This window comes from Arthrobacter hankyongi (genome assembly GCF_022012395.1).
Lineage (GTDB): Bacteria > Actinomycetota > Actinomycetes > Actinomycetales > Micrococcaceae > Crystallibacter > Crystallibacter hankyongi.
Window position 1 is genome coordinate 55,994 of the sequence record NZ_JAKLTQ010000014.1, and the last position, 55,483, is coordinate 111,476.

At 69.7% G+C, this 55,483-nt stretch carries 55 protein-coding genes and 1 tRNA gene (2 of these 56 cut by a window edge); 23 read left to right on the plus strand and 33 right to left on the minus strand.

Translation table 11 applies throughout. The features are described from left to right. Positions 1-329 carry the start of a redox-sensing transcriptional repressor Rex gene (locus LVY72_RS16530; protein WP_237822849.1) on the minus strand. 379 nt of this gene lie to the left of the window's left edge, so only the first 329 of its 708 coding nucleotides appear in the window; its start codon is at positions 327-329; the stop codon falls past the left edge of the window. Positions 330-425: 96 nt separating this feature from the next. After that, positions 426-686, minus strand: coding sequence for a glutaredoxin family protein (locus LVY72_RS16535; RefSeq protein ID WP_237822851.1), 261 nt, complete (start codon positions 684-686; stop codon positions 426-428). 68 nt (positions 687-754) lie between these two features. Here LVY72_RS16535 and LVY72_RS16540 point away from each other — a divergent pair, with 68 nt between their 5' ends. Continuing rightward, on the plus strand, positions 755-1,591 hold the full coding sequence (locus tag LVY72_RS16540) for an HAD family hydrolase (protein WP_237822853.1): 837 nt from the start codon (positions 755-757) through the stop codon (positions 1,589-1,591). A gap of 63 nt (positions 1,592-1,654) precedes the next feature. On the opposite strand, the gene LVY72_RS16545 is transcribed toward LVY72_RS16540, so the two are convergent. The 7 genes from LVY72_RS16545 to LVY72_RS16575 form a co-directional block, all read right to left on the minus strand. After that, positions 1,655-1,753: a 30S ribosomal protein bS22 gene (locus tag LVY72_RS16545; protein ID WP_003792170.1), complete on the minus strand. Its 99-nt coding sequence runs from the start codon at positions 1,751-1,753 to the stop codon at positions 1,655-1,657. A 198-nt stretch (positions 1,754-1,951) separates the two neighbouring features. Next, the gene (locus LVY72_RS16550; RefSeq protein ID WP_237822855.1) at positions 1,952-2,164 is read right to left on the minus strand and encodes a helix-turn-helix domain-containing protein; all 213 of its coding nucleotides are present in this window, start codon (positions 2,162-2,164) and stop codon (positions 1,952-1,954) included. A 116-nt stretch (positions 2,165-2,280) separates the two neighbouring features. After that, positions 2,281-3,429: a 3-deoxy-7-phosphoheptulonate synthase gene (locus LVY72_RS16555; protein WP_237822857.1), complete on the minus strand. Its 1,149-nt coding sequence runs from the start codon at positions 3,427-3,429 to the stop codon at positions 2,281-2,283. Between the two features lie 242 nt (positions 3,430-3,671). Beyond that, the gene (locus LVY72_RS16560; RefSeq protein ID WP_237822859.1) at positions 3,672-4,616 is read right to left on the minus strand and encodes an N-acetylglucosamine kinase; all 945 of its coding nucleotides are present in this window, start codon (positions 4,614-4,616) and stop codon (positions 3,672-3,674) included. Positions 4,617-4,633: 17 nt separating this feature from the next. Then, positions 4,634-5,974 (minus strand): NADP-specific glutamate dehydrogenase, encoded by a 1,341-nt coding sequence (gene gdhA / locus LVY72_RS16565; RefSeq protein ID WP_237822861.1) that lies wholly within the window; start codon positions 5,972-5,974, stop codon positions 4,634-4,636. Positions 5,975-6,150: 176 nt separating this feature from the next. Further along, complete coding sequence (locus LVY72_RS16570; protein ID WP_237822863.1) at positions 6,151-6,672, minus strand: ArsR/SmtB family transcription factor; 522 nt, start codon at positions 6,670-6,672, stop codon at positions 6,151-6,153. Between the two features lie 89 nt (positions 6,673-6,761). Continuing rightward, positions 6,762-7,964, minus strand: coding sequence for an acetoin utilization protein AcuC (locus LVY72_RS16575; protein WP_237822865.1), 1,203 nt, complete (start codon positions 7,962-7,964; stop codon positions 6,762-6,764). 79 nt (positions 7,965-8,043) lie between these two features. On the opposite strand from LVY72_RS16575, the gene LVY72_RS16580 reads away from it, so the two are divergent. Both LVY72_RS16580 and LVY72_RS16585 read left to right on the plus strand, forming a co-directional pair. Then, on the plus strand, positions 8,044-9,453 hold the full coding sequence (locus LVY72_RS16580; protein ID WP_237822867.1) for a TrkH family potassium uptake protein: 1,410 nt from the start codon (positions 8,044-8,046) through the stop codon (positions 9,451-9,453). Positions 9,454-9,493: 40 nt separating this feature from the next. Continuing rightward, positions 9,494-10,132: a potassium channel family protein gene (locus tag LVY72_RS16585; protein WP_237823027.1), complete on the plus strand. Its 639-nt coding sequence runs from the start codon at positions 9,494-9,496 to the stop codon at positions 10,130-10,132. A gap of 27 nt (positions 10,133-10,159) precedes the next feature. Here the strand turns inward: LVY72_RS16585 and proC are convergent, their stop codons facing one another. The 6 genes from proC to LVY72_RS16615 form a co-directional block, all read right to left on the minus strand. Next, a complete protein-coding gene (gene proC / locus LVY72_RS16590) occupies positions 10,160-11,029 on the minus strand; it encodes a pyrroline-5-carboxylate reductase (RefSeq protein ID WP_237822869.1) in 870 nt (289 codons plus the stop codon). 232 nt (positions 11,030-11,261) lie between these two features. Continuing rightward, positions 11,262-12,104 (minus strand): sugar phosphate isomerase/epimerase family protein, encoded by an 843-nt coding sequence (locus LVY72_RS16595; RefSeq protein ID WP_237822871.1) that lies wholly within the window; start codon positions 12,102-12,104, stop codon positions 11,262-11,264. Next, positions 12,101-13,126: a Ppx/GppA phosphatase family protein gene (locus LVY72_RS16600; RefSeq protein WP_237822873.1), complete on the minus strand. Its 1,026-nt coding sequence runs from the start codon at positions 13,124-13,126 to the stop codon at positions 12,101-12,103. The genes LVY72_RS16595 and LVY72_RS16600 overlap by 4 nt, the downstream gene beginning before the upstream one ends. A gap of 56 nt (positions 13,127-13,182) precedes the next feature. Further along, complete coding sequence (gene topA, locus LVY72_RS16605; protein WP_237822875.1) at positions 13,183-15,891, minus strand: type I DNA topoisomerase; 2,709 nt, start codon at positions 15,889-15,891, stop codon at positions 13,183-13,185. 141 nt (positions 15,892-16,032) lie between these two features. Next, on the minus strand, positions 16,033-16,665 hold the full coding sequence (locus LVY72_RS16610) for an ArsR/SmtB family transcription factor (protein WP_237822877.1): 633 nt from the start codon (positions 16,663-16,665) through the stop codon (positions 16,033-16,035). 36 nt (positions 16,666-16,701) lie between these two features. Next, positions 16,702-18,363 carry a DUF7059 domain-containing protein gene (locus LVY72_RS16615; protein ID WP_237822880.1) on the minus strand — a complete coding sequence of 554 codons (1,662 nt, stop codon included), beginning with the start codon at positions 18,361-18,363 and terminating at the stop codon, positions 16,702-16,704. A 73-nt stretch (positions 18,364-18,436) separates the two neighbouring features. Between LVY72_RS16615 and LVY72_RS16620 the strand changes: the two genes are divergently transcribed. Next, the gene (locus tag LVY72_RS16620) at positions 18,437-19,006 is read left to right on the plus strand and encodes a GNAT family N-acetyltransferase (protein WP_237822881.1); all 570 of its coding nucleotides are present in this window, start codon (positions 18,437-18,439) and stop codon (positions 19,004-19,006) included. 17 nt (positions 19,007-19,023) lie between these two features. Here the strand turns inward: LVY72_RS16620 and trhO are convergent, their stop codons facing one another. Then, positions 19,024-19,917, minus strand: coding sequence for an oxygen-dependent tRNA uridine(34) hydroxylase TrhO (gene trhO / locus LVY72_RS16625; RefSeq protein WP_237822883.1), 894 nt, complete (start codon positions 19,915-19,917; stop codon positions 19,024-19,026). A 95-nt stretch (positions 19,918-20,012) separates the two neighbouring features. Here trhO and LVY72_RS16630 point away from each other — a divergent pair, with 95 nt between their 5' ends. Both LVY72_RS16630 and sftH read left to right on the plus strand, forming a co-directional pair. Next, a complete protein-coding gene (locus LVY72_RS16630; RefSeq protein ID WP_237822885.1) occupies positions 20,013-20,690 on the plus strand; it encodes a GNAT family N-acetyltransferase in 678 nt (225 codons plus the stop codon). 54 nt (positions 20,691-20,744) lie between these two features. Then, the gene (gene sftH, locus LVY72_RS16635) at positions 20,745-23,084 is read left to right on the plus strand and encodes a DEAD/DEAH box helicase (RefSeq protein WP_237822887.1); all 2,340 of its coding nucleotides are present in this window, start codon (positions 20,745-20,747) and stop codon (positions 23,082-23,084) included. Between the two features lie 49 nt (positions 23,085-23,133). Here the strand turns inward: sftH and LVY72_RS16640 are convergent, their stop codons facing one another. The 7 genes from LVY72_RS16640 to ssd all read right to left on the minus strand — a co-directional run bounded on the left by LVY72_RS16640 (position 23,134) and on the right by ssd (position 28,229). Then, entirely contained in the window at positions 23,134-23,583 is a 450-nt protein-coding gene (locus tag LVY72_RS16640) for an Rv3654c family TadE-like protein (RefSeq protein ID WP_237822890.1), read from the minus strand. Between the two features lie 4 nt (positions 23,584-23,587). Continuing rightward, positions 23,588-24,001, minus strand: a complete 414-nt coding sequence (locus tag LVY72_RS16645) for a TadE family type IV pilus minor pilin (RefSeq protein ID WP_237822892.1) — start codon at positions 23,999-24,001, stop codon at positions 23,588-23,590. 32 nt (positions 24,002-24,033) lie between these two features. Beyond that, a complete protein-coding gene (locus LVY72_RS16650; protein WP_237822894.1) occupies positions 24,034-24,393 on the minus strand; it encodes a DUF4244 domain-containing protein in 360 nt (119 codons plus the stop codon). 242 nt (positions 24,394-24,635) lie between these two features. Then, positions 24,636-25,202: a type II secretion system F family protein gene (locus tag LVY72_RS16655; RefSeq protein WP_237822896.1), complete on the minus strand. Its 567-nt coding sequence runs from the start codon at positions 25,200-25,202 to the stop codon at positions 24,636-24,638. Then, positions 25,199-25,774 (minus strand): type II secretion system F family protein, encoded by a 576-nt coding sequence (locus tag LVY72_RS16660; RefSeq protein ID WP_237823030.1) that lies wholly within the window; start codon positions 25,772-25,774, stop codon positions 25,199-25,201. The genes LVY72_RS16655 and LVY72_RS16660 overlap by 4 nt, the downstream gene beginning before the upstream one ends. 152 nt (positions 25,775-25,926) lie before the next feature. Beyond that, the gene (locus LVY72_RS16665; RefSeq protein ID WP_372463725.1) at positions 25,927-27,123 is read right to left on the minus strand and encodes a TadA family conjugal transfer-associated ATPase; all 1,197 of its coding nucleotides are present in this window, start codon (positions 27,121-27,123) and stop codon (positions 25,927-25,929) included. Further along, complete coding sequence (ssd, locus tag LVY72_RS16670) at positions 27,120-28,229, minus strand: septum site-determining protein Ssd (protein WP_237822898.1); 1,110 nt, start codon at positions 28,227-28,229, stop codon at positions 27,120-27,122. The genes LVY72_RS16665 and ssd overlap by 4 nt, the downstream gene beginning before the upstream one ends. A gap of 133 nt (positions 28,230-28,362) precedes the next feature. Here ssd and LVY72_RS16675 point away from each other — a divergent pair, with 133 nt between their 5' ends. Then, on the plus strand, positions 28,363-30,042 hold the full coding sequence (locus tag LVY72_RS16675; protein WP_237822900.1) for a bifunctional 3'-5' exonuclease/DNA polymerase: 1,680 nt from the start codon (positions 28,363-28,365) through the stop codon (positions 30,040-30,042). Positions 30,043-30,070: 28 nt separating this feature from the next. On the opposite strand, the gene LVY72_RS16680 is transcribed toward LVY72_RS16675, so the two are convergent. Genes LVY72_RS16680 through LVY72_RS16690 form a run of 3 tightly spaced genes read right to left on the minus strand, consistent with a single transcriptional unit; the run spans position 30,071 to position 33,169 of the window. Beyond that, complete coding sequence (locus LVY72_RS16680) at positions 30,071-30,775, minus strand: NUDIX hydrolase (protein WP_237822902.1); 705 nt, start codon at positions 30,773-30,775, stop codon at positions 30,071-30,073. Continuing rightward, a complete protein-coding gene (gene nth / locus LVY72_RS16685) occupies positions 30,772-31,596 on the minus strand; it encodes an endonuclease III (protein ID WP_237822904.1) in 825 nt (274 codons plus the stop codon). The genes LVY72_RS16680 and nth overlap by 4 nt, the downstream gene beginning before the upstream one ends. Continuing rightward, positions 31,583-33,169 carry a hypothetical protein gene (locus tag LVY72_RS16690; protein ID WP_237822906.1) on the minus strand — a complete coding sequence of 529 codons (1,587 nt, stop codon included), beginning with the start codon at positions 33,167-33,169 and terminating at the stop codon, positions 31,583-31,585. The genes nth and LVY72_RS16690 overlap by 14 nt, the downstream gene beginning before the upstream one ends. A 267-nt stretch (positions 33,170-33,436) precedes the next feature. Between LVY72_RS16690 and acs the strand changes: the two genes are divergently transcribed. Beyond that, the gene (gene acs / locus LVY72_RS16695; protein WP_237822908.1) at positions 33,437-35,419 is read left to right on the plus strand and encodes an acetate--CoA ligase; all 1,983 of its coding nucleotides are present in this window, start codon (positions 33,437-33,439) and stop codon (positions 35,417-35,419) included. Between the two features lie 70 nt (positions 35,420-35,489). Then, positions 35,490-35,957: a type II 3-dehydroquinate dehydratase gene (gene aroQ / locus LVY72_RS16700; RefSeq protein WP_237822910.1), complete on the plus strand. Its 468-nt coding sequence runs from the start codon at positions 35,490-35,492 to the stop codon at positions 35,955-35,957. Between the two features lie 3 nt (positions 35,958-35,960). Here aroQ and LVY72_RS16705 read toward each other — a convergent pair whose 3' ends face one another. Beyond that, entirely contained in the window at positions 35,961-37,130 is a 1,170-nt protein-coding gene (locus LVY72_RS16705; RefSeq protein WP_237822912.1) for a MarP family serine protease, read from the minus strand. A 288-nt stretch (positions 37,131-37,418) separates the two neighbouring features. Between LVY72_RS16705 and LVY72_RS16710 the strand changes: the two genes are divergently transcribed. Next, on the plus strand, positions 37,419-38,096 hold the full coding sequence (locus LVY72_RS16710; RefSeq protein ID WP_237822914.1) for a Crp/Fnr family transcriptional regulator: 678 nt from the start codon (positions 37,419-37,421) through the stop codon (positions 38,094-38,096). A gap of 93 nt (positions 38,097-38,189) precedes the next feature. Here LVY72_RS16710 and LVY72_RS16715 read toward each other — a convergent pair whose 3' ends face one another. The 3 genes from LVY72_RS16715 to sp36 form a co-directional block, all read right to left on the minus strand. Further along, positions 38,190-39,011 carry an NUDIX hydrolase gene (locus LVY72_RS16715; protein WP_237822915.1) on the minus strand — a complete coding sequence of 274 codons (822 nt, stop codon included), beginning with the start codon at positions 39,009-39,011 and terminating at the stop codon, positions 38,190-38,192. 196 nt (positions 39,012-39,207) lie between these two features. Further along, positions 39,208-39,693, minus strand: coding sequence for a RidA family protein (locus tag LVY72_RS16720; protein WP_237822917.1), 486 nt, complete (start codon positions 39,691-39,693; stop codon positions 39,208-39,210). Position 39,694: 1 nt separating this feature from the next. Next, positions 39,695-39,850: a Sp36 family protein gene (sp36, locus tag LVY72_RS16725; RefSeq protein ID WP_237822919.1), complete on the minus strand. Its 156-nt coding sequence runs from the start codon at positions 39,848-39,850 to the stop codon at positions 39,695-39,697. A gap of 37 nt (positions 39,851-39,887) precedes the next feature. On the opposite strand from sp36, the gene LVY72_RS16730 reads away from it, so the two are divergent. The 5 genes from LVY72_RS16730 to LVY72_RS16750 all read left to right on the plus strand — a co-directional run bounded on the left by LVY72_RS16730 (position 39,888) and on the right by LVY72_RS16750 (position 45,258). Beyond that, positions 39,888-42,104, plus strand: coding sequence for a transglycosylase domain-containing protein (locus LVY72_RS16730; protein ID WP_237822921.1), 2,217 nt, complete (start codon positions 39,888-39,890; stop codon positions 42,102-42,104). Between the two features lie 2 nt (positions 42,105-42,106). Further along, positions 42,107-43,051: a metallophosphoesterase gene (locus LVY72_RS16735; RefSeq protein ID WP_237822923.1), complete on the plus strand. Its 945-nt coding sequence runs from the start codon at positions 42,107-42,109 to the stop codon at positions 43,049-43,051. 132 nt (positions 43,052-43,183) lie between these two features. After that, positions 43,184-43,260, plus strand: a tRNA-Pro gene (locus LVY72_RS16740). Between the two features lie 108 nt (positions 43,261-43,368). Next, positions 43,369-44,532 carry an FAD-dependent monooxygenase gene (locus tag LVY72_RS16745; RefSeq protein ID WP_237822925.1) on the plus strand — a complete coding sequence of 388 codons (1,164 nt, stop codon included), beginning with the start codon at positions 43,369-43,371 and terminating at the stop codon, positions 44,530-44,532. Between the two features lie 111 nt (positions 44,533-44,643). After that, on the plus strand, positions 44,644-45,258 hold the full coding sequence (locus LVY72_RS16750) for a hypothetical protein (RefSeq protein ID WP_237822926.1): 615 nt from the start codon (positions 44,644-44,646) through the stop codon (positions 45,256-45,258). A 40-nt stretch (positions 45,259-45,298) separates the two neighbouring features. On the opposite strand, the gene LVY72_RS16755 is transcribed toward LVY72_RS16750, so the two are convergent. Both LVY72_RS16755 and purD read right to left on the minus strand, forming a co-directional pair. Continuing rightward, positions 45,299-46,255: a phosphoribosylaminoimidazolesuccinocarboxamide synthase gene (locus tag LVY72_RS16755; RefSeq protein WP_237822928.1), complete on the minus strand. Its 957-nt coding sequence runs from the start codon at positions 46,253-46,255 to the stop codon at positions 45,299-45,301. A gap of 4 nt (positions 46,256-46,259) precedes the next feature. Further along, positions 46,260-47,570 carry a phosphoribosylamine--glycine ligase gene (gene purD, locus LVY72_RS16760; RefSeq protein WP_237822930.1) on the minus strand — a complete coding sequence of 437 codons (1,311 nt, stop codon included), beginning with the start codon at positions 47,568-47,570 and terminating at the stop codon, positions 46,260-46,262. A gap of 66 nt (positions 47,571-47,636) precedes the next feature. Here purD and LVY72_RS16765 point away from each other — a divergent pair, with 66 nt between their 5' ends. From LVY72_RS16765 to LVY72_RS16800, 8 genes are all read left to right on the plus strand, one after another. Continuing rightward, positions 47,637-48,641, plus strand: coding sequence for an asparaginase (locus tag LVY72_RS16765; protein ID WP_237822932.1), 1,005 nt, complete (start codon positions 47,637-47,639; stop codon positions 48,639-48,641). Between the two features lie 2 nt (positions 48,642-48,643). Then, positions 48,644-49,027 (plus strand): sterol carrier family protein, encoded by a 384-nt coding sequence (locus tag LVY72_RS16770; RefSeq protein ID WP_237822933.1) that lies wholly within the window; start codon positions 48,644-48,646, stop codon positions 49,025-49,027. A gap of 10 nt (positions 49,028-49,037) precedes the next feature. Next, positions 49,038-49,472 (plus strand): hypothetical protein, encoded by a 435-nt coding sequence (locus tag LVY72_RS16775; protein ID WP_237822935.1) that lies wholly within the window; start codon positions 49,038-49,040, stop codon positions 49,470-49,472. After that, positions 49,465-50,088, plus strand: a complete 624-nt coding sequence (locus LVY72_RS16780) for a class I SAM-dependent methyltransferase (protein ID WP_237822937.1) — start codon at positions 49,465-49,467, stop codon at positions 50,086-50,088. Before LVY72_RS16775 ends, LVY72_RS16780 begins: the two co-directional genes overlap by 8 nt. Positions 50,089-50,395: 307 nt before the next feature. Next, positions 50,396-51,736 (plus strand): MFS transporter, encoded by a 1,341-nt coding sequence (locus LVY72_RS16785; RefSeq protein WP_237822939.1) that lies wholly within the window; start codon positions 50,396-50,398, stop codon positions 51,734-51,736. 161 nt (positions 51,737-51,897) lie between these two features. Continuing rightward, entirely contained in the window at positions 51,898-53,451 is a 1,554-nt protein-coding gene (gene purF, locus LVY72_RS16790; protein ID WP_237822941.1) for an amidophosphoribosyltransferase, read from the plus strand. Then, positions 53,448-54,581, plus strand: coding sequence for a phosphoribosylformylglycinamidine cyclo-ligase (purM, locus tag LVY72_RS16795; protein WP_237822943.1), 1,134 nt, complete (start codon positions 53,448-53,450; stop codon positions 54,579-54,581). Before purF ends, purM begins: the two co-directional genes overlap by 4 nt. A gap of 104 nt (positions 54,582-54,685) precedes the next feature. Then, entirely contained in the window at positions 54,686-55,159 is a 474-nt protein-coding gene (locus tag LVY72_RS16800) for a 2'-5' RNA ligase family protein (protein ID WP_237822944.1), read from the plus strand. 24 nt (positions 55,160-55,183) lie between these two features. On the opposite strand, the gene LVY72_RS16805 is transcribed toward LVY72_RS16800, so the two are convergent. After that, a protein-coding gene (locus LVY72_RS16805) for a TIGR03086 family metal-binding protein (RefSeq protein ID WP_237822947.1) crosses the window boundary here: on the minus strand, positions 55,184-55,483 show its 3' portion. The gene runs 660 nt beyond the window's last position; the window shows 300 of its 960 coding nt (coding positions 661-960); the start codon falls outside the window, past its right edge — the gene reads right to left on this strand; the stop codon is at positions 55,184-55,186.

The window sequence follows — 55,483 nt, forward strand, 5'->3', positions numbered from 1 at the left end:
CGGCCCAGGTTCCCGGCGCCGACAATCGCCACACGCCATTCCTGCGACAGGCCCAGCAGCGCGGAGATCTTCTGGCTCACGAACTGGACATCGTACCCAACACCCCGGGTACCGAAGGAGCCGAGGTAGGACAGATCCTTGCGCAGCATGGCGGACTTCACGCCGGCCGCCTCGGCAAGTTCCTCGGATGAGACCCGTTCTACCGAATCCGCCAGCATGGCGTTGAGTGCGCGCAGGTAGATAGGCAGCCTGGCCAGGGACGCCGGAGGAATCTTCCGGCCGGACTCCTCCGTGCCGGAAGCGGTCTCTGGATGGTCCGGCACGCTCACCCCCTTACCTTATGCGCTGCCCTGCGGGCCACCAACCTGATGACCATGGGACGCCGGTTCCCGCAGGCCGGCCCCTACCCGGGAACAGTCCGGTGCTCAGGCCGACAGCAGCCGGCGCAGGCGCTCCGGGTCGATATGCCAGAAGTCACGCTGCACGCCGTCGATCATCACCACCGGAATCTCCTCGGCGAAGCGGGCCTCCAGCGCCGGATCGTCCAGGATGGACTTTTCCTCCCACGGCACCCCCGTCTCGGCGGCGACGGCGGCAACAGTCCGGCGGGCCGCTTCGCAGAGGTGGCAATCGGGTTTCGTCAGCAGCACAAGGTGATGCTGCGGTCGCGTCTCTGGTTGCGTCATAGCTTAAAAAGTAGCCGCCCGACAGCCCGGCCGGACAATCCCGGCCGCCCTGTGGCTAGACTCGTTACATGGCCAAAGCCTCCAGCCGCCGCGCCGGCCGGGCCGCGGCGCCTGCGGATCCGGGTCCCGCCGGTGCGGCGGCCTTCTTCGACATCGACAACACCATGATGCGCGGCGCCAGCCTGTTCCATGTGGCCTACCAGATGTACCGCCGCGGCATCTTCGGCCTCCGGGACCTGGCTGGCATCGCGCTGAAGCAGGTCCGGTTCAGTCTCCGGGGCGAGAACCTGAAGGATATCCAGGCCGCGCGCGACCGGGCCCTGGCCCTGGCCACCGGCCTGCTGGCCGCCGACGTCAAGGCGCTCGGCGAGGAAGTTTATGACGAGATCATCGCCTCGCGGATCTGGCCGGGCACGCGCGCCCTGGCGGACCAGCACCTGCGCGCCGGCCGCCGTGTCTGGCTGGTCTCGGCTACACCGGTGGAAGTGGCGTCCGTGATCGCGGACCGGCTGGGCCTGGCCGGAGCCCTTGGAACCGTCGGCGAAATCGCGGACGGCGCGTATACCGGGCGCCTGGTCGGCGAGATCCTGCATGGTCCGGCCAAGGCCGTGGCGGTGCGGGAGCTGGCAGTCCGGGAAGGCCTGGAGCTGGCCCGCTGCTGGGCCTACAGCGACTCGTACAACGACGTTCCGCTGCTGTCCCTGGTGGGCTACCCGGTGGCCATCAATCCGGACGCACGGCTGCGCCGCTACGCCCGGGAGCGCAACTGGCCGGTCTACGATTTCCGCAGCGGCCGGCGCGCCGCCACGCTGGGCCTGAAGCTGGCCACCGGAGCCGGGGCCGCCTATGGCCTCTGGCGGGGGTTCAGCAGGTTCCGCGGACCGACCAGCGGCCCGGCGGCTTAAACAGCAAACGGTCCGCCAGGCGAACCTGGCGGACCGTGAAGCCTTAAGCAGAGCCGGCTGGCCCTACTTCTTGTTGCGGCGCTGGTGGCGCGTCTTGCGAAGCAGCTTGCGGTGCTTCTTCTTGGCCATACGCTTGCGGCGCTTCTTGATAACCGAACCCATGGAGTTCCTCACAAATCCATTAGCACCCGCGGACAGGCTCCGCCCGCTAGGGGCGCACCTGGACCGGCGGATTCCTACAATGATACAAAATCCTGCACCGGCGCAGCTGGCCGCGGCGAGGCAGGAAGTTCCTTAACAGGGTACCGCCTTAACTCCCCTGTCAATGACCGTCCGTCCGGGGACGGGCGGTGATTGCCCTCAGGCAGTCTCCGAGCGGCCGTCGACGACGGCGCTGCGCAGGTACTGCTCGACGGCGGCCTCGGGCACCCGGAACGAGCGGCCGAAACGCACGGCGGGCAGTTGGCCCGAATGCACCAGCCGGTAGACGGTCATCTTGGACACGCGCATCACCTCGGCCACTTCCGACACGGTTAGGAAGCGCACCTGGGAAAAATTGCCCTCGTCAGCCATTGTTCCAAATCCTTCACTTGCGGCATTTCCGACGGCGTGCCGGCTTGCCAAGCGCGAATCCGCCCTGAGTGGATACTTTAGTGCCAGGAGTGACCAAAGTGAAAGTCCGTGTCTGCCTACCCCAAGGCCGTCCTGCGCACCAGCGGGTGCCCGCCGGAGCGGGTGCGGGCCCCGCGCGCCAGCTGCTCCAGCACGCCGGCGGTCATCTCCCAGTCCATGCACGCATCTGTCACGCTCTGGCCGTAGACCAGGCCCGGCGCCGGCTGGTCCGCGCGCACCCCGGCGGCCGGGAGCTCAAGCTTCTGCGCTCCCGGCATCAGGAAGCTTTCCAGCATGACGCCGGAAATCGCCTCGGCGCCGGGGCCGCCGGCTTCCAGCCGGGCGGCCAGTTCCACTGCCACTTCGGCCTGGCGGTGGTGGCTCTTGCCGCTGTTGCCGTGGCTGGCATCGACGATCAGCCGTGGATTGAGCCCCGCCGCGGCCAGCCGTGCGGAGGCTGCGGCGATGTGCTCGGGATCGTAGTTGGGTCCGGCGCTGCCGCCACGCAGGATCAGGTGGGTATCCGGGTTGCCCGCGGTAGCCAGCAGGCTGGCCCGGCCCTGCTGATCCATGCCCAGGAAGGTCTGCGCCGCGGCGGCCGCCGTGCAGGCGTCCAACGCCACCTGCAGGCCGCCGTCGGTCCCATTCTTGAAACCGGCCGGCATCGGCAATCCGGAGACCAGCTGGCGGTGGATCTGGCTCTCGGTGGTGCGGGCACCGATGGCGCCCCAGCCGACGAGGTCGCTGAGGTAGAGGGTGCTGACCGGCTCGAGGAATTCGGTGGCGACCGGCAGGCCCAGGTCCGCGACGTCGAGCAGGAACCGGCGGGCGGTGCGCAGGCCCGCGGCAATGTCATGGGAACCGTCCAGGTGCGGGTCGTTGATCAGGCCTTTCCAGCCGACCGTGGTCCGGGGTTTCTCGAAGTAGGTCCGCATGACCACCAGCAGGTCGCTGCTGTGCTGGCGCGCCGCGGCCGCCAGCCGGCGGGCGTAGTCCAGCCCGGCCTCGGGATCATGGATGGAGCAGGGCCCGGCAATGACCAGCAGCCGGTCGTCGACGCCGTTGAGCACCGCCCGGATCTCGTCGCGGCCGCGTTCGACGGCGGCGGCCAGCCGGGCGGGCAACGGCAGTTCCGCGCGCAGTTCGGCCGGCGAGGGCAGCGGGACGCAGTGGTCCGCGCCGGCCGCGTGCGGATTGCCGGCGGCCAATTCGGTGGTGGTGGTCATGGGGTCGTCCCGTCTGTCAGGGCGGGAGCCTCATCAGAACCCGCCGGAGAAATGGCGAAGGGCAGAGAATGATCTCTGCCCTGTTGGCTCTGAAGGTTTGTTGGATGCGCACGCCGTCAGGCAGTCACGTCAGGCCCCTCCAGAGCCAACGCAAAATACGCATACCAACGGTTTGTCATGGTGCGAGCCTACGCCCGGCACGTCGGCTTGTGCAAAGCCGGCGCAGAAATATGACGGACGGCTCAGGCCAGCCCGGCCAGCACGTCGACCCCGAAGACCGGTTCCCGGTCCAGGCAGGCCACCTCGGTGATCCCGTGCGGGGCCAGGGCACGGAGGATGCCCTCCCGGATCAGCGGCACCTTGGCGCCCAGGCCGCCGCCGAGGATGACCGGGCCTGCGATGCCCAACTGGCGTGCCACCTGCAGGATCTGCCCGGCCACCGCCTCCGTGCCGGCGTCCAGGATGCTGCGTGCCGCGCTGTCGCCGGCCTCGGCCGCCGCGACGACCACCCGCGCCAGCGCTGCCCAGTAGCCGCGGTCCGGACCATTCCGGCCGGCGGTGCCGAGGCCGTGGAAGCGCGCAATGAAGGCCACCGGGCGGTCCAGTCCGCAGGCTGCCAGCAACTGCGTGCACAACAGGTCGGGGGCCAGGCCAAGATCGTGGCGGTGCAGGCAGTGCCGGACGGCCTCGCGGGCAAGCCAGTAGCCGCTGCCCTCGTCCCCCAACAGGTGGCCCCACCCGCCCGCGCGCGCCTGCCGGCTGCCGTCGGTACCCCAGACGGCGGTGCCGGTGCCGATGATCACCGCAATTCCGGTGCGGGCCCGTCCGGCAGCGAGCACCAGCCGGGAATCGTGCACCACATGGATGCTGGCTGCGGGCACCAGCGGCGCGATCAGCGCCCGCAGGGAGGCGGCGTCGTCGTCGGTATCGATGCCGCCGGCGCCGGCATAGACCTCCTGCACGTCCCCCGCGCCGACGGCGGCGATGGCCTCCGCCAGTGCCGCGGCGGCCGCGGCCCGGTCCGTGTTCTGCAGGTTGGCGCTGCCGGCCACCGCCTCGGCGGCCAGCCGGCCCGCCTCGAGCCGGATGGCGTGGGTCTTGGTCCCGCCGATATCCAGTCCCAGGATCGTCCTGGCCGGTGTCCCGGACGGGTCACCGGCCGCATGCTGTGGGTGCGAAGCCGGCATGGCAGGCGGCCCGGGCCCTAGATGACCCCGAGGGCCAGCATGGCGTCGGCTACCTTCTTGAAGCCGCTGATGTTGGCGCCGGCCACGTAGTTGCCCGGCATCCCGTATTCCTCGGCGGTCGCGGCACAGTCGTCGTGGATGCCGACCATGATTTCGGCCAGCCGCTGCTCGGTGTGCTCGAAGGTCCAGGCATCCCTGCTGGCGTTCTGCTGCATTTCCAGCGCGGAGGTGGCCACACCGCCGGCGTTGGCGGCCTTGCCGGGACCGAACAGGATCCCGGCCTCGTGGAACAGCGCGGTGGCTTCGGCGGTGCAGGGCATGTTCGCGCCCTCGGCGACGGCGGCCAGACCATTCTCGATCAGCCGGGCGGCCTGCTTGTCATCCAGTTCGTTCTGCGTGGCGCAGGGCAGGGCCACCGTGGCATTGACATCCCAGACTGATCCTGCGGCAACATAGCTGACGGCGGAGCCGCGGCGCTCGGCGTACTCCGAGATCCGGCCGCGCTCGATTTCCTTGATCTGGCGCAGCAGGTCCACGTCGATGCCCGCCTCGTCCACGATGTAGCCGGCTGAATCCGAGGCAGCGACGACGGTGGCGCCGAGGGTCTGTGCCTTGGCGATGGCATTGATGGCCACGTTGCCGGAGCCGGAGACCACCACGCGCTGGCCATCGAAGCTGCGCCCGCGGGTCTTGAGCATCTCCTGCGCGAACAGCACGGCGCCGTAGCCGGTGGCCTCCGGGCGGACCAGCGAACCGCCCCAGCCGATGCCCTTGCCGGTGAGCACGCCGGATTCATAGCGGTTGGTGATCCGCTTGTACTGGCCGAAGAGGTATCCGATCTCGCGGCCGCCGACCCCGATGTCCCCGGCGGGCACGTCGGTGTACTCGCCGATGTGGCGGTAGAGCTCGGTCATGAAGGACTGGCAGAAGCGCATGACCTCGGCGTCGGACTTGCCGCGCGGGTCGAAGTCCGAGCCGCCCTTGCCGCCGCCGATCGGCATGCCGGTCAGCGCGTTCTTGAAAATCTGTTCGAAGCCCAGGAATTTCACGATGCCCAGGTAGACGGACGGGTGGAAGCGCAGTCCGCCCTTGAAGGGGCCGAGGGCGGAGTTGAACTCGACCCGGAAGCCGCGGTTGATCTGCACGTTGCCGGCGTCGTCGACCCACGGGACGCGGAAGATGATCTGGCGCTCCGGCTCGCAAATGCGCTGCAGGATGGCGGCATCGGTGTATTCCGGGTGCCTGTCCGTGAGCGGGGCGAGGCTTTCGAAAACCTCGTTCACGGCCTGGTGGAATTCGACTTCGCCGGGGTTCCGGCGGAAGACCTCGTCGCGGATCGAGAGCAGCTGGGCGTCCATGGATGGGGTCCCTTCCGGGGTGAACCTAATGAAATGTGCTTAACGGACTGGCATCGTCCGGTCCTCTGACCGCATGATGCCCCGGCAACTTCATTGGTGCCCGTAAAAGGGAACCACATTCGGTGAGAAGTTGGAAACACGGCCGAAACATGCGGTTACCGGCGCGTAACCGCCGTTCAGCCTTTCTTCCGGCGGCGCAGCGGCGGCAGATTGGGCAAGTTGGGCTTCGAGAGGTGCGCCAGGAAGTCGGCTGCCTTGTTCGCGGCCCGGTCCGCTGCCTGGCCCAGCGTGCGTGCACGCGCCGCCGGCCGGTCGATTGCGGGCACGGTCTGGGGATGATGCGCTCCGGGCGCAGTGCCGGCCGGCAGCGCAGCCGCCGCACCCGGCAACCGGACGGGCACGGCCGCGGCCGGGACCTGCTCCGGGGCCGCTGCGCCATCGAGTCCGAAGGCCAGGACCCAATCGGCGACGGCCTCGAGCGGGTCCACGACCAGCGAGTAGAAACGCTTCTGACCCTGGGCGCGCATCGACACCAGCCCCGCCTCGCGCAGGACCTTCAAGTGCTTGGACACCGTCGGCTGGCTGACTTCGAGCTCGTCGACCAGCTCGCCCACCGCCTTGTCGCCGTCGTGCAGCGAACGCAGGATCCGGCGGCGGGTGGATTCGGCAATCACGGCGAAGACATCATCGATGACCATATGCATTACCCTAACTGCATATACCGCCCCGGATGGAACACGGACGTTCGGGACACGGATGCCGCGGCCGGCGGACCACCGCGCTGCGCCTAGTCGAACCAGGGATCCAGCCCGTGGTAGGGGAAGACTTCCTTGCGCGTGGCCATCACGGTCCGGTCCATGGCGTCGTTCGGGTCGTAGCCGACTTCCCAGGAGCGCCACCACAGCTCGGCGCCGTCGCCCATTAGCTGCGGACCTTCCCGGCCGGAGCGCGCCCGCGCATGATCCCGCCAGGCCTGCGGCAGCTTGGCGTCCAGCGGCAGCGGCTGCCCGGAGGCGATGGCCAGTAGGTGCGTCCAGGACCGCGGCACCGTGTCGTAGACGTCGTAACCGCCGCCGCCGGTGGCCAGCCAGCGGTCGCCGCTTACCTCCCGGGCCAACTGGGCGACGTCGAGCATCATCTGCCGCTGCGCATCTACGCTCAGGCGCAGGCTGCTGAGCACGTCCCGGGCATGGCCGTCGCAGCCGTGCTGGCTGACGATCACCTCGGGCCTGAAGGCCCGGGTGAGCTGCGGCACCACGGCATGGAAGGCGCGCATCCAGGCCGCGTCCCCGGTGCGCGGCGGCACGGCCACGTTGACCGCGCTGCCGAGGGCGGCCGGGCCGCCCACCTCGTTGGCGTAGCCCGTCCCGGGGAACAGATGCATGCCGGATTCGTGCAGGGATATGGTCATCACCCGGGGGTCGTCCCAGAAGATGTTCTGCGTCCCGTCCCCGTGGTGCGCGTCCACGTCAAGGTAGAGCACCCGCTGCACGCCGTTGTCGAGCAGGCGCCTGATGGCCAGGGCACAGTCGTTGTAGATGCAGAAGCCGCTGGCCCGGTCCCGGGCGGCATGGTGCATTCCGCCGCCAAAATTCACCGCATGCAGCGCCGCCCCGCTGAGGATCGCGTCCGCAGCCTGCAGGCTGGCACCGGCCAGCCTCGCGCTGGCCTCATGCATGCCGGCGAAGGCCGGATCGTCCTCGGTCCCGAGCCCCCGGGCCTCGTCCGGGGTCGACGGATCGTCGCTGACCCGGTGCACGGCGGCGATGTAGTCGGCGTCGTGCACGGTCTGAAGTTCCTGGTCGGTGGCGATCCTGGAGGCCACCAGCGTCACGTTCGGCCGGGCGAACAGTCCGAACTCGCCGGCCAGCCGGGCGGTCAGGTCCAGCCGTACCGGATTCATCGGATGATGCGGGCCGAAGTTGTAGGCCAGCATCGACTGGTCCCAGACAATGTGCGTGGGGACGGCGGGCGGCGGGTTGGCGGACATCCCCCTCAGGCTACGCGATCTGATGCGCCGGTCACACCCGGCACCCGACCGGTGCGTAATAAGTGGTTTACTGATCCGCATGAGCAAGATCCAGCCGTCCTGGACACCGCAGCGGCAACCCGGGCGGCTGCCACTGCTGGGCGGCATGCGCGATTTCGTGGACCGGGTGGCCAACAGTTCCCCGGCCCGGCTGGCCCTGATCGTGTACGCCGCGGTCATCTTCGTCTTCGCCGGCCTGCTGGCGCTGCCGGCCTCGGCGGCCGACGGCAAGGCGACCGTCCTGTACGACGCGTTCTTCACCGCCGCCTCGGCCGTCTGCGTCACCGGCCTGACCGTGGTTTCCACTGCCGAGCACTGGTCCGCCTTCGGCCAGGTGGTCATCCTGCTGGGCATCTTCATCGGCGGACTCGGCACGCTGACGCTGGCCTCGCTGCTGACCCTGGCTGTCAGCAAGCGCCTCGGAGTCCGCGGCAAGCTGATTGCCCAGGAGGCCATGAACGCCGGCCGGCTCGGCGAGGTGGGTACCCTGCTGCGCATCGTGATCACCACCTCGGTGGTGATCGAGGTGGTCCTGGCGCTGGTCCTGATCCCGCGCTTCATCATTCTCGGCGAGCCCTTGGGACAGGCCGTCTGGCACGGCGTCTTCTATTCCATTTCCGCCTTCAACAACGCCGGCTTCACCCCGCACTCGGACGGGCTGGTGCCCTACGAAACCGACGGATGGATCCTCTTCCCGCTGATGATCGGTGTTTTCCTGGGCAGCCTGGGTTTCCCGGTGGTGATGATCCTGCTCGAGCGCGGCTGGCGGTACCGGAACTGGAACCTGCACACCAAGCTGACCATCGAGGTGTCCCTGATCCTGCTGGTCGCCGGCACGCTGGCCTGGGGTGCCATGGAATGGAACAACCTGCGCACGATCGGGGCGCTGGGAGCGTGGGACAAGACGGTCCACTCGCTGTTTGCCTCCGTCATGACGCGGTCGGGCGGCTTCAACCTGGTGGACATGAACCACCTGGATTCAAGCACCATGCTGCTCACCGACGCCCTGATGTTCGCCGGCGGCGGTTCGGCCTCCACCGCCGGCGGCATCAAGGTGACCACCATCGCCATCGTCTTCCTGGCCATCATGGCCGAAGCCCGCGGCGACAACGACGTCAAGGTGCACGGCCGCACCATCCCGTCCAGCGCCATGCGGGTGGCCATCTCCGTGATTGTCGCCGGCGCCACCTGGGTGGCGGTGGGCGCCGGCATGCTGCTGACGATGACCGGAGCCAGCCTGGACCGGGTGCTGTTCGAGGTGATCTCGGCCTTCGCCACGGTGGGGCTGAGCACGAACCTCAGTGCCGAGGCGCCCCCGGAGGGCAAGTACGTGCTGGCGGTGCTGATGTTCGCCGGCCGCGTGGGTACGATTACTCTTGCTTCCGCGCTGGCGCTGCGCGAGCGGCGCCAGCTGTACCACTTCCCCGAAGAAAGACCGATCATTGGCTGACAAATCTTCCGCAACCGGCCGCCCGGCCCACAACGCCCCGGTGCTGGTGATCGGCCTGGGCCGGTTCGGCGCGGCCACCGCCGAACAGCTGGTGAAGCAGGGCCGGGAGGTGCTGGCGATCGAGCGGGACCCGGCCCTGGTGCAGAAGTGGGCCGGCGCGCTGACCCACGTTGTCGAAGCCGACGCCACGAACATCGACGCGCTGCGCCAGCTCGGGGCGCAGGAATTCACCTCCGCGGTGGTAGGCGTGGGCACCTCCATCGAGTCCTCGGTGCTGATCACCGTCAACCTCGTGGACCTGGGCATCGAGCACCTCTGGGTGAAGGCCATCACGCCTTCGCACGGGAAGATCCTGACCCGGATCGGGGCCAACCACGTGATCTATCCGGAGGCCGATGCCGGGCGCCGGGCGGCGCACCTGGTGGGCGGCCGGATGCTGGACTTCATTGAGTTCGACGACGGCTTCGCGATCGTGAAGATGTACCCACCGAAGGAAACCCAGGGTTTCACGCTCGGGGAATCCGCGGTCCGGGCCAAGTACGGGGTCACCGTGGTGGGGGTGAAGTCCCCGGGCGAGGACTTTACCTATGCCCGGCCGGAGACCAAGGTCTCCAGCCGGGACATGCTGATCGTCTCCGGCCACGTGGACCTGCTGGAGCGGTTCGCGGCCAGACCGTAGCACTGCCGGGCCGAGCCCGCGCGGGAGTCAGCCCAGTTCGCGCGAGAGCTCCGCCGCACGGGCTTCGGCCGCCCGGGCCCCGGCGGCAATGATGGCCGGCAGGCCCTCGGCGTCGAAGGCGGCGATGGCCCGTTCGGTGGTTCCGTTGGGGCTGGTCACGGCCTTGCGCAGCGCGGCCGGATCCGCACCCTCCTGGGCGAGCATCAGCCCGGCACCGGCCACCGTCTCCCGCGCCAGGGTCATGGCCAGCGCGGCATCCAGGCCCAGCCCGACCCCGGCCGCGGCCATGGCCTCGGCGAGGTAGAAGGCGTAGGCCGGACCCGATCCGCTGATCGCCGAGACGGCGTCCAGCTGCTCCTCGGGGACCACCACCACCGTCCCGGCGCCGGCAAAGACGGCCGCGGCCGCCGCCAGCTGTGACTCCGTGGCGCTGCTGCCGGGCGCCAGGCCGACGGCGCCGCGGCGCACCTTCAGCGGCGTGTTCGGCATGCTGCGCACCAGCGGCTGCCCGGCGGGCAGGGCGGCCTCCATGGTGGCCACGGTGACCGCCGCGGCCACGCTGACGACGACGGTCTGGCGCGCCAGGACCGGGGCGATGCTCCGGCACAGGGCCGTAATGCCAGCCGGCTTGACCCCGAGCACTGCCACGGACGCCCCGGCCACCGCCTTGCGGTTGGCCTCCGGGTCCTCCTGCTCGGCGAGCACCGACAGCCCCGGGTAGCGGCCGCGCAGCTCCTCGGCCCGCTCCGGCCTGCGGACCGTGGCGGTCACGCTGGCAGCCGGGGTGCCGGCCGCCAGCAGCCCGGCCAGCACAGCCTCATTCATGGAGCCGCAGCCGAGGAAGGCGACCCGGCCGGAAACAGGTGGAGTGGCGGGGACGGTAGGGTCTGCGTTCATAGCTGCCATTGAATCACGCCGCCTCCCCGGGCCCGGAAAACGGAACTCCCAGCCTACTCTCAGGTTCTTAAGGGGGATATCCCAAACTTGGCCCGTAGATTTATAACTACCTCATAAAGGTGCGAGTGATTACGGGCCAGGCTTTCTGGTGTGGTCCGGGTGCCGGCGAGTAGCGGATGTCTCCCCCAACCATCTGTCTGGCTCGCCGGCACTTCTCGTTTTAAGGCCCGGATCAGTTCTCGCTCAGTTCGATATTGCTGTGGCCCAGATGCCGGCGTGCGAAGTCCAGGGTTTCGCCGAGCAGTTCCTCGCGTTCGCCGGCACCCTTGGCCTTGCGGGTGCTGACCTCGGCCACCACCACGCCGTCCCAGCCGCTTTCGGCCAGATGCTGCAAGGACTCGGCGCAGCGCTGCTGGCCATGGCCGGGGACCAGGTGGTCATCCCAGCTGCCACCTAACCCGTCCGTGAGATGGACGTGCCTCAGCCGGTCCCCGATCAGCTGGATCTCCTCGTAGGAATCCACACCGGCCGAGGCCGCGTGGGAGAAATCCCAGGTGATGTGCTCGTAGTCATAGGGCCGCGGATCCCAGTGCGGCAGGTAGGCCTTGGCTTCCCGGCCGCGCACCTTCCAGGGGTACATGTTCTCCACCGCGATGGTGACCCCGAAGTCGTCCATGATCCGGCGGATGCCGGTGGCGAAATTCTCCGCATAGCCGCTCTGCCACCGGAAGGGCGGGTGGACCACCACGGTGGAGGCTTCCAGTTCCGCGGCCATGGCTGCGGACATCATGATCTTGTTCCACGCCTTGCCCCAGACCTGCTGGGTCAGCAGCAGCGTCGGCGCGTGGATGGCCACCACCGGCTGCTGGTAGCGTTCGCGCAGCGTCTTGAGCGCGTCCGGATTCTGCGAATCGTGGTTGTTGGTGACCATGACCTCGACGCCGTCGTAGCCCAGGTCGGCGGCCACGGCAAAGGCATCGTGGACCGCCAGCGGGTAGACGGACGCACTCGAGAGCGCCACCGGAATCCGGGGACCGGCCGTGTCCTGGGCCCGGCCGGCCTCGGCCCGGCTCATCGCGCCGGGCCGCCCGCCGGTTGGGACAGCACCACCGGCCGCAGGGCCCGGTCCACCGGCCCGGTACCGACCGGACCGACCGGGACGTCGCTGTCGAAGAGCAGATGGTCGAAGCGCTTGAGGATCAGCCCCTCCCGCAGCGCCCAAGGGCAGATCTGCATGACCTCCACCTTGAACAGCTCCATGGCCGTGTGGGCCACCATCGCGCCCGCGAGCAGCTGCGGGGCCCGGATGACCGAGACACCGGGCAGGTTGACCCGGTCCTCCACCGGCATCGCTGCCAGCCGGTGGGTCCACAGGTACAGGTCGCGGCGGCGCAGCTCGCGGCGGACGTACGGACCGGCGGCCGACGGCGCGGCGCCGGTGATCCGGGCCAGCGACCGGAAGGTCTTGGAGGTGCCCACGGTCAGGTCCGGCCGTCCGGCGCCGTCGATCTGGGGGATGGCCTCTTCCAGGGTCGTACGGATGTAGTCGCCGGCCTCGCGCATGCTCCGGGCACTGGGCAGTTCTCCCGGCAGCCAGTCCCGGGTCAGGCGCCCGGCGCCCAGCGGCACGGAGACCGCGGCGTCGGGCTGCTCGTCGTGGCCGATCGCCATTTCGAAAGAACCGCCGCCGATGTCCAGGTCCAGGATCGTTCCGGCGCCCCAGCCGTACCAGCGGCGGACCGCCACCAGCGTCATGGCCGCCTCCTGCGGTCCGGTCAGCTCGTCCAGCAGCACCCCGGTCTCCTGCTTGACGCGCGCGAGCACTTCGCTGCCGTTGGCCGCTTCGCGGATGGCCGAGGTACAGAAGGCGAGCATGTCCTCGGCCCGGTGCAGGCCGGCGAAGTCCCAGGCTTCGCGTACGAAGGAGATCAGTTCCTGCTGGCCTTCTTCGTTGATCCGGCCCTTGCCATCCAGATAGGCCACGAGCGAGAGCGGGCGCTTGTGCGAGGCGAACGGAACCGGCCGCGCGCCGGGATGGGCGTCCACCAGCAGCAGATGAACGGTATTGGAGCCGATGTCGAGAACGCCCAGACGCATGCTCTTATTATGTCGCCACCCGCCGGGCCCGCCGCAAACGCCGGGCCCGGCGTCGGCTACTTGGCCGCCGCAGTCCGGCGCCGGGCGGGCTTCTTGGCCGGGCTCTTGGCCCGTTTTTCGGCCAGCAGTTCGACGGCCTGTTCCCGGGTCAGTTCCTCGATGCTCGTCGAGCGCGGCACGGTAATGTTCGTGACGCCGTCGGTAATATACGGTCCGAAGCGGCCTTCCTTGACCACGATGTTCTTCTCCGACACCGGATCCACGCCGAACTCGGCCAGCGGCGCGGCGGCGGTGCGCCCGCCCCGGGTTTTCGGCTGTGAATAGATCTCCTTGGCCTGCTCGAGGGTGATCGTGAAGATCTCCTCCTCGGAACCGATCGAGCGCGAGTCCGTGCCCTTCTTCAGGTACGGTCCGAAGCGGCCGTTCTGCACGGTGATTTCCTGGCCCTCGTCATCCGTGCCCAGCACGCGCGGCAGGCTCATCAGCTTCAGCGCGTCCGCCAGGGTCACCGTGTCCACCGACATGGACTTGAACAGCGAGCCGGTGCGCGGCTTGACCTTGGCAGGCTTCTTCGGCGGCTTGGGCTTGCCGTTCTTGTAGTACTCCACCGGCAGTGCCGCCAGTTCCTCGGCGGTCAGCTCCGGGATGACCTCCGTGACGTAGGCCCCGTAGCGGCCGTCGCGGGCCACGATGCTCCGTCCGGTCTCCGGGTCCTGGCCCAGCACACGTTCGCCCGGCCCCTGGGCCTCCATCAGCTCCAGGGCTTTGGCCGGGGTCAGTTCGTCCGGGGCCAGGTCCTCGGGGACATTGGCGCGCTCCGGCTCGCCGCTGCCGTCCGCGGCGGCACGTTCCAGGTACGGACCGAACTTGCCCACGCGCAGCGTAATCCCGTCGGCGATGCCGATCGAGTTGACCACCCGGGGATCGATTTCGCCCAGGTCGTTGACCACCGTCTGCAGCCCGGTTTCCTTCCGGTCCCCGAAGTAGAAGCCGTTCAGCCAGTCCACCCGGCGTGCATCGCCGTTGGCGATGCGGTCCAGGCCTTCCTCCATCGCGGCGGTGAAGTCATAGTCCACGTAGTCGCTGAAGTGGTCCTCCAGCAACTTCACCACGGAGAAGGCGATCCAGCTGGGCACCAGGGCGGAGCCGCGCTTGCGGACGTACCCACGGTCCATGATCGTGGAGATCGTGGTCGCGTAGGTGGACGGGCGGCCGATGCCTCGCTCTTCGAGCGTGGCCACCAGCGAAGCTTCGGTGTAGCGCGGCGGCGGGGAGGTTTCGTGCCCGACGGCGGTGACTTCCTGGGGCGAGAGCTGGTCGCCTTCGTCCAGGTTCGGCAGCCGGCCGCCCTCGGCGTCGTCCTCTTCATTGCGCGCGGCGTCCCGGCCTTCCTCGTAGGCGGCCAGGAAGCCGGGGAAGGTGATCACGGTGCCGGAGGCGGTGAAGACCGCGTCCTGCCCGTCCGCGGCGGTGGCGCCGAGGCGCACCGTGGAGGTGGAACCCTTGGCGTCGGCCATCTGGGAGGCGACGGTGCGCTTCCAGATCAGCTCGTACAGCCGGTACTCGTCGTTGCCGAGCTTGCTGCGCACCTGCCCCGGGGTCCGGAACGAGTCCCCGGCAGGCCGGATCGCCTCGTGCGCTTCCTGGGCATTCTTGTTCTTGCCCTTGTACACCCGGCGGGAGTCCGGCACGTATTCGGGCCCGTAAAGCTCGGCGGCCTGCCGGCGGGCCGCGTTCACGGCCTGGTCGCTCAGCGCCGGGGAGTCCGTACGCATATAGGTGATGAAGCCGTTTTCGTAGAGCCGCTGGGCCAGCTGCATCGTGGTCTTGGTCGAGAAGCCGAGCTTGCGCGCGGACTCCTGCTGCAGCGTGGAGGTGGTGAACGGCGCCGCCGGGCGGCGGGTGTAGGGCTTGTTCTCCACCGAGCGCACCGCGAACGCGGCGCCGCCCAGGGATTGCGCCAGGGCGGTGGCTGCTGCCTCGTCCAGGTGCACCGCGCCGCGGGTCTTCAGCATCCCGCGGTCGTCGAAGTCGCGGCCGCTGGCCACCCGGGCGCCGTCCAGCTGCACCAGCCTGGCCTTGAAGGCGCCGCCCTTGGCGGTTTCGACCGGCTCGACGACGGCCAGCAGGTCCCAGTAGGCGGCCGAGCGGAAGGCCATCCGCTCGCGCTCGCGCTCGACCACCAGCCGGGTGGCCACCGACTGCACGCGGCCGGCAGACAGGCCGGCCTTGATCTTGCGCCAGAGCACCGGCGAGAGCTCGTAGCCGAACAGTCGGTCCACGATCCGGCGGGTCTCCTGGGCATCCACCAGGTCCGAATCGATGTCGCGCAGCTCCTGGAGGGCGCGCTGGAGGGATTCGGGGGTGATTTCGGAAAAGGTCATCCGGTGCACCGGGATCTTGGGCTTGAGCACCTCCAGCAGGTGCCAGGCGATCGCCTCGCCTTCGCGGTCATCGTCAGTGGCCAGGTAAAGTTCGTCGGCGTCCTTGAGCCTGCTCTTCAGCTCGGCCACCGTCTTCTTCTTGCCCGGCGAGACCACGTAGTAGGGCTCGAAGTCGTGCTCGATGTCGACGGCGAACTTACCCACCGAAGTCTTTTTCAGCTCGGCGGGCAGTTCCGATGGCTGCGGCAGGTCGCGGATGTGGCCCACCGAGGCAGTGACCTCGAACCCCTCGCCAAGATAACCCGCAATGGTCTTGCTCTTGGCAGGAGACTCCACGATCACGAGTTTCTTACCGGTCTTTTCGCGGGCCTTGGCTGGCACGATTCTCCTACGTCAACTTCGGTGGGTGGTACTGCGGTGCGTCGCTCCCCCGTTGCACAGGGCAGTTACCAGCACAAGGTTAGCCGCAACTTCCCTCCGGTGCGGAAACCCGGCCGCGGCGGCGGTGCGGCCGGGCCTCCGTCAGCCGGCTTCCTCCGCATCCAGGTCCCCGGGCAGGAACGAAAGGACGTAGTACAGCTTTTCGGCCCCGTCGCCGCGGTTTTCCGGGTTGGTCGTGGGGCTGTAGTCCAGCAGGATCTCCCCGATCCGCCGGCCCAGGTCCGCGCGCTGCTCGGCGGTCAGGTAGAACCGTCCGGTACTCAGGGCCGCCAAATGGCCCTCCTGGCGCCAGGTGTCCGGGTTCGGGGTCTGCTTGTCCCGTTTCATGTACTTGGCCAGCCGGGCCCTCAGATCGTTCAGCTCCACGTCCACCACGCCCATGGTGGCCGCCGTGCTGTCCGCCACGGAGGTCACGTCCAGCCGTCCGGCTGCGGCCTGCCAGTGCCGCTCGCGGCCGTCCCCCTGGTTGGCGCTGCGCTTGACGAAGCCCCACTTCTCCAGGGCACGCAGGTGGTAGCTCATGGCGCTGGGGGTAAGCCCGTGCCGCTGGGCCAGCTCGGTGGCGGTGGCCGGCTGCTGCGTGTCGAACAGTTCCTCGATGACCTTCAGGCGCACCGTATGGGCCAGGGCGCGGATGGCCCGGGCATCGGAAATATTTACCCGGTCCCCGGCCGGACCGGAAGGATCCACCGGCGCTGCTGCTCCATTGGTCATGGAAAATAAGTGTAGTGCGCCATGGAGCACGCGTTGTCAAGATCCGGTGCCGGAGCCCGGCAGCGGCACCGTCGGCGCACGTCCCGGCGCCTCGGCCGGGACCAGGTAGCCGTCCTCGACCAGGTTGCGCACCTGGCCGGTCAGCCGTTCGGCAAACTCCTCCCCGGGGTCCTCCACCAGCGTTTCGAGGGCGGCGACCAGCCGGCCCACGGGCAGCTCGCCGTCGCTGGCGGCAACAAAACCGGCCAGTTCCGAGCTCATCAGGTTGGTCCGGCGCAGCCCGGCGCCCTGGCGCAGCAGGATAACCCCGGGGTGTTCCGCGCCGGGCCGCTGGTGCCGCTCCTCGGTGACGTCCCCGGCCGGGCACAGATGCTGCTGCGCGAAGTCCGCCGCGTGGGCCCGCAGCCAGTCGTGGCGTTCCACTGCCGCGGCCAGGTGGGGGCCGATCGGCTGCTCGATCGGGTAGGTGATTTCCTCGAAGCGGCGCAGCCGGCCCGCGCCGCCGTCCGCCGCCCGGCGCAGCCAGATCATGCCGAAGCCGATGCCCGAGACCTGCCGGGAGACGAAGTCCTCGAGGTAGGCCGCGTAGGCGTGCTCGTAGTGTTCCGCGTCCCGGTTCTCGGCGGCATCGCGCAGCCAGGTTTCGGCATACTGTGCGGGGCTGAGGCGCTCGCGCTGGATAATCCAGGCCTCGGTGTCCGGGGACAGCCAGCCCTCGAGCCGCCGGTGCCAGGGCTGCTCCTCGCCGCCGTCCTGGCGGATCTCCCAGTTGCCCAGCAGCTGGGCCGTCCCGCCGGGCACCAGGACCCCGGGCAGCCCCGCCACGAGCCGGGCGACAATATCGTCCCCGGGCAGCCCGCCGTCGCGGTAGGTGAACTGGTCCGCGGCGGTTTCCGCCGCCGAACGCGGGGTGATCACGAACGGCGGGTTGGACACCACCAGGTCGAAGCGCTCCCCCGCCACCGGTTCCAGCAGGGATCCCAGCCGCAGACTCACCCGCTCCTGCAGCCGTTCCGGGACCAGGCCCAGCCGGCCGGCGTTGAGCAGCAGGTTGAAGCGGGTAAAGGCCAGCGCCCGGACGGAGATATCCGTGGCCGTGACGTGGCGGGCGTGACTGAGCAGATGGAAGGCCTGGATCCCGCAGCCGGTGCCCAGGTCCAGGGCACGATCCACCGGCGCCCTGACGGTCAGCTGGGCCAGCGTCAGCGAGGCCTGGCCGATACCGAGCACATGGTCATGCCGCAGCACCCCCGGGCGCTGGTGTGCACCCAGGTCGCTGGCCACCCACAGGTCCAGATCCTCGGAGGCGTAGGGGCGCAGGTCCGCGAGGGCGCGGACCTGCCCGGCCTCCGCTTCGGCCAGGCCCAGTTTCTGCAGCCCGGCCGCTCCGGTGGCGGGCAGGGCCGCGGCCACCGCCTGTTCCGGAACCGGCCGGCCCAGCAGCCACAGCCTGACGACGGCGGCCAGCCCGGCCGCCTGCCCCGGGATCTTCCCGGCACCCACCTGCCGGCCGGTCACCTGCAGGGCAGGCACCAACTGGTCCCGGCCGAAGGCCTCATAGGCCTCGGGCCCCAGCAGCGCCGCGACACCGTCCACGGTGTAGTCCAGCCGGGCCAGGTCCCCCGCCAGCGCGGACAGCAGCCGCAGGTCGTGGCTTTGCGGGGCATCCGGGGTACGCCCGGCATCGAAGTCAGTCACGGCACCAAGCTTAAGTGGTGTTGCGTTTAAGCGGTGTTGCCGCCGGGCGGCACGACGGTGGTTGAATGGGCCCATGCTCGTCACCACCACCCATCTGGAACAGACCTCCCCCGGCCAGCTCGAGGCAGGGGCACGACCGCTGCCGGCCGGGAGCCGGGTCGAACGGGTGGAGGCGGTCACCCCGGAGTTCAGCAAGTTCCTGTACCGGTCCGTGGGCAGTGGCTGGAACTGGGCGGACCGTCTGGCGCTGACCCGGGCACGGTGGCAGGAGCTGCTGGACACGCCCGGGTCCGAAACCTGGGTGCTGACCGACGGCGGGGCCCCGGCCGGGTATGTGGAACTGCTCGGCCGGCCCGAAGCGGCCGGCACCGCCGTCGAAATCATGTATTTCGGGCTCTTCCCCGAGGCGATCGGCCGCGGCCTGGGCGCCGGGCTGCTGACCGAAGGCCTCCGCCAGGCCTGGCAGCTGTCCGTGCGCTGGCGGGGCTTCGCCCCGGTGCACCGGGTGTGGGTGCACACCTGTTCGCTGGACGGGCCGGCGGCGCTGGCCAACTACCGGGCGCGGGGAATGACCGTGTTCAAGACCGAGGTTCAGGACCTTGAGCCGCAGGACGCGTCACGGGGCCTGTGGCCCGAACCCTGACCGGCCGGGACCGGGGCTCAGCCGGCGCAGCCGCCGGGGCAGCGCAGGGTCTGTGGCTGCGCCGCGCAGCCGGCGCAGTAAAGCGTCAGCTTCCGGCAGGCGGGATTCGAGCAGTTCTCGAACTTGCTGGTGGGCGCCTCGCAGCGGACGCACCGGCCGATGGTTTTGGCCTCCGGGGTGAACTCCAGGTGCATGCGGCGGTCGAAGACGTACAGCGAACCCTCCCACAGCCCGGAGTCCCCGAACGCCTCGCCGTAGCGCACGATGCCGCCGTCGAGCTGGTACACCTCCTGGAACCCGCGGTTGACCATCAGCGCCGAGAGCACCTCGCAGCGGATGCCGCCGGTGCAGTAGGTCACCACCGGCTTGTCCTTCAGCTCGTCGTACTTGCCCGAATCCAGCTCCTTAATGAAATCGTGGGTGGTCGCCACGTCCGGCACGACGGCATCCTTGAAGCGGCCGATCTGCGCCTCGAAGGCGTTGCGGCCGTCGAAGAAGACCACGTCCTGCCCTGCCTGCTTCCTGGCCTCGACCAAGGCATGCAGTTCCTGCGGCCGCAGGTGCGTGCCGCCGCCGACGACGCCGTTTTCGTCCACTTTGAGCTCACCCGGGGCCCCGAAGGAGACGATTTCCTCCCGGACCTTCACGCTCAGCCGGGGAAAGTCCGCGGCGCCGCCCTCGGACCATTTGACGTCCAGGTTCCGGAACGCGGGATGTTCGCGGGTGGTCTTCACATACTGCTTGACCGCGTCCAGTTCGCCGCCGACGGTTCCGTTGATCCCGTCCGGGGAGATAAGGATCCGGCCGGTGAGTCCAAGCTTTTCGCACACGGCCCGCTGCCACAGCCGGATGGCCTCCGGGTCCGGGAGCGGAGCGAAGGCGTAATAGAGCACAATCCTGTTCAAAGCCACGTATTCAAGGGTACGGGGCCGGCCGCCGTGCCCTGCTCCGGATTGGCCCGCGGCCGGGGTGCCGAGAGGCACCCCGTTTAGGTACTGTTCTAGACATGGCCATCGATTACACACGAGATGTACCGGACGACCTGCTGCCCGCATGGGTCGCCGGTTGGTCCGCATGCCGCGGCTACTCCCCCGCCACGGAAGAAACCGGTCATCCCGCGATCGTGCTTTCGGACAAGACCGGCGACTGGGAGTATTTCGCCTACGAGCCCGCCGAGGACGAGTTCTCCGACCTTGCGGCCCAGACGGCCCAGTCCCCGAAGCGGATGCTGACGGTGCTGACCCGAAACCCGCAGCGGATCCACGAGCTCGCGCCCAAGCACAAGCTGCGCGTGCACCACAGCGATCAGTCCATGATGGTTACGGATATGTCCAACCAGGACGCCGAGGATCCCTGGTACCGGGACCCGGATTTCAAGACCGAGGTGGTGCGCAAAGGAAATGTGCACGAAGCCCGGGTCACCTACCACGGCGAGGACGCGGCCCACGGCGTGGTGGCCGTCGTGGACGGCTTCGCCATCTTCGACCACATCGAGACCAACGAAAAATTCCGCCGGCGCGGCCTGGCCACGCACGTCATGCGCGCACTGATCGCCTCGACCTTCGAGCACATCGTGGAGACCGGCCTGCTGATCGCCTCCCACGACGGCCAGATGCTCTACAACCACCTGGGCTGGGACACGGTCTGCGACGTGATGATCCTCAAGCCGGTAGACGCCCCCTGAGCCCGTCTGCCTGCCGCTTCCGCCCGCCGGCGGCGGAAGTGGCAGAATTGTCCGGTGGCAGCAGCTGATTCCCTGATCAACCTGCTCGGCGCCGGGCCCGACCCCGAACAGCTCGTGCACGTGCGCGAGCTGCCCTCCCGGGCCGCGGTGCACGAGCCGTGGCCGGACTGGGTCCACCCGGATATTCTGGCCGCGTATGCGTCCCTGGGCGTGCACACCCCTTGGCGGCACCAGGTCCTGGCTGCCGAATCCGCCCACGCCGGCAGGCACACGATCATCGCCACCGGCACCGCCTCCGGAAAATCCCTGGCCTACCAGCTGCCGGCCCTGGACGGGATCCACCGCAGCGCCCTGACGGAGAAGGCCAGCCTGGAGCCGACCGGCGCCGCCGCCCTGTACCTGGCCCCGACCAAGGCCCTGGCCGCGGACCAGCTGACCGCGGTCAAGGCCCTGGGCCTGCCCACCGTGCGTGCCGAAACCTACGACGGCGACACGGACCCGGGGGCGCGGCGGTGGATCCGCGACCATGCGAACTTCGTGCTGGCCAATCCGGACATGCTGCATTTCGGCATCCTGCCCAACCACGCCTGGTGGGCGCGGTTCTTCCGCCGGCTGAAGTTCGTCATCATCGACGAGGCCCACAGCTACCGCGGCGTGTTCGGTTCCCACGTGGCCAACCTGATGCGCCGGCTGCGGCGGATCTGTGCCAGTTACGGGGCCGATCCGGTCTTCATCGGCGCCTCGGCCACCTCGTCGGACCCGGGGACCTCCTTCGGCCGGCTGATCGGGGCCGAGGCCGTGGCCGTGACCGAGGACTGCTCGCCGCATGGGGCCACCACGGTGGCCTTCTGGGAGCCCCAGCTGACCGAGCTCAAGGGCGAGAACGGCGCCCGTGAGCGCCGGACGGTGATCGCCGAAACCGCCGACCTGATGGCCAACCTCGTGTCTTCGCAGGTGCGCACCATAGCGTTCATCAAGTCCCGACGCGGCGCCGAAAGCATCTCCTCGATCACCAAGCGGCTGCTAGACGAAGTCCATCCTTCCCTTCCCGGGCGGGTCGCCGCCTACCGGTCCGGCTACCTGCCCGAAGAACGCAGGGAGCTGGAAAAGCGGCTGCGTTCCGGAGCGCTGCTGGGGGTGGCCAGCACCTCCGCGCTCGAACTGGGCATCGATATTTCCGGCCTCGACGCGGTGCTGGTCGCCGGTTGGCCCGGCACCCGGGCCTCGCTGTTCCAGCAGATCGGACGCGCCGGACGCGCCGGCCAGGACGCCCTCGCGGCATTCATTGCCAGCGACGACCCGCTGGACACCTACCTGGTCCATCATCCCGAAGCGGTCTTCGATGTCTCGGTCGAAGCCACGGTGTTCGACCCGTCCAACCCGTACGTGCTCGGTCCGCACCTGTGCGCGGCGGCCCAGGAGCTGCCGCTGGTGCCGGGCGAACTGGAGGTATTCGGCCCGACCGCAGCGGGGCTGCTCGAGGAACTGACCGCCCGCGGCTATCTCCGGCGGCGGACGGCAGGATGGTACTGGACCCATCCTCAGAGCGCGGCTGCGATGGTGAACCTGCGCGCCGACGGCGGCGGACCGATCAGCATCGTCGAAGCCGATTCCGGCGCGCTGCTGGGAACCATGGACTCCCCGCAGTCCCACTACCAGGCCCACACCGGCGCGGTCTACGTGCATCAGGGCGAGACCTACGTGGTGGAGGAACTCAACGAGCAGGACCACTGCGCCATCGTGACCCGGTCCAACCCGGACTATTACACCCAGGCCCGGGACATCACGCAGATCGAGGTGCTGCAGCGGCTGCGCGGCGAGGACTGGGGCGAAGTCCGGGTGGACTTCGGCGAGGTCAAGGTCACGACAAAGGTGGTCTCCTTCCAGCGCAAAGCCTTCGTCTCCAACGAGATCCTGGGCGAAGAGCCCCTGGAGCTCGAGGCGCGCGATCTGTTCACCAAGGCGGTGTGGTTCACGATCGACGAGCGCCGGCTGGCCGCCGCCGGGCTGATCACCGCGCGGATCCCGGGCGCCCTGCACGCGGCCGAACACGCGGGCATCGGAATGCTGCCGCTGGTGGCCTCCAGCGACCGCTGGGACATCGGCGGAGTCTCCACCGCCCTGCACGCGGACACGGGCAAGCCGACAATCTTCGTCTACGACGGCCATCCCGGCGGTGCCGGCTTCGCCGAACGCGGGTTCGAGGCCGCCCGTATCTGGCTGGCCGCCACCCGGGACGCCATCCTGGCCTGCGAATGCGAGTCCGGCTGCCCGTCCTGCGTCCAGTCGCCCAAATGCGGCAACAAGAACAATCCCCTGGACAAGGACGGTGCGGTCGTACTGCTCGAAGCCCTGCTCGCCCACGCCGGAGCCCCGCTGGCCCCGGGAACCTGACCAGGCCCGCTGCCGGCCCGGAGCGGACCCCAGGACCGGCGGACGCACCTCAGGGCGGCGGACCGGCGCGTGCCCGGCCGGCGGCCTCGGCGCGGCCGGCCGCCAGCACTCCCCACACCGCCGGCAGCGGCACCGCCGTGTCCACGTCCACCACCGCGCCGCCTGGTCCGGAGCGGCGGCAGGCCCGCAGTTCGGCCTGCTGCCCGGCGGCCACCTGCGCAGCCAGGCGGCACGGCTCCCCTGCAACCAGGCCCCGGGCCGCATCTGCGGCGGCCAAGGCCGCCAAATCCGCCGCCTTGCCGGCCCGGGCCGAGGCCAGGCTGGCCTGGGCGGCACCGGCGAGCGCAGCCAGCAGGAGACACAGGACCAGGGCCAGCCCGGCCGCCAGGACGGTGCCGGCACCGTCCTGGCGGCCGGCGCGTTTCTGGCTCCCGGTACCTTCCCCACTCGCCACGGCGGCCACCGCGCTCCGGCGCCGTGTGCACCGTTCAACTGCCATGCCTTCAACCACCATGTCCGCTGCCTGTCCCCGGGTCCGGCCCGGCGCCGGTCCCCGGCTGTTCGGCCGGGGCCGTCGCCTCGGCGGCCAAGGTCCAGCCGCTCCAGGGACCCCAGGGACCGGGCACCTGTGCGGTCACCCGGACCGACACCCAGCCACCGGACGTGGCGGCGGCAAGCCCGGCACCCTCGCCGGCGATCCTCCTGGCGGTCGCGGCGGCCTGCCCTTCCGGTTCGCCGCGGCCGAGCTGACGGACCGCCGCCTGTGCCGCCTTTTCCAGCTGCAGCTGCGTGACTGCTCCAGTGGCGCCGGCCAGCAGCAGGCCGAGCAGTGCGACCACTGCCGGCAGCACCACGGCCACCTCGGCCGTGGCCGCTCCACGGTCGGACCGGCCGATGGAGCCGAGGCGGGCGGGCAATGCCGCGAGGCTGCGTGGATCCCCGGTGCCGCTCACACCACGGACAGGGCCTGCTCGATAATGCTCATGAGCAGGCCCCGGACTTCCCCGCTGCGCATGATCAGAACCAGCAGCCCGGCAAATCCGACGGCCGCGAGCGTGGCGATGGCATATTCCGCGGTCGCCATGCCGGCATCCGAGCCGGTGAGGAACCACCGGTTGCGTTTCCTGGCCCGTGCCTGCCGTGCCGCCGGCAAGGCGATAACCTCGGCCAACGGCTGGTTCGGCGTATCGCGGCCCTCGTCCGGGCTCCCCGGGCCTCCGGCCGCGGACTGCCGGAGGTCCACCCCATCGTTCGTGTCCGCGGCCAGCGCCGCCCGGCGGGTCCACGGTTTCTTCAGTGCCAGCAACATTTCTTCCTCCTGGGTGTGTCGCCTGGATGGTTCCCGGTCTCCCGGCCCGCTGTGCTGCGGTACCTCCAGCCTGCCCGGGCACCGCCGGGGCAGGAACCGCCCGGATCGGGCAACTGGATAAGTCCGGTCCGGGCGGAAATGTGGAGGAGAAGAAGCCGGCAGTCCCCGTCCGTCGGGACTGTGCGAGCCACCGGCGCACCGGCCACGCTCCCGACCCCCCTGTGCCGGTGCCGGCACCTCAGTCAGAGCCGGGGCAGCAGCGACATCAGCACCGGAAGGACGCCGAGGCAAATGAACGCCGGCAGTGCGCAGAGCCCGAGGGGCAGCACCAGCTTGGTGCCCAGGGCGGCAGCCCGCCGCTCGGCTTCCTGCCGGCGGCGGCGCCGGACCTGGTCCGCCTGCACATACAGGATCGCCGCGGCCGGGGCTCCTGTCACGGCACCGAACCGGAGGGCTTCCTGCAGGTCCTGCAAATCGCCGTCCCGGCCGGCCAGCAGCCAGGCATTCTGCCAGTCAGTGCCTAGCATCAGCGCGGCTGCCACCGTCTCCAGCTCCTGCCGGACCGGCGGGGTGCAGACCCGGGCCAGCGTGGCCACCGCATGCGGCAGCGGCGTTCCGGACTGGATCATCGCCCCGAGCAGCTCCAGCATCAGGGCGGTATCCAGCCGGCCGCCCGGCCGCCGCGTCCGGCGGCCGGGCGGGTCGTCGCGGCGACCGGGGGCGCGCGGCCGGGGCGGCCGGACCGGCCGGTGCGGGGTCAGCAGCCACAGCGCGCCGAAGGCCAGGACGGAGGCCAGCAGGGCCGTCATCGGCGTTCCGGGCCGTCCGCTGCGCCGGCTACCAGGCGGCGGCTCCACACCCTGCCCAGGGCCATCAGCCCGGCTCCGGCCGCCAGCACCAGCCAGCCGGCGGGCATCGCCAGCAAGGTCCCCAGCGGATCGACTCCCATCAGCATGCCGAGGCCAAGGCCGAGCAGCGGCAGCCAGGCGAGCAGCGCCGAGGTGGCCTTCGGCCCGGCCAGCGCCGTCCGGCGTGCCGCCGCGGCGTCCAATTCCTGCTGCAGATGGTCCGCGTAGTGCTCCAGCAGCAAGGCCAGCGGCGCCCCGGTCAGTTCGGAGACTTCCCAACAGGCCGCCAGATCGGTCCAGGCACGGTCGAAGCCCGGGTCCACGCCGGTCCTCGGTCCGCCGCCGTGCCGGAGGGCCTCCGCCACACTGAGCCCGAGTTCTGCTGCGCGCCCGGCGGCGCCGATCCGGGGTGCGAGCACCGCGGCCAGAGTACCGGCCGGGGCAGGGCTTCCGGTGTCGTAAACGCGGGCGATGTCCTGCCACATGGCGGCGGGAGTCCGGCCCGACCGCAGCAGTGAAGCCAACTGCCGCACCACCACGGGCAACTGCCCGGCCAATGCGTCCGTTGCCCGCGCTGGCCGGTGCCTCCGGACGGTCCGACCCTGCGGTGCCACCGGCCGGCCGCTTTGATCGGCGCACAGGACAAGGCCGGCCGCTCCCGCCAGCAGGAAAACCCACAGGCCGGTCATGGCCCGGGTATCTTCCCTGTGTCCTGTCCGGGGAACAACCGGCCGGCGAGCGCCGCCCAGCCGGGCCCGAATCCGATCCCGCCCACGGCGTTAACCAGCGCCGGAACGGCCTCGAGGTTTCCGGCCCCGGCCAGCTGCAGCAGCGCGACCTCCTGCACGCGGCGCCCGGTGGGCCCGCGCTCCAAGTGGATGACCAGGTCCAGCGCGCTGCCTGCCTGCAGGGCCAGGGCCTCCCGGCTCAGCCCGGCCAGCGCGCCCATCGCCGCCAGACGTGCCGGAACGGCGTGCGCGGAATTCGCATGGATGGTTCCGCCCGCGCCGGCGTGGCCGGTATTCATGGCCGCGAGGAAATCCGCGACCTCGGCACCGCGGCATTCGCCGACCACCAGCCGGTCCGGCCGCATCCGCAGGGCCTGGCGGACCAGTTCGCCCAGATCCACCGTGCCGGCACCTTCCACATTGCTGTGCCGGGTGCGCAGCGCCACCACATGCGGGTGCGGCGGATCCAGCTCGCCGGCATCCTCGACCAGCACCAGCCGCTCCCGGCTGCCGGCCAGGCCCAACATGGCCGAGAGCAACGTGGTCTTGCCCGATCCAGTGGCTCCGCTGATCAGGAAATTCAGCCGCTGCGTGACGATGGCTTCCACATACTGCTGCCACCATGGTCCGCCGCTGAGCAACTCGGCCAGCGGGAATCCGCGCCGGCGCCTGATCCGGATGGACAGCAGCGTCCCGCCGGCCGACACCGGCGGCAGTACGGCATGCACGCGGTAGCCGTCCAGCTGCACGTCCGCGCAGGGACAGCTCTCGTCCAGCCGACGGCCGCCGGCGGCGATCAGCCGGGCAGCCAGGGCCCGCACCTCGGCGTCGCTGCCGAACGACACCGGGGCACGGTGCAGGCCGTCCTCGCCGTCGGTCCATACCTGGTCCGGGCCGTTGACCAGGATGTCCGTCACGCGTTCGGAGCCGGCCAGTTTCTGCAGGGGCCCGAGCCCGCGCAGGTCCGCGGTCAGGGCATCGACCGCTTCCAAGGCGCCGGTGGTGCCCAGCAGCCTGCCGCTGGACCGCAGCGCCTCGGCGACTCTGGCACCGGTCACCGGCGACGGGTCGGACAGAACCGCCGCGCGCACCGGCCCCAGGCCTTCCGGCCCGGATTCCCCGGGCACCGTCCAGCCGTCGCGGGCGGCCGTCACCGCCGGTCCCCGGTCTGCCGGCCGGCGGCCAGCAAGCCGAGCAGCGGCCGCGTCCGCCGAGCCACGGCACGGGTACGGCCTTTGGCCAGCAGCCGGCCGCCGTGTTCCACCGCCACCATGCCGGCCAGCCGGGGAATGTACGCCCCGAGCGGCAGCTGCAGCCGCTCGGCGGCCAGTTCATCATCCATGCCTGCCGGCAGCGGTCCGCGGATGACGGCCAGCGGCACCAGCGGCTGCAGCGCGGCGGCCGCCGCGGCAGCGGCGCGCAGTCCCCGCTCCCCCGCGCCGGCAACCAGCACGGCCTGACCGGCCTGGCCCAGCCAGCCGTCGAGGCCGGCATGCAGGCGTCCCGCGTCAATGATCACCAGATCGAATCCGGCGGCCGCTGCCGAAACGGCCTCGCGGACGACTTCGACGGGGACCTGCCGGCCCGTGCCAGCCGGCTCGGGCCCCCAGGAGAGCAGGGAGAATCCCCCGACCACCGGCAGCGCGGACTGCAGCTGGGCCGGGCCGATCGACCCTTTCACCCCGGCCAGGTCCTGCCAGCGCAGCCCCGGCTCCGCCTGCGCACCGAGCAGGCTGTCCAGCCCGCCGCCGAGCACGTCCCCGTCCACCAGCAGTGTCGGCACGCCGTCGGCGGCGGCCTGTGCGGCCAGCCAGCAGGACAGCGTCGAGCAGCCGAGTCCGCCGCTGCTGCCGAACACCGCCGCGACGGTCCCGGTCCGGTCCGGATGCCGGTGCCGGCCCAGGTACTCGGCCAGCCAGGCGGCAGCATCGGGCAGCACCGCCACCCGGTGGGCGCCGACGGCGGCTGCCAACTCCCACAGCCGGGCGGATTCTGCGGCAAAGCCCACCACAATGACGTCCCCGCCCACCCCCGGCATCCCTCCGGTGGCCCCGCCGGCCAGCAATACCGTAGCCCCGTCGGCCGCCACGCCAGGTTGCCCGGGCCCGTCCACTACCCGCAGCGCCATGCCGGCGGCAGCAGCGATGCGCGCCACTTCATCCTGCAGCCGCTCGGTGGCGGCGACCAGCACCACCTCGGGCGGGGCCTGCCCGGGCGTCCAGCGCCGCGGGGCCTCGCGGCCCCGTACTCCGTTCCGCATCCATCCAGCCTGCCGCCGGCCAGATCCACCCGGAAGACCGCAGCCGCCCGCTGTGCACGCGCCCCGCCGCAGCCGCCACTGTGGAGGAAGACCCGCCGGTCGGGCCGCACCGGGCACCGGGGAGAATGGAACCATGTATCTCGTCCTGGCGTCCGCCTCCCGGCAGCCCGGGGATCCGCCGGGACCGGAGCCGGAAGCCTGCATCCAGCCCGCCGGCGCGGACGGGACGCCGTCGGCACCCGCCGTCGTCGTCCCGGCAGGCGGCCTGCCGGAAACCGTGCAGCGGCTGGAGGCACCCGGAGTCCGCTGGGTCTGGGCCGGCACCCGCAGACACTACCTGCCACTGCTGCGGGCCGGCGTGACAGTCGAGCGCTGCCATGACCTGCTCCTCAGCCGGGCCATCCTGGCCCACTCCGAATTCGCCCCGCAGACGCCCTACGTCCTGGGCCTGCAAGGCACCTTGCCGACGCAGGAGGCGCCGCCGCCCGGGCAGCCAGAACAGTCAGCGCTCTTCGAGACCGCCCGGCCGGGCCCGCCGCTGGAGGACCTCGTCCAGGAACTGGGCTGTCAATTGGCGGCGGTGGCCCAGTCTCCGCAGTCCGCGCGGCTGCGGCTGCTGCTGGCCGCCGAATCCGCCGGCGGCCTGGTAGCTGCCGAAATGGAAAACGCCGGCGTGCCCTGGCGCCCGGACGTGCACCGGCAACTCCTGACCGAATACCTCGGTCCCCGGCCGCCGGACGGCCAGCGTCCCCGCGAGCTGGAGTTGCTGGCAGCCCGGCTGCGCAGCGAACTGAACAACCCGGGATTCAACCCGGATTCACCGCAGGAACTGCTCCGTGCCCTGCACCGGGCGGGCATTGAAGTCACCAGCACCCGGTCCTGGGAACTGCGCGAGCACGACCACCCGGCGGTTGCCACGCTGCTGCGGTACAAGAAGCTGTCCCGGCTGTATACCGCCAATGGCTGGGCCTGGTTGGATGCCTGGGTCAGGGACGGGCGGTTCCGGCCCGAGTACGTCGCCGGCGGCGTGGTCACCGGCCGCTGGGCCTCGCGCGGCGGCGGGGCCCTGCAGATCCCCCGCCAGGTCCGGGCGGCGGCACGGCCGGATCCGGGATGGAAATTCGTCGTGGCGGACGCGGCGCAGCTGGAGCCGCGGGTGCTTGCCGCCCTGGGCCGGGACCAGGCCCTGGCTGCGGCCGCACGTGGACGGGACCTCTACCAGGGCATTGCCGACGCCGGCTTCGGCGGCGACCGGGCCCAGGCCAAGGTGGCGGTGCTCGGCGCCATGTACGGGGCGACCACCGGAGAGTCCGGTCGGCTGATGCCTCGCCTGGCACGGACCTACCCGCAGGCCATCGCCGTCGTCGAACGTGCGGCCCGGGCCGGCGAGGCTGGCCGGGTCGTCAGCAGCCATCTGGGACGCAGCTGCCCGCCGCCCTCGGACCGCTGGGTGGCGGCACAGCGCAGCACCACCGCGCAGGAACAGCGCCGGGCCGATGCCGCGGCGCGCAGCCGCGGACGGTTCACGCGCAACTTCGTCGTGCAGGCGACGGCTGCGGAATGGGCCCTGTGCTGGCTGGCCGAACTGCGCCGCCGGCTGCGCGTCCTGGCTGCCGACGGTACCGCCGTGGGCGAGCTGGTGTTCTTCCTGCACGACGAGGTGATGCTGCATGTCCGGGAAGAGCACGCGCAGCTGGCCTGCCGGCTGGTCGAGGAATCCGCGGCGGCGGCAACGCGGCTGATGTTCGGGCAGCTTCCGCTGGAATTCGCGGTCTCGGTGACCGTCGTGGACTCCTATGCGGACGCCAAATAGGACCTGCTGCGCACCGGACCGGATGCCGTCAGCGGCGGGCGTCCTCCGGTCGTACCGGAGCCGGGATTTCCCGGGTGCGGTCCCATTCCTGGGTCCAGCCGGCCTCGTCGAAAACACTGCTCAGGATGGCCGCGGTGAAGCCCCACACCACCACGCCATTGACGGCGAAGGCCGGTCCACGGAAAATCCTGCCCGCGCGGCGCAGGACGGTGGTGTACCGGTTGTCCGGTTGCAGCAGATCCGCCACCGGCACCCGGAACACCTGCGCCGACTCGTTGAAATCCACCACGGCGACGGGTGAGGGCAGCGTCCACCAGGCCAGTACCGGGGTCACCAGGAACTGGCTGACCCCCAGCGGAACATCCTGCAGGGTGCCCAGGATGTCGACGCCGGCAGCGTCCAGTCCCGTTTCCTCCACGGCTTCGCGCAGTGCGGCTGCTTCGGGGCCGTCATCGCCCGGGTCGATGCCCCCGCCGGGAAAAGCCACTTGGCCGGGATGGTCCGACAAGGTACCGGCACGTTCGATCAGCAGCACGTCCAGGTCATCCGGCACCGCTGCCGAATGCGACAGGGCCGGGATCGCGTCCAGGGGCCCGAAGAGCAGCAGCACCGCGGCGCGCCGGAAGGCCTGCGGATCCAGGTCGTCGAGCCGCCACCGCTCGCGTTCGCGCACTGACAGCCGTTCGCCCAGCGGACCCGAGACGAGCCGCTCCAGATCAGCTTTGGCACTCATGCGTCCAGCTTAAAGCCGGCGGCCCGCAGTTCGGCCCGGCTCTGCCCGGCCAACATCCGCGCCAGCAGGTCCTCCCGGCCGGGCGCCAGCTCGTACTTGAGGAGCTTGCTCGATTTTGCCGGATCCACCTCGCCCTCGCCGTAGGACGGGCACCACTGCGCCACCGCGCAAACACCGCATGCGGGCTTGCGGGCGTGGCAGACGCGGCGGCCGTGGAAGATCACCCGGTGGGACAGCATCGTCCAGTCCCTGGGCTCGAAAAGCCTCGCCACTTCGGCCTCGATCCGGACCGGGTCCGAGGCCTCGGTCCAGCCGAACCGCCGGGCGAGCCGGGCGAAGTGAGTGTCCACGGAAATACCTGGAATGCCGAAGGCGTTGGCCAGCACCACGTTCGCCGTCTTCCGGCCAACCCCCGCCAAGGTCACCAGATCCTCCAGCCTGGCCGGCACCTCGCCGTCGTACTCATCGACAATCCGGGTCGCCAACGCCCGTAGGTTCTGCGCCTTGGTGCGGAAGAAACCCGTCGGCCGGATCAGTTCCTGCAGCGCCGCCTCGTCTGCTTCGGCCAGCCTCCGGGCGTCCGGGTAGCGGGCAAAGAGTGCCGGCGTCACCTCGTTGACCCGGACATCGGTGGTCTGGGCGGACAGCACCGTCGCCACGACCAGCTCGAAGGCATTGCGGAAATCGAGTTCCGGCACGGCATACGGGTACTGTTCCGACAGTGCCTTGTAGATCCGCCGGGCACGGCGCTTGAGCGCCAGCTCGGACTCCGGCGCGCGCCTGCGCGGCTTCGCGCCGGCACCGGCGCTAGGCGCGCTCAATGTTGGTCAGGTCCCGCAGGACACCCACCCGGCCGTCGGTGTGCTGGACCAGGAATTCGTCTCCGCGGTCCTGCAACGCCAGGATCCAGGCACCGGGCTCAAGGGTGAAGACCGGAGCCCCGGTGTTTTCATCAAACACCGGGCGGGTCCGTCCAACGGCGAACCAGAAGGCTTCGTAGACGGCTTCCTCCGGTTCCGCCGCGGCCTCCCGCGTCGCGGAAATCGGCTGGTCCCGGGCCGGGCCGGCCGCAACAGTGTCAATGGCCACGGTCGCCGCCTGGTTGGTGCCTGTGGTCCTGACGGCGGGAGTTCCGGACGCTGCTGCGGGCGCGGGTTCGGTACCGGCCGGCGTCCCGCGGCCGGAATCCCGGGCAACCTCACGCGGCGGGGCAGACGCCGTGGCGGCCTCCGGCTGCTGCTTCTGCTGCCCCGCCTGGACGGCACCGGCCGTAGCGGCCTCCGGCTGCTGCTTCTGCTGCCCCGCCTGGACGGCACCGGCCGTAGCGGCAGCTGCGCCGCCGGCCGTGCCGGTCTTCGCCGCACCGCCGGCCTGCGCTGCAGCCTGCTGCGCGCCGCGGTCTGTCCCCGCCGCTGCAGCAGCGCCTTGCCGGACCTGTCCGGTTCCAGCCGCGGCCGGGCCGGAACCGGCTGCCGCTGGGCCGCTCTTGAGCTCGGCCGCGCGCGCGGCGTCCGCGATGGCGTGTTCGGTATCCGGCAGGCCCATGGCCTCGCCGTCGGCGGCGCCCGGCGCAACCGCGTCTGCCGCCGGACCTGTTGCGGCGGAGGGCGCCACGGGGACTTTGCCAGCCATCTTTCGGGGTTCCTTCGCAGCAACTGCCGCAGGCCCCGCTGTGGCTCCGCTGGTTGCCCCGGACGGGCCGGCTCCTGCCGGGGCAGGCGCCGCACCTGTTCCGGTCACGTCCGTGGCGGGACCGGCTGCGGCGGTGGCCTTGCCGGCACCGGCCGCCGGAGCCGCGGCTGCACCTGCACCGGTTGCAGCTGCAGCGGCGCTGCCGACCGGGGTTTCCTTGGTTTCCTTCCGGACCGCCGGACCCGTCGGCTGGGCAGACTTAGGCCTGGCCGGCACGGCGTCGCGCGCCACCGGGTGCGCGGGAATCTCATGCCGCCCGGCGAAATCCGAGGCGAAGCCGGGAATCCACGGGGCGAAGACTGTAGCCGTCAGCAGGCCCAGGCTGCCCAGGAACCCGACGACCGCCCCGAGGCTGAAGACATTGACCATGACCAGGAAATAGAAGGCGGTCGCGAACGAAGCCGCGACGGAAGCGAACTGGTCCACCGACAGGGAGCCGATACGCAGCTTGGTCTTCGGCGCAATGCGGCGGATGACGAACAGCACCAGCACTGCGGCCGGCAACAGGATGCTCAGGGCCAGCTGGAACAGGCCGGCCGAATTCCAGGCGTTCAGGCCGATCCCGCGCACCACCGCCGTCGGCAGGACCGAGGCCAGGAACAGCAGGGCCACCGAGACCGCGACAATAACGTCGCGCAGGGTGAACGGACCCACTAAGGCAACGCTGGCCTCGCGTTCAGCTGCCATTGTCTGATCTGCCATCTTGCATCTCCGATCTTCGCTGCTGCTGAGCCGTCCGCGGCACTAGCGATGGTCTTTAGCCTAATAAAGGTTCCGGGCCTTCACTAGTTGCCGCTCCGTGCATGCATCAAACCGTTCACCGCAGGATCCGGCCCGCTGGCGGCAGCATTGTGACTCGAAACACGAAACAATTTCGGCAAGCGCTAATGTGGTGAACAGCACCAGTGGCAACGGCCGCCTTGTGCGCTATTGCCATGTCCGCCGCGACACCATGAAGGGGTCTTTCACATGACCGAAGCCAACGGAAACCAGTCCGCTGCCACTCACGACGCGCTGGAGAACCTGCTGCAGGAGAACCGCCAGTTCCCGCCGAGCCCGGAGTTTGCCGCGGCGGCGGTGGCGCGGCCGGGGATCTATGAGGAGGCGGCTGCGGACCGTCCGGCGTTCTGGGCGAAGCAGGCGCGGGAGCTTTTGTCCTGGGAGCGGGACTTCGAGACGGCGCTTGACTGGTCGGATCCGCCGTTCGCCAAGTGGTTTTCCGGCGGCACGCTGAACGCGGCGTACAACGCGCTGGACCGGCATGTGGAGAACGGGCTCGGGGACCGGGTGGCGATCCATTTCGAGGGCGAGCCCGGCGACACCCGCAGCTACACCTACGCGCAGCTGACCGAAGAGGTCAAGAAGGCCGCCAACGCGTTCGAGTCCCTGGGCGTTTCCAAGGGCGACCGGGTGGCCGTCTACCTGCCGATGATTCCGGAGGCGGTGATCACCATGCTGGCCTGCGCACGGATCGGCGCGGTGCACTCGGTGGTCTTCGGCGGCTTCTCCGCCGAGGCCCTGCGCAGCCGGATCGAGGACGCCGAGGCCAAGCTGGTGGTCACCGCGGACGGCACCTTCCGGCGCGGCAAGCCCTCGGCGCTGAAGCCCGCGGTGGACGCGGCACTGGCCGAGGACGGCCACACCGTCAGCAGCGTCGTGGTGGTGCGGCGCAACAACGAGCCGGTGGACTGGACCGCCGGCCGGGACAAGTGGTGGGACGAGACCGTGGGGAGCGCCTCGGCCGAGCACACCGCGGTGGCGCACGACGCCGAGCACCCGCTGTTCATCCTCTACACCTCCGGCACCACCGGCAAGCCCAAGGGCATCCTGCACACCACCGGCGGCTACCTCACCCAGTGTGCCTACACCCACAGGGCCGTGTTCGACCTCAAGCCCGAGACCGACGTGTTCTGGTGCACCGCGGACATCGGCTGGGTCACCGGGCACTCCTACGTCACCTACGCCCCACTGATCAACGGCGCCACCCAGCTGATGTACGAAGGCACACCGGACAGCCCGCACCAGGGCCGCTGGTGGGAACTGGTCCAGAAGTACAAGGTCTCCATCCTCTACACCGCCCCGACCGCCATCCGCACCATGATGAAGTGGGGCGAGGACATCCCGGCCCGCTACGACCTGTCCTCCCTGCGCGTGCTCGGCAGTGTGGGCGAGCCGATCAACCCCGAGGCCTGGATGTGGTACCGCCGCGTCATCGGCGGCGACAAGGCGCCCATCGTGGACACCTGGTGGCAGACCGAGACCGGGGCGCACATGATCGCCCCGCTGCCCGGGATCACCGCCACCAAGCCCGGCTCGGCCCAGGTTCCCGTGCCCGGCATCGCCGTGGACATCGTGGACGAAACCGGGGCGCCGGTGCCCAACGGGCACGGCGGCTACCTGGTCATCCGCGAACCCTGGCCGGCGATGCTGCGCGGCATCTGGGGCGACCCGCAGCGGTTCAAGGACACCTACTGGTCCCGGTTCGAGGGCATGTACTTCGCCGGCGACGGCGCGAAGAAGGACGACGACGGCGACATCTGGCTGCTGGGCCGGGTCGACGACGTGATGAACGTCTCGGGCCACCGCCTGTCCACCACCGAAATCGAATCCGCCCTGGTCTCCCATCCCGCCGTGGCCGAGGCCGCCGTCGTCGGCGCGGCCGACGAGACCACCGGTGAGGCCGTGGTCGCCTTCGTCATCCTGCGCGGCTCCGCCGCCGAACAGCCCCAGGAAGAGATCACCGCCGAACTGCGCGAGCACGTCGGGAAGGAAATCGGCCCGATCGCCAAACCCCGCCGCATCCTCATCGTCCCGGAACTGCCCAAGACCCGTTCCGGCAAAATCATGCGCCGCCTGCTCAAGGACATCGCCGAAGGCCGCGAAGCCGGCGACGCCACCACCCTGGCCGACAACACCGTCATGACCCAGATCGCCAACAGCCTCAAAGGCTGACCGGCCCCGGCGCCGGAGATCCGCCGCGTGGCGGATCTCCGGCGCCGGTCCGGCCGGGCATAGTTAAGCCATGACTTCAGAAACCCCAATCGACAGCAGCGCACCGGCCACCAGGATCCTGGTCCTCAACGGCCCCAACCTGAACCTGCTGGGGACCCGGGAACCGGAAATCTATGGCTCGTCCACGCTGGCCGACGTTGAACAGCTGGCCGCGGACACCGGCGCCGGCTTTGGCTGGACCGTCGAATGCCTCCAGTCCAACCACGAAGGCGAACTGGTCGATGCCATCCACCGCGCGCGGACTACCGCCGCGGCCATCGTGATCAACCCCGGCGCCTACAGCCACACGTCGGTGGCCATCCGCGACGCCCTCACCGGCGTCATGCTGCCGGTGGTCGAGGTGCATATCAGCAACATCCACAAGCGTGAGGAGTTCCGCCACCACTCCTACGTCTCCGGCGTGGCGGATGCCATCATCGTGGGCGCGGGCATCACCGGCTACCGGCTCGCACTCGAGTACCTGGCCGAGCGGCTCTAGCGGCTATTTCTGCACGCACTGTCCGGCGGCCACCGCATCCTGGTAACCGGCAGCGGCGTCGATGACCGGTTGGATTTCCTCCAGCGCCAGCGCATAGCCCACCGGCACATTCTCCGTGGACTTGGCGAAGACCAGTCCGGCCACCCGGCCATCGGTGTCCAGCAACGGGCCGCCCGAATTACCCTGCTGCACGTTGGCGGCCAGGGTATAGACCACCAGCGGGGACCGCTCGGCCCCATAGATGTCCTGTACCAACACCGTGGACCGGCCCTGCACAGTGGCCGGTGCGCTCCGGAACGGGCCGCCGGCGGGATAACCGGCAAAGGCCGCGTCGGCACCGGCCGGCAAGTCCTGTGCGGCCACCGGCAACGGACGGACATTCAACCCGTCCACCGCCAGCACGGCCACGTCCTTGACCGGGTTGATGTAGACCACGCGTGCGGGCTGCACCCGTCCATCCGGGATCTCCACGACCGGTTCGCTGACTCCCGCCACCACGTGGGCGTTGGTCAGGACCCGGTCCGGGGCAACGACGAAGCCGGAGCCGGTCTGGTTCTGCCCGCATTGGAAGGCGGTGCCCGCAATCTTGAGCACCGAGGCTCCGGCCAGATTCAGGGCCTCGGTGTCTGTGCTCGCGTCCGGTACGTCGACCGGCTGGACCGGTCCGGTCTCGTGCACGACCTTCGGGATACCGTCCGCGACGGTGATGGACCGGATCTGCGCCAGCCAGGCTTTGACCGGTTCCGGCGTGGCCCCGTCGATGGCACGGATCACCTGGGACGAGGCTATCTGCTGTGAGATGAACGGCACACCCAGGCTGGCGATGCTGAAGGCCAGCATCGACATCACCAGCGCCGCCACGATGACGTTGACCGCCCCGCCCAGCAGGCGGTCCAGCGGCTTGACGCTCGGCAAGTCCAGCCGGCGCCGGATGGCCGCGCCGATGCCCGATCCCAAAGCGTGGCCCAGGATTACCAGCAGCACGGCGACGGCGATGATCGCGGTCAGGCGCCAGCCAGCGTCCGGGACCCACATGCTCACCAGCGGGATCGACACGAACGCCGCCACAGCCCCGACCGCGAACCCGATGACGCCACCCAGGGTCACGAGGAACCCCTTGCGCAGGCCGGCTACCAGATACGACAGCAAGACCAGCACCAAGAGGATATCCAACAGGCTCAGACCAAAAAGCAAACTATCTCCGTAGGCAGGTAGCGGCACCCGGTACACCGGTTGCCGGATGCGGCCAGGCCGCCGGGATTATCCAAGTCTAGTGGGGGTTGCTGAGAATTTGCTCGGCGGTTCCTGTGACGGCCGGAGCCAGGCCCCGGCGAGCCCGGCCATGGTGCCCGAACCCTGTGGAAGATGTCACATCCGCTGTAGATACGGCAAAATGGATTCCAGTGCCTAAGCTGACAGCAGCCGACATGACTGAAAATTGTTACAGAACCAGGAGAATTCATGGACATTGAGATCCTTCGCCGCGCCCCCCTCTTCGCATCTCTCGACGACGATGTCTTCGCAGCGCTGACTGACGAACTGACCGAGGTGGATCTTTCGCGCGGCGCCTCAGTGTTCCGTGAAGGCGACCAGGGCGACCAGCTCTACTTCATCGTCTCGGGCAAGATCAAGCTCGGCCGCACCGCCGCCGACGGCCGCGAGAACCTGGTGGCCATCCTCGGCCCCGGCGAACTGTTCGGCGAGATGGCCCTGTTCGACCCCAGCCCGCGCAGCACCTCGGCCACCGCGGTCTCCGAAACCCGGCTGGCCGGGCTGAAGAACGAGAACCTGCGCACGCTGCTGGAAACCCGTCCCGAGGTTTCCGCCCAGCTGCTCCAGGCCTTGGCCCGCCGCCTGCGCCGCACCAACGACTCGCTGGCCGACCTGGTCTTCTCCGACGTTCCCGGCCGCGTGGCCAAGGCGCTGCTGGACCTGGCGGACCGCTTCGGCCGCCCGGCCACGGACGGCATCCTCGTGGCGCACGAGCTGACCCAGGAAGAGCTGGCCCAGCTGGTCGGCGCCTCCCGCGAAACCGTCAACAAGGCGCTGGCCGAGTTCGTCCAGCGTGGCTGGCTGCGGCTGGAGGCGCGCGCCGTCGTCATCCTCGACATCCAGCGGCTGCGCCAGCGTTCGCGCTGATCCCCGGCCGGCTGGCGACAGCCACCCACGACGGCGGCGGGCACCCATCCGGTGCCCGCCGCCGTCGTCTGCCGATATTTTTTTGCCCGCCGCTCAGCGGCTGCGCTGCACCGCACCGTCCTCGGCGGCGAAGTTTGCCACCACTTCCAGCATCGGGGTGCCATCGACGAGCACCAGCTCGGGATGGTACTTAACCACGCCGCGCTTGTGCGCGAGGTAGGCAACCGTGCCGCGGGCTGCCGCCAGCTTTTCCAGGATGATCTCCACCGCTGGGTTGGCCAGCTGGCTCAGCGTCAGCCCGCGGGTGTCTTCCTGGCCCACCAGGTCGCCCAGCGACGAAGTCTCCCGCCCGGCCAGCAGCTGGCGGGCACAGACCCAGGACGCCCAGGTGCCCTTGCTGGCCAGCAGGCTGGGCTGCTGGTTGACCGGCTGGGCCGCGGCAAAGTAGCGCGTGTCGAAACGGCGGTGGGCAAAGTCGGGGCTCAGCCAGTTGGACAACGGCTTGAGCAGGTCGCTGCGCAGCCCCAGGCCGCGGCGGGCGAGGACCTCGCCGAATCCTTTGTCCTGGGCCGCTACCGCCTCGCGGGCGGCCATCCATTCCTCCCCCGCCGGATGTTCCACCAGCGACGATTCGTCCGGCCCGGCCAGCAGGATCCCCGTCTCCTCGAACAGCTCCCGGACCGCGGCCACGACATGGGCGCGGGCCTGGCGGTGGTCCGTCAGCCCAAGCATTGAGGCCCACTTCGCGGCGGACGGTCCGAACCAGTTCAGGTCCTCGTCGTCGGCGGCTTCGATGCTGCCGCCGGGAAACGCAACGGTGCCCAGCGGAGAGTCGCCGGAACGGTAGCCCAGGTAGGTTTCCATGCCCTGCGGGCTGTCCCGCACCAGCACCACGGACGAGGCCGGACGCGGCATGCGAGGGGTCCGTTCCCCGTGCTCGAACCAGCTGCGCGCCGCCCCCAGATAGTCCGGTGGCAGGGCGAACAGACGCCGCGACGGGCTGCCGGCGCGCCGGCCCTCCGGTCCGCCCGCTTCGCTCGCGGCGGGGCCCTCGGGCCTAGCGCGTCGACCCTCCCCACCGCTCGCTTCGCTCGCGGCGGGGCCCTCGGGCCTAGCTGAACTCGGCAATCAGCTCGACCTCGACCGGGGAGTCCAGCGGCAGCACGGACACGCCGACGGCGGAACGGGCATGCGCCCCTGCGTCGCCGAAGGCCTTGCCCAGCAGCTCGGAAGCACCGTTGATGACGGCTGGCTGGCCGGTGAATCCCGGGTCGGAGGCAACAAAGCCGACCACTTTGACGATCCGGGTGACCCGGTCCAGGTCCCCGATCACGCTCTTGACGGCGGCGAGGGCGTTGACCGCGCAGGTCCGGGCCAGCACGGCAGCCTCTTCGGCGCCGACGGCCGCACCGACCTTGCCGGCGGCGGGCAGCTGGCCGTCCACGAAGGGCAGCTGGCCGGAGGTGTAGACATAGTTGCCGGACACCACGGCGGGCACGTAGGCGGCAACCGGAGCCGCGACCTCGGGAAGCTTCAGGCCGAGGTCCGCCAGACGCTGCTCGACGGCGGAAACGGAGTCGGTCCGGGACTGGGGCATGCTACTGCTTCTCCCTCTTCATGTAAGCAACAATGTTGGTGGTTCCGGGCATCTGGAGCACCTGGACAAGCTCCCAGCCGTCCTCTCCCCACTGGTCGAGAATCTGCTTGGTGGCATGCACAATCAGCGGAACGGTGGCGTACTCCCATGTCGTCATACGTCAAAGCCTAACCCCAGCTTGTAAACTGAAGCGCATGGCGTCTCGTAAATCACCGTTCTTCGACACTGCGACAACGCTGGGAAAGGTCATTGCTTTTCTCGGCATCAGTGCCCTCTGCGGTGTGCTCGCTGCCGGTCTGCTCGTGCCCGCGGCGGCGGTGGCCGGGGTCGGCGCCACCTCCTCGATCGAGTACTTCGACAAGCTGCCGGCTGAGCTGAACACCAACCCGCTGTCCCAGGCCTCGAAGATCTACTCGGCCGACGGCAAGCTCATTGCCACGTTCTATGACGAGAACCGGGTACCCGTCAAGCTGGACAAGGTATCCCAGCATATGCAGGACGCCATCGTCTCCATCGAGGATGTGCGCTTCTTCGAGCACGGTGGCGTGGACCCGCAGGGCATCATGCGTGCGGCGGCCAGCAACCTCGCCGGCGGCGGCCAGCAGGGCGCCTCCACGCTGACCATGCAGTATGTCAACAACGTGCTGATCGACGCCGGCGCGGCCGAGGGCAAGTCCGCCGACGAACTGACCATCAGCGGCACCAAGTCCATCGGGGACAAGCTGCGCGAGGCCAAGCTCGCCATCGCCCTCGAGAAGAAGTACTCCAAAGAGGAGATCCTCCAGGGCTACCTGAATATCGTGCTGTTCAGCGGGCAGACCTACGGGATCGAAGCGGCCGCCCGGACGTTCTTCGGCGTGCATGCCAGCGAGCTGAGCATCCCGCAGTCCGCCATGCTGGCCGGCATGGTCCAGTCCCCCAACTACTTCAATCCCGTCACCAACCCCGAGGCGACGAAGGAGCGCCGGGACACGGTGCTGGCCGCGATGCTGCGCAGCAAGAAGATCAGCCAGCAGGAGTACGACAAGGCTGTCGCCACGGATCTGGGCCTGAACGTGAAGCAGGTGCAGTCCGGCTGTGTAGCTGCCAACTTTGCCGCCTACTTCTGCAACTACGTCAAGCACGTGATCATGCAGTCCGATGCTTTTGGCAAGACGGCGGACGACCGTGCCAAGCTGCTGGCCCGCGGCGGCCTGACCATCAAGACGACACTGGATTCCCGGCTGCAGAGCCAGGCCCAGCAGGCGCTCGAGCGGCAGGTGCCCAAGGGCGATCCCTCCGGGGCCGGGTCCTCGATGGTCTCGGTGGAGCCGGGGACCGGCAAGATCCTGGCCATGGCCCAGAATACGAATTACAACCCGGCCAAGGGCAGCAAGAATACCGAGCTGAACTTCAATGTGGACGCGGACATGGGCGGCACCTCCTACGGCTTCCAGCCCGGGTCCACCATGAAGCCGTTCACCACGGTGGCGTGGCTGGAAGCCGGCCACACGCTCAACGCGACCATCGACGCCCGGCGGACGAGCTACCCCGGCGGCTACCCCTGGCGGGCCAGCTGCCTGCCGGACAACGCCTACTTCCAGCCCTGGGACTTCAAGAACGCCCTGCCCGGCTACGAGCGCACGATGACCGTCAGCCAGGGCCTGACCTGGTCCGTGAACTCCGCCACCGTGGCGGAGGCCGCCATGCTTGACCTGTGCGACATCCGCGACGTCGCCAGCCGGATGGGCGTGCACCGTGCGGCCGACGGCAAGGAACTGGACGTCAGCACGCCGTCCTTCCTCATCGGCGGCCAGGAAGTCGCCCCGCTGACGATGGCGGGCGCGTTCGCGACCTTCGCCAACAGCGGCGAGTATTGTGAGCCGATCGCGCTGACCTCCGTGAAGGATGCGCAGGGCAACAAGTACAAGGTGCCCAGGTCCAACTGCAAGCAGGCGATGTCCCCGGAGATCGCCGCGGCCATCAGCATCCCGCTGACCAACCTGATCAACAGCAACCAGGGCCAGCTGCGCCCGATCGGTGTGCCCGCCGCAGCCAAGACCGGCACCACGGACGCCTCCGAGCAGACCTGGACCGTCGGCTACACCAAGGGCATCTCGACGGCCTCGTGGGTGGGCAACTGGACGTCCAACACCTCGATGAACGGCGTGGCCATCAACGGGGTGGCCCGCGACTACGTGGACGGCTCCACCATCGCCGGTGCCCAGTGGACCGAGTACATGCGCGCCGTCGCCCCGCTCTACGCCACCGGCTCATTCGACAGCGCGCCCTCGCACATCGTGGGCCAGGTTCAGCAGCCAACGGCGCCGAGCACCAGCAATAACAATGACGACAAGGAATCGGACGGCGGCAGCGGCAACAACGGCCGCGGCAACGGCAACGGCAACGGCAACGGCAACGGCAACGACTGATCATGGTTGCCGCAACGATCCGCCGGCGGCTCGCCGGCGCGGGATGGTTTGCCGCCTGCGCCGCTGCCGCGGGCGGCGCAGCCCTGGCCTACGGCAGCCTGATCGAACGCAACCTTTTCGGCATCCGCGAGGAGACGCTGGCCATCCTGCCGCCCGGGCGCAAGCCGCTGCGGCTGCTGCATCTTTCGGATATCCATCTGGTTCCGGGCCAGACGCTGAAGCAGAACTGGCTGCGGTCCCTGGCCTCGACGCAGCCGGACCTGGTGGTCAACACCGGGGACAACCTGAGCCACCGCCAGTCAGTGGAACCCCTGCTTGACGCGCTGGCTCCGCTGCTGCAGTTTCCCGGCGTCTTCGTAGCCGGCTCCAATGACTACTATGCGCCCGTGCCGAAGAACCCCTTCAGCTATTTCGCCGGCCCGTCCAAACTGCCCAAGGACTACGGCTCGCGCGAACTACCCTGGCGCCAGATGCACCAGGCCTTCGGCAATGCCGGCTGGATCGACCTGTCCAACCGGCACCAGTCGATTGTCGTGGACGGGCTGCGCCTGGACTTCACCGGCGTGGACGACCCGCACCTGCAGCGCGACAGGTACACCGGCTTCCCCAAGGGGTCGGTGTCCTCCGGCCGGGCCGCGAACCTGCGCATCGCCGTCGCCCACGCCCCCTACCAGCGGGTCCTGGACTACTTCACCGGCGACGGCGCAGAGCTCATCCTGGCGGGCCACACCCACGGCGGCCAGGTCTGTCTGCCCGGCTACGGCGCACTGCTCAGCAACTGCGACCTGCCCACCTGGCGCGCCCGCGGCCTGACCTGGTGGGAACACGCCGGACGCAGCGTGCCGCTGAACGTCTCCGCCGGCATTGGCACCTCCAGGATGGCGCCGGTGAGGTTCGCCTGCCGGCCCGAAGCCGTGCTGCTGGAGTTGGTGGCCCGACCCGCCTGAACTGCCGCCGCACTTGAGGTGAGGCAGGCGTCACACCGGGCCGATTTTTGGTTTGAGGGGTTTCTCCGCTACGCTTATACAGTTGCTTTCGCAGCGATGGACCGGAGGAAATGCCCTCCGGAAACCGTTTCACGGGGTGTGGCGCAGTTTGGTAGCGCGCGTCGTTCGGGACGACGAGGTCGCAGGTTCAAATCCTGTCACCCCGACCAGTGAAGCAAAGAAAGGCCTCCGGGGCCGGCTTAACCGCCAGTCCCGGAGGCCTTTTTAGTTCCTGCCGGCGTGCCGGACTCGCCCGGTACGCCACTAGGATGGGTCCCATGGCAACTACTGGACGCTCGGCAATCATTGTCGGGGCAGGAATCGGCGGCTTGGCCACGGCTTTGGCGCTGCAGAATACCGGCTGGAACGTGCACGTCATCGAGCGCACCGGCTCCACGGCCGTGCCCGGCACCGGCCTGTCCGTCTGGCCCAACGGCACCGCGGCGCTGGAGCGGCTCGGCCTGGGCGAGCGCTTCGAGCGGATCTCCGTTCCCGTCCGCGGCGGTGCGCTGGACTTGGACGGCCGGCCGATCATGGAACTGGATCCGGCAGACCTGCGCGACCGCTACGGCCACGGGGTACGGATGGTGCGCCGCGAGGACCTGACGGCGTTGCTGGCCGGAGCCTTGGCCGTGAACACCGTCCACCGCGGCCTGCCGGTGGTCCACTTCGAGCCCGGGACGCCGTCCAGCACGCTGGTCCTGGAGAACGGCGGACGGCAGCACGCCGAGCTGGTGGTCGGCGCGGACGGCCTCAACTCACTGGTGCGCCGGGCGCTGATTGGCGACGGGGCGCCGCGGCGCTCCGGACTGACGGCGTTCCGGGCCGTCTGCGCGGCCGGCAGCCCGGACTTGGCGTCAGTGCCGTGGGGCGAGACCTGGGGGCCCGGGGCGGTCTTTGGCATGGCCCCGCTGCCCGGCGGCCAGACCTACTGGTACGGCACCATCAGCAGCGACGAGTTCCGCAGTTCGCCGCTGACCACCCTGAAGGCGATGGCACTGGACCGTTTCGGACATTGGAATTCCGGGATCGCGCAGGTGATCGGCCGCACCGCCGAGGAGGCGGTCATGGCCCATGAACTCTTCGACCGCAAACCGGAGCCGGTATGGTCAGGCCGCTCGGCCACGCTGGTCGGGGATGCCGCCCACCCGATGCTGCCGTTCCTGGGCCAGGGGGCCTGCCAGGCACTCGAGGACGCGGTGGTCCTGGCCGATAGCCTGGCCGCCGCCGGGAACGTCCAGGACGGCCTGCTGGCCTACGACGCCGAGCGGGTTCCGCGGACCTCGCGGATCGTCAAGCGGTCACGCAGCATGGGCCGGCTGGCCCAGCTTCAGCGTCCGAGGCTGCGCACGGCGCGGAACAGCGTCCTGCGGATCCTGCCGCGGGGCCTGCGGCTGAAGCAGCTGGACGGGGTGCTCGGGCCGGCAGCACGGCCTGAGTAGCGGCATCGCCTGGCCCATTGACTTGCCGGCTGCTGCGGTACTGCAATAGCTGTACGGGCAGCGGTCCCCCGGGCCGGCGCCCGGAGTCTACGGGGCTGTCAGGAGGCCGCCATGAGTCTGGCTGACTACGGACTGTTGGGGCTGTCCGCTGCCTTGGCCGCGGGCATTATCGCGCTGGCGGCTTGGGCCATCGGCGTTGCCCTGCGCCGGGAGGAGCGGCTTGACGCACTGTTCTGGTACGGCTTCGCGGGCGCCTGCTGTGCGGCGGCCGTGGTCCTGATCGCCGCCGTGGCCTATCCGGCGGCGGCGCCGGCGTTGATCCTGCTGACGCTCTCCTGTGTCCTCCCGGCCGGGCTGTACGTCCAGCGCAGCTGGTCGCAGTCCAGTCCCGCCGGGCGGCACCGGGCTTGGCGGGAACTGATGGCGCGGCATGACGCCGCGCTGGCGCGGTGGGCGCGCTACGAACTCGATCCCGCCAGCTATCCGGAAGCCGGTGCCATGGCCGATGTCCGGCGCGCGGAAACGGCGGCGATGATCCGGTCCATGCGGCAGGCAGCCGCCCTCCGCCGCGCCGCATCCGGCCGGCACGGCGGACACGCAAAGCGCGGCGGTTACGCGAAGCGCGGCGCCGGGGCGGCCGATCTGGCAGCGTACTCGCGTGCGGTAGCTGATTTCGAGCGCTGCCTGGCCGCAGCCGAGCAGGCCGCCGGCCTCGGCCCCATTTAGCGGCCGGCGTCCCGGGAGCGCGGCCCCCGGAACCCACCCGCTATGCGAACTTCCGGCCGGTCAGCCGCTCGTACGCTTCGACGTAGCGGGCCCGCGTCTTCTCCACGATCTCAAGCGGCAGCGCCGGCGGCGGTGTATCCGAGGCCTTGTCCCAGCCCGACTCGGCCGAGGTCAGCCAGTCCCGCACGAACTGTTTGTCGAAGGAGGCCTGCGCTTGCCCCGGCCGGTAGGTTTCGGCGTCCCAGAAGCGCGAGGAGTCCGGGGTCAGCACTTCGTCGCCCAGGATGATCGTGCCGGTGGCCGGGTTGGTGCCGAATTCCACCTTGGTGTCGGCCAGGATGATGCCGCGGGCCCGGGCGATCTCCTCGGCACGGGTATAGATCTGCAAGGTCAGCTCCCGCAGCCGTGCCGCCGTTCCGGCGCCGACGGTGTCCACGACGGCGTCGAACGTGATGTTCTCGTCGTGTTCGCCGACCTCGGCCTTGGCCGAGGGGGTGAAGATCGCCGGCTCCAGCCGCGAACCGTCCACCAGCCCCTCGGGCAGAGGCAGCCCGCACACGGTGCGCGACTGCCGGTATTCCGCCAGGCCGGAGCCGGTCAGGTAGCCGCGGGCAATGCATTCGACCGGGTACATGTCCAGCCGCCGGCAGATCATGGCCCGGCCCGCCACCGCCTGAGGAACATCGGTGGAGACCACGTGGTTGGCCACGGGGTCCGGGCCCGCGGCCAACTGCTCGAACCACCACAGGCTCAGCTGGGTCAGGATCTTGCCCTTGTCCGGGATTTCGGTGCTGAGCACATGGTCATAGGCGCTGATCCTGTCGCTGGCGACCACCAGCACTGTGTCGTTGCGCTGGTCCAGCAAGCCCTCGGCGGCGATGTCGTCGCTGTCGGTGGCCACCCGGGCCGTTTCGGCCGGTACGTAGAGGTCCCTGACCTTGCCGGAGTAGACGTGGGTCCAGCCCGGCAGTTCCGGGTGCGATGGTGCGAAGGACATGGCCCTACTCCTTGCCTGCCGAGGCCGGAGCCTCGCCGCGCCGGGCCGGTATGCTGATCTTTCCTTCGGATGCCTTGAGCGCGATGTCGGTGCGGTACTGGGCCCCGTCCAGATCGATCAGCGCGGCACCGGCATAGGCGCGTTCGCGCGCCTCCACGAGGTCCTCGCCGAGGGCGACGACGGCCAGGACCCGGCCGCCGGCGCTGACCGCCTTGCCGTCCTGAAGGCGTGTGCCGGCATGGATCACGTGCACATCCGGCAGCGCGGCGGCCTTCTTCAGGCCGCGGATCCGGTCCCCGGTCCGCGGTGTGTCCGGATAGTTTTTGGCGGCAACAACGACGGCGACGGCGGCCTCGCGGCTCCAGTGCAGCTGCTCGGTGCCGTCGAGTTCGCCCTTGGCCGCGGCCAGCAGCAGGCCGCCCAGCGGGGTCTTCAGCCGGGCCAGCACCACCTGGGTCTCCGGGTCGCCGAAGCGGGCATTGAACTCGATCACCCGCAGGCCGCGGCTGGTGACCGCCAGGCCGCAGTACAGTACCCCGACAAACGGCGTGCCGCGGTGTTCCATCTCGCGGATGGTCGGCAGCGCTACGCGCTCCATCACCTCGTCCACGAAGCCGGCCGGCAGCCACTCCAGCGGGGAGTAGGCCCCCATGCCGCCGGTATTGGGACCTTGGTCGCCGTCGTAAATGCGCTTGAAGTCCTGCGCCGGCACCAGCGGCACCGCGTGCCTGCCGTCGGAAATGACGAAGAGGGAAACCTCGGGCCCGTCTAGGTACTCCTCGATGACCACCTCGCCGCCGGCATCGAAGCAGGACTGTGCGTGCGCCAGCGCCGCCGCGCGGTCCTCGGTGACCACCACGCCCTTGCCGGCAGCCAGCCCGTCATCCTTGACCACGTAGGGGGCGCCGAACCGGTCCAGTGCCTCGGCGGCTTCGGCCGCGTTGGCGGCGACATGGGCCATTGCGGTGGGGACGTTGGCGGCGGCCATGACCTGCTTGGCGAAGGCCTTGGAGCCCTCCAGCCTCGCGGCTGCCTTGCTCGGACCGAACACCGGGATGCCGGCGGCACGCAGCGGATCCGCAACACCGGCAGCCAGCGGGGCTTCCGGGCCCACCACGACCAGGTCCGCCTCGAGCTTGCGGGCCAGCGCGGTGACCGCTTCGGGGTCGTTGGCGTCGATGCTGTGGGTGGGGACCATGTCGGCAATGCCCGCGTTGCCCGGTGCCGCGTGGACTTCGGAGACATACGGATCAGCCAGCAAGGCTCGGACAATGGCGTGTTCGCGGCCTCCGGGGCCAATCACAAGAACCTTCACAAGGTCTAAGCCTACTGGCTCCGCGCGCCGCGCCAGAAGTTGATTCCCGGCCCCTAGACTGAACCTATGCTTGAGACTTTCAGGGCCTCGGACGCTGCCGAGCTGGCGGTGGTCGAGCGCAACGGCTTCATCGAGTCCCGCCACTTGGGCTCCGCCGTCGTAATGGCCGCCGACGGGTCGGTGGTCACCGAACTGGGCGACATCGCCGCGCCGATCTTCCCCCGCTCCACGCTCAAGCCGCTCCAGGCCCTGGCCTCCATGCGTTCGGGCGTGCCGCTGCGCGGCGCGCAGGTGGCCCTGGCCTGCGGCAGCCACGTCGGCTCCCGGGAGCACATGGAGGTGGCAGCCGGCATGCTCCGGGCCGCCGGCCTGACCTCGGCGCAGCTGCAATGCCCGCCGGCGTGGCCGGCGGACGAGGAGGCCCGGACCTGGCTGATCCGTGCCGACCGCGGCCGGCAACGCCTGGCCTTCAACTGTTCCGGTAAGCACGCCGCGTTCCTCTGGGCTTGCACGGAGAACCATTGGGATGTGCCCACGTACCTGGAGCCGAACCACCCGATGCAGCGGCTGGTGATGGAAACGGTCGAGGAGTATACGGAAGAGAGGATCGGCCACATCGCCGTGGACGGCTGCGGGGCCCCCGTGCCGGCGGTCTCGCTGCACGGGCTGGCACGCGCCGTCGGCAAACTCGCCAAGGCACCCTCGGACCGGAACGCCGATGCCCGCGCCGCCACGATCGCGACCGCCATGGTCGACTATTCGTGGGCGGTCCAGGGCCACGGCGCGGAAAACACCGTGGTGATGGAGGAACTGCAGATCCTGGCCAAGCTCGGCGCCGAGGGTGTGATGGTGATGGGCACCCCGACGGGGGTCTCGGTGGCCGTGAAGATCCTGGACGGCAGCCTGCGGGCGGCCTCGCTGATCGCGCTGACGCTGCTGGCCGCCGCCGGGGCGGTCGGTGCGGTGGAGGTCGGGCCGGTGCTGGACCGCGTGGTCAAGCCGGTGCTCGGCCGCGGCCAGCCGGTGGGCCGGCTGCGCCTGGCCCCGCCCGTGATGGCGCTGCTGGATTAGCCGTGGCTACCCGGCGGAGGATCCCGGCCGCAGACGGCCAGGCCGCGCTGGACGCGTGGCGCTCCGGCAGCACGGACCGGAAAGTGGTGGCCGCGGCGGTGCGCTACAGCCTTGAGGAATTGGCCGAACGGGCACCGGGCAACAGCGTAGAGGTCAGGGTGCCCCCGTTCGGGGTGGCGCAGTGCATCGAGGGGCCCCGGCATACGCGCGGCACGCCGCCGAATGTGGTGGAGTGCGACGCCGCCACCTGGCTCGAGCTCGCTACCGGCGGCACCGGCTGGGCGGCGGCCGTGGCGGCCGGCCGGGTGGCGGCCTCGGGGCTGCGGGCCGAACTCGCCGAGTGGCTGCCGCTCTTTGGCACCAGGCAGGCTCCCGCCAGCCGGTAGGGTTGAAGGCATGAATTCCGAACCATCGCCCACGCCCGAGGGGGCCGCACCCGCAGCCCGCGGGCGCCGCGAGCTCATCGTCCGCCGCGCCCCGAAGTTCGTCCCCTTCATGGTGGCTGGCACCGTGCTGGGCGTGGTGGTGGCGGCGGTGGTGGCACTGGCCGGTCCCGAAAGCGCCGAATTCACCCGCGGTGCGGTCTTCGGGTTCTTCGGTGTCCTGTTCGGTCTGGCCGGCCTGCTGGTCGGCGCGGTGGTGGCGCTGGTTTTGGACCGGGTGGGCCTCAAACACGCGGAACACCTCTACGCCGAAGAGATTGATCCAGCAGCAGAGACCAACGCGGCGGAGTCCGGTGCGGCCAACGGGACCGGCACGGCCGGTGGAACCGCGGGCGGACCGGACGGTACCGATGCCCAGGACCCGCCGGAGCGGCGGCCCGGTGGATAACCCCGAGGATTTCTGGGACTCCTTCTACCGTGAGCGCAGCCAGGTCTGGAGCGGGGAGCCCAACAAATTCCTGGTCCGCGAAGCTGCTTCACTGGCGCCGCGGTCCGCGCTGGATCTCGGCTGCGGCGAAGGGGCCGACGCCATCTGGCTGGCGCAGCACGGTTGGTCGGTTACCGCGATCGACATTTCCGCCGTAGCCCTTGGCCGGGCGGCCGCGCATGCAGCCGCTCTCGGCCTCGCCGGCCGGATCGACTGGCAGCAGCACGACCTGGCCGCGTGGACTCCCACGGCAGCCTATGACCTGGTGTCCGCGCAGTTCCTGCACTCGCCGGTGGATTTTCCGCGCGAAGAGGTCCTGCGCACCGCCGCAGGCGCGGTCGCTCCCGGAGGCACCCTGCTCGTGGTCGGCCATGAAGCATTCCCGCCCTGGTCCCGGCATCCGGCACCCGAGGTGCCGCTGCCCCGGCCGGCGGAAGTGGCCGACCAGCTCGGTCTGGCCGCCGGGCACTGGCAGGTGGAGACGGCCGAGTCCCCTGCCCGCGAGGTCACCGGCCCGGATGGTCAGTCCGCCGTCCTCACCGACAGTGTGCTGCGGGTCAGGCGCCTGGACCACTGACCGGGCCTCCCCCCTTCCCCATTCCTACCCCCCTACCCCTACCCCTACCCAACTTGGGCGGGATAGTTGCTGTTATCAGGGCTGATAACAGCAACTATCCCGCCCAAGTTGCAGTGGAGGGGCTGCCAGGTTCACGGCGCCTTCAGCCGCTGCAGTCCCACCGACCAAATTAATTCAGTCCACCCCTTGGTGACGCAGGCCACATGGCCTACCATTTTCTCAGGCGGTATCCGAACAAATGTGCGCAATTCGCACATAACAGCCTTCGAATCCCGTGATTCGGCCCAAACTGAGAAGGACTTCCCCTATGAAAACCATCCCGCGCGGAACCGGCAGCTCCGTGGAACAGGCCCACCGGACACGGCGCGCCAAGAAGGCAGCCCTCGCCGCGTTCCTGGGCGGCATGCTGGAGTACTACGACTTCTTCGTGTACGCCACCGCTGCGTCGCTGGTCTTCTCCACCATCTTTTTCCCGGCAGGCAATCCCACCGCCGCCCTCATTGCCTCGTTCGCCACCTTCGGTGTCGCCTATGTGGCCAGGCCGTTCGGCGCCGTCGTCTTCGGTCACCTGGGCGACCGGATCGGGCGCAAGAACACCCTCGTGCTGACCTTGGTGCTAATGGGTGGGTCGACGTTCCTCATTGGCCTGCTGCCCGACTTCCAGACTGTCGGTTACCTCGCCCCCGTCCTGCTGGTCGCGCTGCGCCTGATGCAGGGGCTGTCCGCCGGGGCGGAGACTGCCGGGGCGTCGGCCCTGACCATGGAGGAGTCCCCGGTGGGCCGCCGGGGCTTCTTCCCCTCGTTCGCGATGAGCGGCATTTCCGCCGGCATCGTGCTGGCCTCCCTGGTCTTCCTGCCGGTAGCCGCGATGGACGACGCCGACCGCCTGGCCTGGGGCTGGCGCATTCCATTCTGGTCATCGCTGGCGGTACTGCTCGTGGCCTACCTTGTCCGCCGGACGCTCGAGGAGCCCGAGGTCTTCGAGGAGAAGGCCCAGCACCGCGACCTGGTGAAACTGCCGTTCGCCCAGATGTTCCGCACCCATCCAGCCCAGTTCTGCCAGGTGGCGCTGATGTCCTTTGAGACCGTCACCAACACGTTCATGCAGGCGTTCGGCCTGGCCTTCGCCGTCTCCGTCGGCATCCCGGCCCAGACCATGCTGCTGGTGAGCGTACTGGGCAACGTGATCGCCATCGGCTCCCAGCCGCTCATGGCGCTGTTCTCGGACAAGTTTGGCCGGCGCCGGATCTTCATCCTGGGCGTGCTGGGCTCCGGAATGCTGATCTTCGTATACTTCTGGGCGATCTCCACCCAGCAGATCGCCCTGATCTTCGTGGTCAGCACCATGATCACCGCCGGCACCTACTCGATGTCCAATGCCATCTACCCGGCCTGGTTCGCGGAATTGTTCAACGTGCGCGTGCGCTACTCCGGCATGGCCATCGGTCTGCAGGTCGGCATCCTCTGCGCCGGCTTTACCCCGTTGCTGGGCACCGCCTTGGTCGGTGCCGACCATGCCAACTGGGGCCCTGCCGCCTGGATCGTCGCCGGGTCATCCGTGATCGCTGTCATCGGCGCACTGTGGGCAAGGGAGACCTACCGGACGCCGATCCACGAACTCGGCAACCCCATCCACGGCACGAAATAACCCGTCACACCCTCCCCTTCCCCCGACTTGGGCGGGATAGATGCTGTTATCGGGCTCCAAAACAGCAACTATCCCGCCCAAGTTGCGAAGGGGGAGTTTGGTGCGGACCGGCGGCTCCGACGCGTTGCCGAGGCCCGCCGGCGGCATGAGACAATACTGGGGTGGTACGCGGCGACGGAAAACTCTCCCATGATCTTCTCCCCGGCGAAAAAGGACCCCAGGACGCCTGCGGCGTGTTCGGTGTCTGGGCCCCCGGCGAGGAAGTAGCAAAACTGACCTATTACGGACTCTATGCCCTGCAGCACCGCGGGCAGGAGTCCGCCGGCATCGCCACCAGCGATGGCAAGCGGATCAATGTCTACAAGGACATGGGCCTGGTCTCCCAGGTCTTCGACGAAACGACGCTGAACACCCTCACCGGGCACATCGCCGTCGGGCATTGCCGGTACTCGACCACCGGCGGCTCCACCTGGGCCAATGCCCAGCCCACGCTCGGCGCCACCGCCAGCGGCACTGTGGCACTGGCCCACAACGGCAACCTGACCAATTCGGCGGAGCTGTACGAAAAGGTCCTGGAGATCTTCGGCAAGCCCGACCGTGGCGAACTGGCCCAGGGCAACACCACGGACACCGCCCTGGTGACGGCACTGCTGGCGGGCGAGCCCGGGCAGACGCTGGAAGAGCGGGCCATGGAGCTGCTGCCGAAGCTGCGCGGTGCCTTCTGCTTCACGTTCATGGACGAAGGCACGCTGTACGCGGCGCGCGACGACGCCGGCGTGCGCCCGCTGGTGCTGGGCCGGCTGGAACGCGGCTGGGTGGTCGCCTCGGAGACCGCTGCCCTGGACATCGTGGGCGCTTCCTTTGTCCGCGAGATCGAGCCGGGCGAGTTCATCGCCATCGACGAGAACGGCCTGCGCTCGCAGCGTTTCGCCGAGAAGCGGCCGGCCGGCTGTGTCTTCGAATACGTCTACCTGGCCCGCCCGGACACTGCCATCAACGGCCGCAGCATCCACGCCGCGCGCGTGGAAATGGGACGCCGGCTGGCCCAGGAGCATCCGGTCGAGGCGGACCTGGTCATTCCCACCCCCGAGTCCGGCACCCCCGCCGCGATCGGCTACGCCGAGGCCTCGGGCATCCCTTACGGCCAGGGCCTGGTCAAGAACGCCTACGTGGGCCGGACCTTCATCCAGCCCAGCCAGACCATCCGACAGCTGGGCATCCGGCTGAAGCTGAATCCGCTGAGGGATGTGGTCCAGGGCAAGCGGCTCGTGGTGATCGACGACTCGATCGTCCGCGGCAACACCCAGCGCGCGCTCGTGCGGATGCTGCGGGAGGCCGGGGCGGCCGAGGTCCATGTGCGTATCTCCTCGCCGCCGATCAAGTGGCCGTGCTTCTACGGCATCGACTTCGCCACCCGCGCCGAACTGATCGCCAACGGTATCGGCGTCGACGATGTGCGTGCCTCGCTCGGGGCGGACTCGCTGGGCTACATCTCCGAGGACGGGATGATTGAAGCCACCGAGCAGCCGCGCGAGCGCCTGTGCACCGCGTGCTTCACCGGGAACTACCCGATCGAACTGCCGGAAGCTGACCGGCTGGGTAAGAACCTACTGGAACGCCCGGCCGGCACCCCCGAACACGGCTCCTGCGATCCCGGACCGGACGCGGACCTGGAGAACGTGCTGACCGACGACGACAAGAAAGAACGAGTATGACCTCCCGCCCGCAGGACGCCAGCCCGATCACCTACGCCAGCGCCGGCGTCGACGTCGAAGCCGGCGACCGTGCCGTCGAACTGATGAAGGATGCGGTCAAGGCGACGCACAACGCGAACGTACTGGGCGGCGTCGGCGGTTTCGCCGGGCTCTACGACGTTTCCGCGCTGCTGTCCTACCGCAAGCCGCTGCTGGCGACGTCCACCGACGGGGTGGGCACCAAGGTGGCCATCGCCCAGGCCATGGACGTCCATGACACCATCGGTTTCGACCTGGTCGGCATGGTGGTGGACGACATCGTCGTGGTCGGCGCCGAGCCGCTGTTCATGACCGACTACATCGCCTGCGGCAAGGTGGTCCCGGAACGGATCGCCGACATTGTGCGCGGCATCGCGGCCGCCTGCGAGGTGGCCGGCACCGCGCTGGTCGGCGGCGAGACCGCCGAGCACCCGGGCCTGCTGGGCGAGCACGAGTACGACGTCGCCGGCGCGGCCACCGGCGTAGTGGAGGCGGACTCGCTGCTGGGCCCGGACCGGGTCAGGGACGGCGACGTCGTGATTGGCATGGCGTCCTCGGGCATCCACTCCAACGGCTATTCACTGGTCCGGCGGGTCATCAACCACGCCGGCTGGGCGTTGGACCGGCAGGTTTCCGAACTCGGGCGTACCCTGGGCGAGGAACTGCTCGAGCCCACCCGCGTCTACGCCGCGGACTGCCTGGATTTGGCCCGCTTACTGCCCGTGTCCGGCGGCGCCGGCGTGCACGGCTTCAGCCATGTCACTGGCGGCGGACTGGCCGCCAACCTGGCCCGGGTGCTGCCCAAGGGTCTGATGGCCACGGTGGACCGCTCCACCTGGGAGCTACCGCCGGTCTTCAAGCTGATCGCCGAGCTGGGCAGCGTCCCGCAGCCGGACCTGGAGCGCACGCTGAACCTGGGCGTGGGCATGGTCGCCATCGTCGACGCCGGCTCGGCCGACGCTGCCCTGGCGCGCCTGAACGACCGCGGCCTGCCGTCTTGGATCATGGGCCGCGTGGGCGCCGTGGATGCCGCCCTGAGCGGTCCGGACTTCGTCCAAGGTGCCAAGGGCGTCGACGGCGGCGCGGTGCACCTGGTCAACAGCTACGCCTGACCCCCGCCTTCCCTGATCGACTGGACCGATATCGACCTTTTCAACGCCGGAAAGGTCGTTATCGGTCCAGTCGTTTGTGGTGAGGGGCGTGGCACACTGGTGCCATGGGTGCCTACGTCGCCGTAGTCTTCGTGCAGCCGGTGGAGGCCGGCTTCACCTTCCCGCGCACCGCCTGGCCGCTGCACATCACCCTGGCCCGGTTCGATACGAAGGAAAGTGCCGGAACCGTCGGCAGCAGGATCGGCGGCCCGCTCGCCGACCATCTGGGATTCGCGGTGAAGATCGGCGAGGACGCAGGATTCGGCCGCGGCGGCACGGTCCGGGTCTCGCTGGTCCAGCCTGATGCCCGGCTGCAGGCGCTTCATGACGGGCTGCTCGATACCCTCGGCCCGGAAGTCCACGTGCTCAGCCCGCAGCACAACCGCACCCGTTTCCGCCCGCATGTCACACACATGGATACCCGGCTGCATCCAGGCGACACCGTCCACGTGCGGCAGGCGGCACTGGTGGACATGAGGCCGGGCGGGGACAGCAGGATCCGCACGGTGCTGGCCGTCTGGACAGCCGTGCGCCCGTAGCCGGCCGCGGCCGGCATGCTGCGCCTACCCGTGCGGCTGCCGCCCGGTATGGGCCACCAGGCGATCCAGCGCCGGCGCATCCGGCGGCACCGGGACGGCGTCATCGAAGCCTGCCATCGCCCGCAGTTGCGGCGTCAGCTCGCCGAGTTCCAGGACCCGTTCGGCCAGCTCCGGCGGGGCGTCCAGCGGCCGGCCGGTGGCCTGGGCGAAGTCCCAGGCGTGGACCAGCAGTTCATTGTTGATCATGCCGGCGAGGAATCTCTCCTGTTCCGGCGCAAGCGTGCCCTCCCGCAGCCGCCGGGTGAACGCTTCGAGCACCGGCTG

Bases quoted from the DNA above. Each gene is read 5' to 3' on its own strand.
- LVY72_RS16535 (WP_237822851.1), bottom strand. From the start codon at position 686: ATGACGCAACCAGAGACGCGACCGCAGCATCACCTTGTGCTGCTGACG.
- LVY72_RS16540 (WP_237822853.1), top strand. From the start codon at position 755: ATGGCCAAAGCCTCCAGCCGCCGCGCCGGCCGGGCCGCGGCGCCTGCG.
- LVY72_RS16545 (WP_003792170.1), bottom strand. From the start codon at position 1,753: ATGGGTTCGGTTATCAAGAAGCGCCGCAAGCGTATGGCCAAGAAGAAG.
- LVY72_RS16550 (WP_237822855.1), bottom strand. From the start codon at position 2,164: ATGGCTGACGAGGGCAATTTTTCCCAGGTGCGCTTCCTAACCGTGTCG.
- LVY72_RS16555 (WP_237822857.1), bottom strand. From the start codon at position 3,429: ATGACCACCACCACCGAATTGGCCGCCGGCAATCCGCACGCGGCCGGC.
- LVY72_RS16560 (WP_237822859.1), bottom strand. From the start codon at position 4,616: ATGCCGGCTTCGCACCCACAGCATGCGGCCGGTGACCCGTCCGGGACA.
- gdhA (WP_237822861.1), bottom strand. From the start codon at position 5,974: ATGGACGCCCAGCTGCTCTCGATCCGCGACGAGGTCTTCCGCCGGAAC.
- LVY72_RS16570 (WP_237822863.1), bottom strand. From the start codon at position 6,672: ATGGTCATCGATGATGTCTTCGCCGTGATTGCCGAATCCACCCGCCGC.
- LVY72_RS16575 (WP_237822865.1), bottom strand. From the start codon at position 7,964: ATGTCCGCCAACCCGCCGCCCGCCGTCCCCACGCACATTGTCTGGGAC.
- LVY72_RS16580 (WP_237822867.1), top strand. From the start codon at position 8,044: ATGAGCAAGATCCAGCCGTCCTGGACACCGCAGCGGCAACCCGGGCGG.
- proC (WP_237822869.1), bottom strand. From the start codon at position 11,029: ATGAACGCAGACCCTACCGTCCCCGCCACTCCACCTGTTTCCGGCCGG.
- LVY72_RS16595 (WP_237822871.1), bottom strand. From the start codon at position 12,104: ATGAGCCGGGCCGAGGCCGGCCGGGCCCAGGACACGGCCGGTCCCCGG.
- LVY72_RS16600 (WP_237822873.1), bottom strand. From the start codon at position 13,126: ATGCGTCTGGGCGTTCTCGACATCGGCTCCAATACCGTTCATCTGCTG.
- LVY72_RS16610 (WP_237822877.1), bottom strand. From the start codon at position 16,665: ATGACCAATGGAGCAGCAGCGCCGGTGGATCCTTCCGGTCCGGCCGGG.
- LVY72_RS16620 (WP_237822881.1), top strand. From the start codon at position 18,437: ATGCTCGTCACCACCACCCATCTGGAACAGACCTCCCCCGGCCAGCTC.
- LVY72_RS16630 (WP_237822885.1), top strand. From the start codon at position 20,013: ATGGCCATCGATTACACACGAGATGTACCGGACGACCTGCTGCCCGCA.
- LVY72_RS16640 (WP_237822890.1), bottom strand. From the start codon at position 23,583: ATGGCAGTTGAACGGTGCACACGGCGCCGGAGCGCGGTGGCCGCCGTG.
- LVY72_RS16650 (WP_237822894.1), bottom strand. From the start codon at position 24,393: ATGTTGCTGGCACTGAAGAAACCGTGGACCCGCCGGGCGGCGCTGGCC.
- LVY72_RS16655 (WP_237822896.1), bottom strand. From the start codon at position 25,202: ATGACGGCCCTGCTGGCCTCCGTCCTGGCCTTCGGCGCGCTGTGGCTG.
- ssd (WP_237822898.1), bottom strand. From the start codon at position 28,229: ATGCGGAACGGAGTACGGGGCCGCGAGGCCCCGCGGCGCTGGACGCCC.
- LVY72_RS16675 (WP_237822900.1), top strand. From the start codon at position 28,363: ATGTATCTCGTCCTGGCGTCCGCCTCCCGGCAGCCCGGGGATCCGCCG.
- LVY72_RS16680 (WP_237822902.1), bottom strand. From the start codon at position 30,775: ATGAGTGCCAAAGCTGATCTGGAGCGGCTCGTCTCGGGTCCGCTGGGC.
- LVY72_RS16690 (WP_237822906.1), bottom strand. From the start codon at position 33,169: ATGGCAGATCAGACAATGGCAGCTGAACGCGAGGCCAGCGTTGCCTTA.
- acs (WP_237822908.1), top strand. From the start codon at position 33,437: ATGACCGAAGCCAACGGAAACCAGTCCGCTGCCACTCACGACGCGCTG.
- aroQ (WP_237822910.1), top strand. From the start codon at position 35,490: ATGACTTCAGAAACCCCAATCGACAGCAGCGCACCGGCCACCAGGATC.
- LVY72_RS16710 (WP_237822914.1), top strand. From the start codon at position 37,419: ATGGACATTGAGATCCTTCGCCGCGCCCCCCTCTTCGCATCTCTCGAC.
- LVY72_RS16715 (WP_237822915.1), bottom strand. From the start codon at position 39,011: ATGCCGCGTCCGGCCTCGTCCGTGGTGCTGGTGCGGGACAGCCCGCAG.
- LVY72_RS16720 (WP_237822917.1), bottom strand. From the start codon at position 39,693: ATGCCCCAGTCCCGGACCGACTCCGTTTCCGCCGTCGAGCAGCGTCTG.
- sp36 (WP_237822919.1), bottom strand. From the start codon at position 39,850: ATGACGACATGGGAGTACGCCACCGTTCCGCTGATTGTGCATGCCACC.
- LVY72_RS16730 (WP_237822921.1), top strand. From the start codon at position 39,888: ATGGCGTCTCGTAAATCACCGTTCTTCGACACTGCGACAACGCTGGGA.
- LVY72_RS16735 (WP_237822923.1), top strand. From the start codon at position 42,107: ATGGTTGCCGCAACGATCCGCCGGCGGCTCGCCGGCGCGGGATGGTTT.
- LVY72_RS16745 (WP_237822925.1), top strand. From the start codon at position 43,369: ATGGCAACTACTGGACGCTCGGCAATCATTGTCGGGGCAGGAATCGGC.
- LVY72_RS16750 (WP_237822926.1), top strand. From the start codon at position 44,644: ATGAGTCTGGCTGACTACGGACTGTTGGGGCTGTCCGCTGCCTTGGCC.
- LVY72_RS16755 (WP_237822928.1), bottom strand. From the start codon at position 46,255: ATGTCCTTCGCACCATCGCACCCGGAACTGCCGGGCTGGACCCACGTC.
- LVY72_RS16765 (WP_237822932.1), top strand. From the start codon at position 47,637: ATGCTTGAGACTTTCAGGGCCTCGGACGCTGCCGAGCTGGCGGTGGTC.
- LVY72_RS16775 (WP_237822935.1), top strand. From the start codon at position 49,038: ATGAATTCCGAACCATCGCCCACGCCCGAGGGGGCCGCACCCGCAGCC.
- LVY72_RS16785 (WP_237822939.1), top strand. From the start codon at position 50,396: ATGAAAACCATCCCGCGCGGAACCGGCAGCTCCGTGGAACAGGCCCAC.
- purM (WP_237822943.1), top strand. From the start codon at position 53,448: ATGACCTCCCGCCCGCAGGACGCCAGCCCGATCACCTACGCCAGCGCC.
- LVY72_RS16800 (WP_237822944.1), top strand. From the start codon at position 54,686: ATGGGTGCCTACGTCGCCGTAGTCTTCGTGCAGCCGGTGGAGGCCGGC.